We start from the raw sequence: 57271 nt of genomic DNA, 5'->3' as shown, positions 1-57271 counted from the left end.
GACCGCTCGGGACACCGCCTGAGCGTTGCCGGTGGCACCCAGTGTCGCGCCGGCGTCGAAGGCGGCCACCAGATCGCCGAACAGCCACGGGCGACCCAGACAGCCGCGCCCCACGACCACCCCGTCGCAGCCGGTCTCACGCACCATCCGCAGCGCGTCGTCCGCCGACCAGATGTCCCCGTTGCCCAGCACCGGAATCTCCGGCACCGCTTCCTTCAGCCGTGCGATCGCCGACCAGTCGGCCTCGCCGCTGTAGTGCTGCGCCGCGGTGCGCCCATGCAGCGCGATGGCCCGTACGCCCTCCTGCACCGCGATCCGCCCGGCGTCCAGATAGGTCAGATGGTCGTCGTCGATGCCCTTGCGCATCTTCATCGTCACCGGCAGCTCACCGGCGCCCGCGACCGCCTCGCGCACGATCGCGCGCAGCAGATGGCGCTTGTACGGAAGCGCCGAGCCACCGCCCTTGCGGGTCACCTTCGGCACCGGGCAGCCGAAGTTCAGATCGATGTGGTCGGCCAGATCCTCGTCCACGATCATCCGGACCGCCTTGCCGACGGTGGCCGGGTCCACCCCGTACAACTGGATGGACCGCGGCTTCTCGACGCCGTCGAAGTGGATCAACCGCATCGTCTTGGCGTCGCGCTCCACGAGTGCTCTGGTGGTGATCATCTCGCTGACGAAGAGGCCCTTGCCGCCGGAGAACTCCCGGCACAGCGTGCGAAACGGCGCATTGGTGATGCCCGCCATGGGGGCCAGGATCACCGGCGGCACGACCGCGTGCGTGCCGATGTGGAGCGGCTGGGACTCGGCGGTCATCGCGGACGCGTCCTTCCGAAGAGGGTGGTGGGAGCAGACCTCTCATTGTCCCCCATGAGCCCGGCGACTCGAAGCGGGTGCCGCTGGGACCAGCGTCCCGGGTGGCCGCCGCTGCGGCCCGCCCCTGTCCGTCGCCGCGCAGCACCCACCCCCTACGTCGCCGCGTACGTCGCCCTGCCCGCTTCCCGCGCCCCTGGGGCACCCGCGGGCACCCGCGCGCCCCCACCGGCCCGCTCACACCCCGGCGAGCGCCCCCGAGACCGTGAGCTCCTGCAACCGCTCAAGCCGGGCCCTTGACTCCTCGTCGGCCGGCACGTAGGCGATCATGCGCGGCCCGGGGCGCGGGCCGAGCCACAGCATTTGGTAGTGCAGGTGCAGCAGCCCGACGTGGGTGTTCAAGAACCGCTTGGTGCGATCTGGCGCCATCCGCATCACCTCGTGCCGCTCCCAGATCTCCCGGAACTCAGGCGATGCCTGCTGAAGCCGCCCCAACAGGTGCTTCCACGTCGGCTCCGCAATGTGCTCGGCCATCGCCGAGCGGAACTTGGCCGCCATCGCCCTGATCACCTCCTCGCGATCCACCAGGGCCTGCGACCAGCCGGGGTTGGTGAAGGCGAGCCACATGCAGTTGCGCTCCTGCGGCGGCAAGGCATCCAGATCGCACAGCAGATTGCCGTAGGTCCGGTTGTACGCCAGTAGGTCATAGCGGCTGTTTTGCACACAGACCAGGATGGGCTCAAGCTGGCGCAGCATCGCGCGGACCGACTCGGAGATGCTGGCGCACTCCGTCCCAGGCGCCGGGTCGGCCACCGCGGCGAGCGTGAACAGATGCGTGCGTTCATTGGGGTCAAGGAGCAGCGCGCGGGCGATAGAGTCCAGCACCTGCGCCGATACGTGGATGTCGCGGGCCTGTTCCAGCCACGTGTACCAGGTGACACCCACCGCCGAGAGCTGCGCCACCTCCTCGCGGCGCAGCCCGGGGGTGCGTCGGCGGCGGCCCCGCGGCAACCCCACCTGTTCGGGGGCGATGCGCTCGCGGCGGCTACGCAAAAAGGCCGCCAGCTCACTGCGCCGTACATCGGTCTCTGCGGCCTGCGCGGTCGTCGTCATACTCCTAGGGTGCGGCAAGCTCGATCCGGTTGCCAGGTACTGCGGGTACCAGAATAGAAGACTCTGGTACCCCTCTGCGGTGTGCGGGATCGTCTTGTTCGTGAGTCAGATCCGCGTGCGAGTTACCGAATCCGTTTCCGCGTCCCCTACCGCCCACTCCGCCGCTTCCACCACTGCCGCCACGGCCGGCGCTTCCGTCATGTCCGGCACATCCGGCACATCCGCCGTCTCCAGCACACCAGGACCAGTGGCCAACGGCGCCCCACCTGGCACCGGCTCGTCCTCGCTCAGCGCGCTCGGCCTGTTCACCGTGCTGCTCGGCGCCGCCCTGCCGCTGATCGACTTCTTCATCGTGAACGTCGCCCTGCCGGCGATGGACCGCGATCTCCACGCCGGTCCCGCCGTTTTGGAGCTGGTCGTCGCCGGATACGGCGTCGCCTACGCCGTGCTCTTGGTCCTCGGCGGACGGCTGGGCGATATGTTCGGCCGCCGCAGGCTCTTTCTCATCGGTATGGCCGCCTTCGGGCTGACGTCGCTGGCCTGCGGGCTCGCGCCCGACGCCTGGACACTGGTGGCGGCCCGTGTCGCACAAGGCGCGTCCGCCGCGTTCATGCTGCCCCAGGTGCTCGCCACCATCCACTCCACCACGACCGGTGGACGGCGCGCCCGCGCGATCGGCCTGTACGGGGCGACGGCGGGCCTGTCCATGGTCGCCGGCCAGATTCTGGGCGGCGTTCTGGTGGCCGCCGACCTGTGGGGCACCGGCTGGCGCTCGGTCTTCCTGGTCAATGTGCCGGTAGCGCTGATCGGCCTGGTGCTCGCCATGCGGTCGGTGCCCGAGACCCGCTCGAACCGTCCCGCCGCCGTGGACATACCCGGCACCTTGCTGCTCGCGGTCTCGCTGATCACCCTGCTGCTGCCGCTGACCGAGGGCCGGGCCGCGGGCTGGCCGCTGTGGACCTGGCTGCTGCTCGGCACGTTCCCGATCGCCGCCGTCCTGTTCTACGTGGTCGAGCGCCGGGCCGACCGGGCGGGGAAGGTGCCGCTGGTGCCACCGAGCCTGTTCGCGCTGCCGGGGTTGCGCCGCGGCCTCGTACTGGTGCTGCCGTTCTCGATCGGCTTCGGCGGCTTCATGTTCGTGATCGCCGTCGCCCTGCAACAGGGCATGGACTACGGTCCGGTGGCCGCCGGCATGGCCCTGGTACCGATGGCGGTGGCCTTCTTCCTGGTCTCGCTTGCGGGCCCGCGCATCGTGGCCAAGTACGGCAGCCGAGTGGTAACGGTCGGCGCGCTGATTCAGGGCGTCGGCATCGCGATCGTGCTGCTGACCGTGGCGCACGGCTGGCCGGACCTGGGGGTTGCCGAACTGGCACCCGGAATGGCGGTGGCCGGCATCGGCCAGGCCATGCAGTTGCCGGTGCTGTTTCGCATCGTGCTCGCGGACGTGCCCAACGACCGGGCCGGGGTCGGCAGCGGCGTCATGGTCACCGCGCAGCAGTCGGCACTCGCCCTCGGCGTGGCCACGCTCGGCACGCTCTTCCTCTCCCGCGCGGCGTCGGTGGGCATGCGCGACGCGCTGATCACCACGCTCGCGGTGCAACTCGCCGGCGTCGCGGTGACCGCGCTGCTCAGCCTGCGACTGCCCCGCGCGGTGCAGTGAGCGCCCCGGGCACCGGCCACCAAGCACCAAGCACCAAGTCCTAAAGTAGAACCAGGCACGAGGACACCGACGCGTAGGAGAAGACTTTGTCCAACGCGGGGAAAGGGACCGTCCCCGAGGCGGAGCAAGGGACCGTGCCCGACGCGTGGGAAGGCACCCTGTCCGACCCGTGGTTGCCCTGGGCGGTGCGGGTAGCGCCGAGGTCGGCCCCGGACGCGTTCCGGGCGGAGGTCCAGCGGCACCGGCTGGACGACGTCACAGTGATCGACCGCTGTTCGGACTCGTTCAGCGGTGCACGCGGGCCCCGGGAAATCGCCGCGACCGACGGCGACTTCCTCGTGGTCCGCATCGTGCGCTGTGGCAACGAGGTATTCCGCCGGGGCGGGGACCAATGGCTACTGGAGGCCGGTGACGCCATCGTCTGGGAGAGCGACCGCCCAGCCCGGTTCGACGCGTGCGGCCCCGTCGTCACGCGCAGTCTCGTCATGCCGCGCCGCAGCTTGCACGATGTGGGTTGCCCGCTGACGGCGAGCAACCCCCCTGCTGCCGGTCGGCTGCCCGCCGTGAACCTGCTGGCCGGCTACCTCGATGCGCTCGACGCGACGCTGCCCGCGTTATCCGGCCCGCCCGGCGTGGCCGCCCGCAACGCCCTGCTGGAATTGGTGTGGGGCGCGTTGCGCCCGGCGACGCCGCTGGACCCGCAAGCCGTACGGCCCGCCCGATGGGCGGCAGTGGAGCACTACCTGGACACCCACTTGGGCCGCAGCGACTTGTCAGCCGACGAGGTGGCTGCGACGCACGGCATCTCGGTCCGCACCCTTGGGCGGTTGTTCACCGAGCACGGCGGGACGTTCACCGGGATACTGCGCGCTAAGCGGATCGCCCGCGTCCGCGACGACCTGCTGACCAGCGACGTCACGATCGAGGCGCTGGCCCGGCGCTGGGGCTTCTTCGACACCAGTCATCTGAACCGGCGGTTTCGGGCAGTGCACGAGCTGTCCCCGCACGAGTACCGCCTCCGCCACCGCGAAGCCGTTTCCGACGTGCAGCGTGTCGCCTCGAAACGGCCGAGCCGTACCCCCTGACGGCGCGCACGTACCCGGTGCCGCCCCCGCCGCACGCCGAGACTCGGCTTGAACGCCCCGGTCGGCGGGGTGTGAGCGAGGGAGTAAAGCGATGACGACCAAGCGCACCAACCGGGCGTTTCGGCTACGGAAGCGCCCAGCGGGCCTTGCCGAGCAGGCCCCGCTGGATCTCGTGGCGGAGGAGGTCGCGCCCCTCGCGGACGGGCAGGCGCTGGTACGGACGCTGCTGCTCTCCGTGGACCCGATGAACCGGATCTTCATGAGCGACATACGGAGCGAACTGCCGCCGGTGGAGATCGGCGAGGTGATGCGCGGCCTCGGTGTCGGCCGGGTCGTGGCCTCGCGCCGCGCGGACTTGCCGGTCGGCGCGCACGTGCTGGGGTGGACCGGCTGGCAGGACTACCGGGTCGTGGACGACGCGGTGCTCGAAGGGACGTTCACCGTGCTGCCCGACCCGTTGCCGGCGCCGCCCGAGGACCTGCTCGGGGTGCTCGGGATGACCGGTATCACCGCGTGGCTCGCCGTGGAGATCGCCGACCCTCGCCCCGGCGAGACGGTGGTGGTGTCCGCGGCCGGCGGCGCGGTGGGCTCGATCGCGGGCCAGCTCGCCAAGGAGCGCGGCGCGCGGGTGGTGGGCGTGGCCGGCGGATCGGAGAAGTGCCGCTACGTCGTCGAGGAGTTGGGCTTCGATGCCTGCGTGGACCGGCGCGCGCCGAACTGGCGCGAGCAGTTCGACGCGGCTACGCCGGACGGGATCGACGCGGACGTGGAGAACGCGGGGGGCGAGGTCCTGGACCACGTGCTGACCCGTATCAACGTCGCCGCGCGCGTGGCACTGTGCGGGCTGATCGCCGACTACAGCGCGGACCCCGCCCAACGGCACGGCCTGCGTAACCTTGTGGAGGTGCTTGAGCAGCGCGCCTCCGTGCGCGGATTCCTGGTCACCGACCACACCGATCGCTATGACGAGATCACCACGGAGTTGGCGGCCCGGCTCGCCGATGGCCGCCTGCGGCACTCGCGGGTCGTCGTGGACGGCCTGGAGCACGCCCCTGCCGCACTGGACCGAGTCTTCCGCGGCGACGGCCGGGGCAAGATCCTGGTCCGGGTCGCGGCGGACGGTTTTTGACCCAGCGGTTCCTCATCCGGCGGCTCTTGGCCCAGCAGCGGTTCCTGACCCCACCGGAAAGCGGACGGCAGCAGTACCCCGACCACCCTCAGCGGTCGTACGGGCCCTACTCATGACGTACCCCGCGCTGACCGCGCCCCGCCACCCACGAAGCCCCGCCACGCGAGGACGCCGGGTCGGCCTCAGCCCACCCGGCGTCCAGCAATCCGCAACCAACTACCCGCAAACCAGCAATCGGCGCCCAGCTACCAGCTACCAAAATGCACGGCCGCGCTAAGGGCTTACTAGCAGCCCAGCAACCGGCTGCCCAGGTATCCCTGGATCTGGTCCAGGGAAACCCGCTCCTGCTTCATGGTGTCCCGCTCGCGTACGGTCACCGCGTTGTCCTCCAGCGTGTCGAAGTCAACGGTGACGCAGAACGGCGTGCCGATCTCGTCCTGCCGGCGGTAGCGGCGACCGATGGCCCCGGCGTCATCGAACTCGATGTTCCAGTTCTTGCGGAGGTCGGCCGCCAGGCCCTTGGCCTTCGGCGAGAGCTGCGGATTGCGGGACAGCGGCAGCACCGCGACCTTGACCGGCGCGAGCCGCGGGTCGAACCGCAGCACGGTGCGCTTTTCCAACTTGCCCTTGGCGTTGGGCGCCTCGTCCTCGATGTAGGCATCAAGCATGAATGCGAGCATCGCGCGGTTCACGCCGGCAGCCGGCTCGATGACATACGGGGTCCAGCGCTCGCCGGCCTCCTGGTCGAAGTACGACAGGTCCTGGCCGGACGCCTTCGAGTGCGCCTTGAGGTCGTAGTCGGTGCGGTTGGCCACACCCTCCAGTTCGGAGAATTCGTTGCCGCCGAAGTTGAAGCGGTACTCGATGTCAGCGGTGCGCTTCGAATAGTGCGAAAGCTTCTCCGCCGGGTGGTCGAACCACCGAATGTTCTCCTCGCGGATGCCGAGGTCCACGTACCAGTTCCAGCGCTGTTCCATCCAGTATTCCTGCCACTGCTCGTCCTCGCCTGGCTTGACGAAGAACTCCATCTCCATCTGCTCGAATTCACGGGTGCGGAAGATGAAGTTGCCTGGCGTGATCTCGTTACGGAAGGACTTGCCGAGCTGGGCGATGCCGAACGGCGGCTTCTTGCGTGAAGTCTGCTGTACGGCAACGAAGTTGGTGAAGATGCCCTGCGCCGTCTCCGGGCGGAGGTAAGCGAGCGAACCGGCGTCCTGCGTGGGGCCCAGGTGGGTCGAGAGCAGACCCGAGAACAGCTTGGGCTCGGTGAAGCTGCCCTTGTTGCCGCAGTGCGGGCAGTTGATCTCAGTGAGACCGTTCGCCGGAGGGTGACCGTGCTTCGCCTCGTACGCCTCCTCCAGGTGGTCCGCGCGGTAGCGCTTGTGACAGGAGGTGCACTCGGTGAGCGGGTCGGTGAAGGTGGAGACGTGGCCGGACGCCTCCCACACCTCACGGGCGAGGATGACGGACGAGTCGAGACCAACGACGTCGTCGCGCGAGGTGACCATCGAACGCCACCACTGGCGCTTGATGTTCTCCTTCAGCTCCACGCCGAGCGGTCCGTAGTCCCAGGCGGCCCGCTGACCGCCGTAAATCTCGCTGCACGGATAGACAAAGCCACGGCGCTTGCTCAGGCTGACGATGGAGTCGATCTTGTCGGCGGCCACGGTGCTCTCTTCATTACGACGACGAAGCGGTCAGTGCGGGGTCCGCCGGGTACTCGCCCGCGCGCCCCAACGAATGACCCAGATTACCGGCGGCGACACCCCTGGGATCAAATCGGTTCTGGAAAGACAGCATTCAACCAGCCTTGTTGACAATCGTTTCCACTTTAGTTGAAAATGACTGTCATGAACGTAAGACGACGCCTCATGCCCGCCACCGCGATAGCCGGCGCTACCGCGCTCTCGCTGGTCACGCTCTCCGCCTGCTCCGACGACTCCGACAGTGCCGGCAAGGACGGAAAGCCGCAGGTCGTAGCGTCGTTCTATCCGATGGAGTTCCTCGCCAAGCAGATCGGTGGCGAGCATGTCCACGTCAGCACCCTCACCAAGCCCGGCGTGGAGCCGCACGACCTAGAGCTCAAACCTCGCCAGGTGGCCGAATTGAGCAAGGCCGATGTCGTCCTCTACCTGAAGGGCCTACAGCCCGCCGTGGACGAGGCGGTCGGCCAGTCCGAGGCCAAGCACAAGGTGGACGCGGCCGAGCTGACCTCGCTGGAGAAGCACGGGTCCGCGGTCGGCGGCCATGAGCACGGCGACGAAGAGGGCCACGGCGACGAAGATCACAGCGCGGGCGAGCACGAAGACGAGCACGGGCACGACCACGGCAGCGAGGCCGGCGGCGACCCGCACATCTGGCTCGACCCAGCGAAGTACGCCGAGGTGGCCAAGGGCCTGAACAACAAGCTCGCCGAGGCGGACCCCGACCACAAGGCCGCCTTCAAGAAGAACACCGACGCGCTGGTCACGAAGCTCAACGCGCTCGACAAGGACTTCACCACCGGCTTGAAGAACCGCACCACCGACACCTTCATCACCACCCACTCGGCGTTCGGCTACCTCGCCGAGCGATACGGTCTGGACCAAGAAGGGATCTCCGGCATCTCCCCCGAGGCCGAGGCGAGCCCGGCCCGGATCAAGGAGATCCAGGAGATCGCGAAGAAGGAGAAGGTGAGCACGGTCTTCTTCGAGACCCTGGCCAGCAACAAGGGAGCCGAGACCGTTGCCGAGGACACCGGCCTAAAGACCGGCGTCCTCGATCCCATTGAGGGCATCAACGACAAGTCAAAGGGCGACGACTACTTCGAGGTCATGCGGGCCAACCTCGCCGCCCTGCGGCAGGCGCTCGGCGCCAAGTAGCGCCACGGTCTCCGCGCCCACCCGTAACACTCGCCGCACACACCCCCTCCCCCACGCAGCCGACACGCCGGCCGCAGCAGCAATTACGGCAACAGCCAAAGCAACAACAGCCACCACAAGAACAACAGCAACAAGAATGACCCAGGCAATAGCGAAAAACGGCCGGCACAGCGGTCAAGACCAACGAGAGATCATCGCGGAGGTAGGCGTGGCGAGCGAGCGAGGTGGAGGGGCCGCCGGAGTCATATCCAATGCGGCCGAGCGGCCCACGACGGAACACGCAGAACGCGCGGAACAGACAGAACACACGGAACAGGCAGCACACGCAGTACACCCAGAGCCTGCGGCGTACGCAGCCAAGTCCTCGGACGAGGAGCGCGAGCCGGTCATCACCGTGCGCGGTGCGCGGGCCTCACTCGGCTCGCGGCCCGTGCTGCGCGGCGTGGACCTGACGGTCCGCCGCGGCGAGGTGGTCGCCCTGCTCGGCGCGAACGGCTCCGGAAAGTCCACGATGATACGCGCCGTCGTCGGTCAAGTCCCGCTAAATTCAGGCGAGTTGGAGCTGTTCGGCATCCCGCGCCGGCGCTTTCGCCAGTGGGCCCGCGTCGGCTATATGCCGCAGCGCACCACGGCCGCCAGCGGCGTCCCTGCGACCGTTCGCGAAGTGGTGTCCTCCGGGCGCCTCGCCCGTACGAAGCTGCGCTGGCCAGGCCGCGATGATCGAGCCGCCGTGGATCGGGCCCTGGAGTTGGTGGGCATGGCCGACCGAGCCAAAGACTCGGTCAACGCGCTCTCCGGCGGCCAACACCAGCGGGTGTTGATCGCCCGTGCCCTCGCCGGCGAACCCGAGCTGCTGATCATGGACGAGCCGATGGCCGGCGTTGACCTGGCCAGCCAGCAGGTGCTGGCGGACGCACTGCGTCAGCAGGTCGCCGAGGGCACCACAGTGCTGCTCGTCCTGCATGAGCTGGGGCCGCTTGAGCCTCTCATCGACCGGGCCGTGGTGCTCCGCGACGGTTGCGTGGTGCACGACGGTCCGCCGCCCCAGGCGGTCGGCCAGCACGCCCTACCCGGCCACGACCACATCCACCCGCACGCCGCGTACGCCGCGGAACCGATCCGGACGGGGCTGCTGACCTGATGGAAATGCTCGATTACGCCTTCATGCAGCGGGCGCTGCTCGCCGCCGTCCTGGTGGGCATCACCGCCCCCGCCGTGGGGATCTACCTCGTCCAGCGCCGCCAGGCGATCATGGGTGACGGCATCGGGCACGTCGCCCTCACCGGCGTCGCGCTCGGCTTCCTGACCGGCAACAACCCGGTATGGACGGCCGTAGCGGTAGCCTCGCTCGGGGCGATCTTGATGGAGTTGATCCGCTGGTACGGGAAGGCTCGCGGCGATCTCGCGTTGGCGATGCTCTTCTACGGCGGCATGGCGGGCGGCGTCCTGCTGATCAACATGTCGGACACCGGCTCCAACGCCAACCTCACCTCGTATCTCTTCGGCTCAATCACCACGGTCTCGCAGCAGGATGTCCGCACGATCTGCGTGCTGGCGGCCTTCGTGATCTTGATCACGCTGGGGCTGCGCCGTCAGCTCTTCGCCATCTGCCAGGACGAGGAGTTCGCGCGAGTGACCGGGCTGCCGGTCCGGTTCTTGAACCTGCTGCTCGCCGTCACGGCGGCGGTCACCGTCACCGTGGCCATGCGGGTGGTCGGACTGTTGCTGGTCAGCGCGCTGATGGTGGTCCCGGTCGCCGCCGCGCAGCAGGCCACCCGCAGCTTCCGTACGACGCTGGCCCTTTCGATCGCAATCGGGCTGTTGGTGACGCTGTCCGGTACCAGCTATTCCTATTACGAGGATGTGCCGCCCGGCGCGAGCATCGTCGTTCTGGCCATCGGTGTCTTCGCCGTGATCACCGTGCTCGCGGCGCCACTGACCCGAAGGCGAGCGCGGCGCGCGGCACTGGCGGAGGAACAGTGCACCGTGGAGGCCCCTGCCCGTCACATATCGGCCAACGACGACGTACGGGTGTGACAGGCGGGGCGGGAAGGCGTCTTCGTGCCGGTCACGCCACCTGGCAGACTGGCACAATGTCCAGCCGGATGCCGGACAGGCAACGAGCAGGAGATTGAGGAGGCAACTGTGGCGACCGCGGGTCCCCCAGTACGCGGCCGAGCAACCAGACAGCGCGCCGCGGTGGCGGCGGCGCTGGACGAGGTGGACGAGTTCCGCAGTGCGCAGGACCTCCACGACATGCTCAAGCACCGCGGCGACTCGGTCGGCCTGACCACGGTCTACCGCACGCTCCAGTCCCTCGCCGACGCGGGCGAGGTCGATGTCCTGCGTACGGACGAGGGCGAGTCCGTCTACCGTCGGTGCAGCACCGATGACCACCACCATCACCTGGTGTGCCGTTCCTGCGGCAAGGCGGTCGAGGTCGAGGGCCCGGCCGTGGAGAAGTGGGCCGACTCGATCGCGGCGGAGCATGGCTTCGTTGATGTGGCCCACACGATCGAGATCTTCGGTACGTGCGGCGAATGCGAGGCGGCGAAGGGCTGAGCGCCCTTCCCCGCTGGCACCTCGGGTAGCACCCGCCGACACCTCGCGCAGCACCCTCTAGCACCTCGCGTAGACCGCGAGCACCCTGCGTTGCCGCCGCTAGTGCTGCGACCACATAGGGGCCGCATACGGGCCGTATAGGGGGTCGTACGGGGACCGCGTAGGCCAGCCGGGTTGGGCGATGCAGGCCATGATTGGCCATGATGACGAGCGGTCGGCCTCCCATCGGATGCCTGGCCCGGTACGGACTTTGGCGCGTTCGCATCGCCGGCACGGCAGTAGAGTGCAAAAGTGACCGCACCGCCGGAAGACCGGCCGCCACTGATCAGCGAGGACGTCCGCGAGACGGGTGTGCGGCGCCTACAGGAGGCGTACGCCGAAGGGCACATCGCGCACGACGACTTGGACGAACGCCTCCACCAGGTGCTCACCGCCAAGAAGCACAGCGAGCTCGTGTCGGCGCTGGCCTCGCTCCCGCCTGAGAAGGCGGCCACCACGTCCACGATCGCCGCCGCCAGCGGTCGCATCCAGCGGCGCGGCGCATGGCGGGTGCCTCGGAGCCTCAAGGTCGAGTCCGCATTCGGCAGAGTGCACCTGAACTTGTCTCGGGCTGTCATCGAGCACGCGGTAGTCGATATCGAGTTGCAACTCGGCACCGGCAGAGCCAAGATCACGGTGCCCCGCGACGCGATTGTCGACGTCGAGGGTCTGAGCACCGGGTGGAAAGACGTGCACTACAAGCCCCCGCGGCGCTCCCGCCCCAGCGGGCCGACGATCCGGATCTCTGGGGCCATGGGCTTCGGACGGTTGAAGATCCGCCACGCGTGGCGCTGAGGTTTCATCCGCCACGCGCGGCGTTGATAGCCCTTCCGCCACGCGCGGCGTCAACGGCCCTCCCGCCTCCGGGACCGGCTGTCCGCCACGAGGACCACCACGGCAGCAACGACAGCAACGACAGGGATAGCCACAAGAGCCCCAGGGGCCAGCACGGAGCGACCGCTAGGAACCCGCTTCGCTGCCCGCCGGCGATCCGTCGGCGCCCGGAAGGCTCGGGTCCGCGCCGCCGAATCGCCGGTCACGCTGCGCGAACTCCAGACATGCGCGCCACAGGTCCCGCCGGTCGAAGTCGGGCCACAACACGTCCTGGAACACCATCTCCGCGTACGCGCTCTGCCAGATCAGGTAGTTGGACGTCCGCTGCTCGCCGGACGGCCGCACAAAGAGATCCACGTCCGGCATGTCCGGGTAGTAGAGGTACTTCGCCAGCGTCTTCTCGTTCACCTTCGACGGGTCGAGCCGTCCCGCCGCCACATCGGCGGCCAGCGCGGCAGCCGCGTCCGCGATCTCCGCGCGGCCCCCGTAGTTGAGGCAGAAGTACAACGTCATGGCGTCGTTGTCCTTGGTCTGCTCTTGCGCGACCTGGAGCTCCTTGGCCACCGACTTCCACAACTTCGGCATCCGTCCGGCCCATCGGATGCGGATGCCCAACTCGTCCATCTGGTCTCGGCGGCGGCGGATGACCTCGCGGTTGAAGTTCATCAAGAAGCGCACCTCGTCGGGTGAGCGCTTCCAGTTCTCGGTGGAAAAGGCGTACAGCGACAGGTTCTTGACGCCCATCTCCAGGCATCCCTTGAGCACGTCGAGCACCACGCCCTCGCCGACCTTGTGCCCCTCCGTACGCGGGAGCCCGCGTTCCTTGGCCCACCGGCCGTTGCCGTCCATGACGATCGCCACGTGCTTGGGCACCAGTTCACCCGGGATCTTCGGCGGTCGCGCACCGGACGGATGCGGTTCCGGAGCCTGGTATTCGCGTCGGGTCCGGCCCATGAATCCGCGTCGTGCCATGCGTGCCACGTCTCCCATACCTCGCTCGTACGGCGCGTCTACGCCGTCAGCCTCATTCGTACCGGCGTCTGCTGTACGCCGTCTTCTCCTACGCCGCGCCGGGCGCGGCCCGCATGCCCCGCCCGGCGCGTCACTCTTCCGCTCGTGTCACGTGTCCGTTTCCGCGTTCGCCACGCACGCCGCTCCCGCAGCTACGCCGCTTCGGCCCGTACGTCACTTCTCTACATACCGCAGCGAGCGCAGGCCCCGCTCCAGGTGCCAGTGCAAATACGCCGCCACCAGGCCGCTGCCCTCCCGCACATGGCGTGCCTCACACGCGTCGGCGGTCGGCCAGTCTCCGGTCAGCAGCGCGCCGAGCAGTGTCAGCGACTCCGCAGAGGGTACGACGCTTCCGGGTACCCGGCAGTCCGCGCAGACCACGCCGCCCGCGCCCACCGAGAAGAATCGGTTGGGCCCCGGCATTCCGCACCTGGCGCAGTTCCCGAAGCTGGGGGCATAGCCGTTGACCGCGAGCGAGCGCAGCAGGAACGCGTCGAGCACCAGGCGGGCTTCATGCTCGCCCGCGGCGAGCGTCCGCAAACCACCGACGAGCAGCAGATACTGCTGGACCGCGGGCTCGCCCTCGTGATCGGTGAACCGCTCGGCGGTCTCCAGCATGGCCGTGCCGGCCGTGTACCGCGCGTAGTCGGTGACGATATTGCCACCGTACGGAGCGATGATCTCGCTCTGCGTACACAGCGGGAGGCCGCGGCCGATCAGCTCGCTGCCACGGGCGAAGAACTGCACGTCCACGTGCGAGAAGGGCTCAAGCCGCGCCCCGAACTTCGATTTGGTCCGCCGCACCCCGCGGGCCACGGCCCGCACTCGGCCGTGTCCGCGGGTCAGCAGCGTGATGATTCGGTCCGCCTCCCCCAGCTTCTGGGTGCGCAGCACGATGCCGTCGTCGCGGAACAGACTCATGCGTTCATTGTCCCGTACGCGGCGAGCCCACCGACCCAGGGTCGGTGGGCTCCTACGGACCGGGGCATAGGCCCCACCCCAGTCCCCGCGCCGCACGATGGCCGCGCGGGTCCTGCGTTACGCGCGAACCACCAGGTCGGAGGGGTCGGTGTTGGCGCCGCACAGCACGGCACACACCCGCTCGCCCGGCGCCGGCCGATACGCCCCGCTCAGCAAGGCGGCATACGAGGCGGCTGCCGAGTGCTCCACAACGATGCGGTGCTCGTCCCACAGCGTCCGACGTGCGGCGATGATCGCCTCGTCCGGTACGAGCACCGCCGACGCGTTGCTCTCGCGCGCCCAGTGCAGCGCGGCCGGGGTCACCAACCGGGCCCCGAGCGCATCAGCCGCGATCGAGTCCACACCCACCTGAACGGGCCGGCCCGCCTCAATGGCGGCGTGCAGCGTCGGGCAACCAGTCGGCTCGACAGCGACGACTCGCACCCCATGCTGGTACGCGGCGGCGGCGACCCCCGCGAACAGCCCGCCACCCCCACAGGCGACGATCACGGTGTCGAGCCTGGGTTCGGTCCGCTTGATCTCGTCGAACAGGGTGCCCGCCCCGGCGGCGACCAGCGGATGGTCATACGCGTGCGACAGGAGCGCCCCGAACTCGGCCGCGTACTCGCGCGACGCGGCTAGCGCCTCGGCGTACTCGGTGCCCACCAGGAACGTGTCCGTACCCAGGGCCCGAATCCGGTCCACCTTGACCGCGGGCGACGTGGTCGGCGTGAACACGGTCGCCGGCATGCCGAGCCGCGCGGCGGCCCACGCGACGGCGAGCCCCGCATTACCACCAGAGGCAATGACGACACCCGCCCGCGGCATGGTCCCCGCCTCCATGTGCGCCGTAATGAAGTTGGCCGCGCCACGCGCCTTGAAACTCCCGGCGTGCTGGAGGTATTCGAGCGCGAACCACAGGCTCTTGCCAGGCCGGGTGAGGGTCACCGGCCGAACATACGGACCGATCCGCTTGGCAGCGGCCTTAACGTCCTCGTACGACACGATCTCCGTCATCGGCGGCCCGATCCAAGCCGATCGAAGGAACCTGCTTTCGCCGCCGCGAGCAACCCTTGAAGCGGGCCCCGGGTCGTGGTGAGGACGCTGTCGGGGTCCTCACTTTCGCGGAGGAGGATCAGTTGGGGGGCGCGGGAGAGTTCTAGGCAGTTGTTGGCTACTTCCCCGGAGTACGAGGACTTTTGCCAGTCAGAGTCGGCGCCCGCGGGGCGGGCGAGTTCGAGGCAGTTGTTGTTGGCTTCGCCCGAGTACGAGGATTTATGCCAGGCCAGTTCGACGCAGTTGCCTTCGCTGTCCTCTGAATACGAGGACTTTCGCCAAGCTATTTCCCACATGGTCACACCTTCAGGCTTGTTTCGCGAGGGACCAGATGACGTCGCGCGTCGCTTCGGGGGCAAGGGACAGTTCCTCCGTCCGGTCAAGAACCCGCTGGTAATTGATTAGATGCGTCTCCGCATCGAGCAGCATCACACCCGTCGGCGCATCGATTTGCACCGTGCCCAGTTGCGGAACGATGGCGCCCACGTAGAGTTTGGAGCTTCCCGCGCTCGGAAAGCCACCTGCCGAGAAGGGGATGACGCGCACGGTTACGTTGTCACGCTCCGACGTACTGATGAGGTGATCAAACTGGCCGCGCATGGTCTTGGCCCCACCGAATTCCAGTCGCAATGCTGCCTCGTGGACAAGAAAGATGCACTGGGGCGGATCATCTCTATCTAGTACGTCTCGGCGCCTGAGTCGATGGGAGAGCCTACGCCGCAATTCCGTGTCCGTAAGTTCGGGTACGGCCGTAGCGAACACGGACTTGGCATAGTCCTCGGTCTGTAGGAGTCCCGGAATGTGCATGTTCTGCACGGACCGCATGCTCATTGCGTGGTACTCAAGTTCGGCCAGATCTAAGGAACCAGCGGAGAGCTTCCCCCGGTAATCCTCCCACCAACCCCGGACTCGCTCCGTGGCCATCTGGGCCAATGCGTCAACGTACGCCGTGTCGCCACACGAGTAGATGGCTGCGAACGTCCTGATCCGCTCCTCGCTCACACCGAAGCGACCAGCCTCCGTGTTGCTGATCCGCGTGCGGTTGACGCCCAACTGTTCGGCGGCCTGAGCCACGTTCATCCCGGCGTGCTCGCGCATCTTGCGTAGCTCTGCCCCAAGGCGGCGTTGCCTTGCGGTCGGAGCGGCCCTCGTTGGCATGCGCGCTCTCCCCTTCGCTGCTTGCTCAAGTCTTGCGTGGGACTGTCCCACACGTCCATCACGGATTACCAGTTATCCGAAGACGCAGAACAAGTTCCCCACGATGCTCTATCGTCATAGTCGCACAGCGCAGCAATGCCATCACGCACCGCGTTGGGAGACCCCACCATGTACGCAGCCATCGACTCCCCGCCGCCCGTCTACCGGCTCAGCGCCCCCAACAGCCCCTCAAGTCCCAAGGTGTGCCGCGACACGATCGCGGCCCTCCTGTGCGCCAACGACCTTGCCCACCTGGTGGATACGGCGAAGCTCCTCGTCTCGGAGGCCGTCACCAACATCACTTTGCACACCTCGACTTACATGATTGAGCTGGACGCGCTCGTCCAGGACGGCTCGCTGCTGGTGACGGTGCGGGACGACGACCCGGACCAGCGGCCCCGGGTGCGTACGCCCGCCAACGACGAGGAGACGGGCCGTGGCCTGCTCCTCGTCCAGGCGCTCTCCTCCACCTGGGGCGTCACCTGGACCGGCGGCAGCCAACCGCCGGGCAAGCGGGTGTGGTTCGAGTTGAACGGCGAGCGCGACGCGACCACGTAGTGGCCGCGTCGCGAGCCTGAGCACATACCCGACTGCCCCTCGCGGGGCCGTGGCCGGGCTTCTCACCCACCAAACGCCCCAGCCAGCAGCGCGAGCAGGCCCGTCAAGAGGCCCATCGTCCCGCCGAAGGCGACCCCCGCACGGGCCGTCGCGGCGGGCACGGTGGCGTTGTCCGCGTATGCCAGGACTCCGGCGACGACCGCCACGAGCAGCGACAGCAGCACCGCCACCACCACGCCCATCACCAGCAACGCCGTCTTCATACTCCCCGTCATGGTCAACTCCCGTTCTCGTACTGTGGGTTACGCGGCCCGTACCGGCCGCCGTGCCCGCCATCCGAACGAGACCCACCGTGCGCGCATGCCTGTTCAGCGGCGTTCGGCCGGGCGAAACTGAACAACGTCCGAACATGGCGGGGCACACACGAGCGCTCGCATGGGCGCGGGCGCCAGGGGCGACGACGGGGGCGGGATGGCAGCGGATGAGCCGCTGGAGCGGTTGAGCACGACGCTGCACGCGGCGCGGATGAAGCGGCGTATGAGCATGGCGGCGGTGACGACGCGGTCTGAACTCGGCCGTACGACGGTCAGCCAGGCGTTCAACGGCCGGTCGGTGCCCAGCGAGGAGACGCTGGTGGCGTTGGCGCGTGCGCTGGGCCTTGAGGCGGGTTCGCTGCTCGCGCTGCGTACCGCGTGCGTGGGTTCCGCGGGCACGGCACCGCGCCGACGTGCTCAGGTCGGGGCGGGTGCGGTGGTGCAGTCGCAGGGCGCGGGGCTGCGGACAGAAGACATCCAGTTCGAGGCCCGGTACCGCGACTACCTGCGAGAACGGCACGGGCAGCTCACCGTGGTCGGCCTCGATCTGCGCGGCGACGCACAGGCATGGTGGCCGCTGGACGCGGCGTATCTCAGTTTGGAACTGGCCGAACGCGACCACGGTCGCGGCGGTGACGCGTTCGCGGCCGGGCAGCAGCGGGCGGAGCGGGCCGAGTTGGCGCTGGCGGGTCGGCAGCGGGTGCTGATCCGGGGGCTGGCCGGTAGCGGCAAGACCACCTTGTTGCAGTGGCTCGCGTGCGCCACCGCGAGCGGTGAACTGCCTGACCCTTTACGGGATCTGCGCGGGTCCGTCGCCTATCTGTTGCCGCTGCGGACGTTCTCGCGCCGGGGCGAGCTGCCGGTGCCGTCGCGGTTTTTGACCGCCGTGGGCTGCGCGTTCGCCGAAGCACAACCCGAGGGGTGGGCCGATCGCGTGCTCGCTTCCGGACGCGGGCTCATCCTGGTGGACGGCCTGGACGAGGTGCCCGGCGCGTTCCGCGAACGGGCCGGCACCTGGCTGAAGGAGTTGGTGGCGGCGTACGGCAGATCGCGAGTGGTGGTCACCACGCGCCCCACCGCCGTACCGGAACACTGGCTTCAAGAAGCGCGGTTCAGCGAACTGGTGGTGCGGCCGATGAGCCGGACCGATGTGGGCGTCTTCGTCTCCCGCTGGCACACGGCGGCACGCAAGGGTGCGGCGAACAGCGACGTACGGGCCCACCTCGACGTCCTGGAAAAGGACCTGCGCGACAAGGTGCGGGCCAAGCGTGACCTCGCCCTACTGACCACGACGCCGCTGCTGTGCGCGCTGATCTGTGCCCTGCACCGGGACCGCAGGGGCCAACTTCCGCACGACCGCGTAGAGGTCTACGAGGCCGCGCTGTCGATGCTGCTCTACCGCCGTGATCAGGAACGGGAAGTGCACCGCCCCGAGGGCATCGCGCTGGGCGAAAGGGAGAGCATCCAGCTCCTCCAAAAGCTCGCGTACTGGCTGACCCTCAACGGGCAGACGGAACTCGCCACAACGACGGCCGCCAGCCTGGTCGGGGACGCGCTCACGAGCATGTCGCCCGTAGCAGAACAGGGCGACGCCGCAGCGATCCTGGGCCACCTCATGGGGCGGTCCGGCCTACTGCGCGCGCCGACCGAGGACACGGTCGACTTCGTCCACCGCACGTTCCAGGACTTCCTGGGCGCCAAGGCCGCGGTCGAGGGTTACCACCTACCGCTGATCGTCAAGAACGCCCACGACGAGCAGTGGGAGGACGTGGTGCGCATGGCCGTGGCCCACGCGCGGCCCGGCGAACGCGCCATGCTGCTCGGCGGCATCATCGAACGCGCCGATCAGGAAACGGAGCACCGCACGCGGCTGTGGCTGCTCGCGCTGGCCTGCCTCCAGCACGCGACGGAGCTGGACGCGTCGATACGCTCCGCGATCGAGACGCGCGCCGCGTCCCTGCTGCCGCCGCGCTCGATGATCGAGGCCGATGTTCTGTCGGAGGTGGGGCCCGTAGTGCTCGATCTGCTACCGCCGCCGTCGGAGTTGGACGAGGACGAGAAGCAGGCGGTCATCTGTGTGGCTCAGCACTTCGGCGAAGACGCCGCCCTGGCGTATCTCACGTCCTTCAAAGGCGTGCAGAGTGGCAGGGTCCGCGCCGCTCTCGCTGCCGACTGGGGGCGGTTCGATGCGCAGGAGTACGTGACGGAGGTGCTGAAGTCAGTGCCCGGCCCGTACGACCTCGTCTTCCTCGAAGACCCGCGGCAGGCACGTGCCATAGCCGCCCTCGATGTGTCGGGGGTCCTCTACGCAGGCAACCAGGACGCCCGCCAACTGAGCCACTGGCCACACGCACAGGCCCTGGCCTTCATCGCGCTCGCCAACAACCAGACCATCACCGACCTGAACTGGTGCACTTCGTTCCCGCTCCTGGGCTCGCTTGGCCTCTACTCCTGCGCCAACCTCCACAGCCTCGATGGACTGCGGCACACCAAGCTGACCGGCCTCACACTCAATGAGATGCCCGCGGACCTCGATGTGCGGGTACTGCGACACCTTCCGACCCTGCGCGACCTCGCCATCCATACCGAACTGCCGTACCGGGACCTTGCGGAGCTGCCGATCCATGACGACCTGCGCAGCCTGGAGGTGGGTCGTAAGTTCCTCCTCAATGCGAAGATCGACGGTCTGTCACGCTGGTCCTCGCTGACCAGGCTGGCCCTGCCCGGCACATGGTTCGGCATGGAGTTCGCAGAGATCATGAGGCTGCCACGGCTGACAACTCTGGAGCTGTCAGACATCGCACTGGAGCCTCAGGCACCGATAGTGAAGGCGCCGCGGCTACCAGGCATCACCCATTTGAGGTTCAGCACCGCGTCCCGCGAGTGTGATCTGTCCCTCTTGGCGGAGAGGTTCCCCAGCGCCCGCTCCATCGTCCTGCAATCGCTCTTTTCCGGCTCATCGGCCGACCTCGCCCCGCTCGCCGACCTGGCCGACCTCCGCCGGCTGACTCTCGACAGCTTCCACCAGGTCAGCGGCGCCTCACTCTTCCGCGACGGCGTGGTCCGCATCTCCCCCACGCCCCGGCAGTGACCCGCTTGCGCCCGCTCAACACCTCCCGTTCCTCGCTGCCCACATCAAGACTCCTCGCCACCCACACCAAGACGGAACCGATTGGTACCATCACTGGTATCGGGGAGGCGCTGAGCCCCGACCCGGGCGCTGAACGAGGGGATCTCACGATGAGCCGCTACGCACATCTGGCCTACACCGACAGCGTGTTGCGCGTACAGAAGGAACAAGGCAGCGCGCTGATGGGGGCGCGTGCGCTCGCGCACGGGGAGGAGCCCGAGCCCCTTGGGGAACACGAGGCGGCGTTCATCGCCTCGCGGGACGGCTTCTACCTCGGCAGCGTGAGCGAGACGGGATGGCCGTATGTGCAGTACCGGGGCGGCCCGCCCGGCTTCCTCCACGTACTGGACGAGTGGACGCTCGGCTACGCCGACGTACGCGGCAACCGTCAGTACATCTCCACGGGGAACGTACAAGCCCGGGGGCGCGTCGCCCTCTTCTTCATGGACTACGCACGGCAGGCCCGCTTGAAGATCTTCGGCCATGCGGAGATCAAGGCCCTCGACGAGCACCCCGCGTTGGCCGAACGGCTCGCCCACGTACGCACCGATGGGCGCGTGGAGCGACTGGTGACCATCCGGGTCGAGGGCTTCAACTGGAACTGCTCCCAACACATCACCCCCCGGTTCACCGAGGCCGAACTGGCGGGTGCGCTGCCGTCGATCCGTGCCCACATCGCCGAAGTCGAACGCAGGAATGAACAGTTGCGGCAGATCATCGACGAGGCCGGCCTCGGGGACCGGCTGCCCAGCAGCTAACCCTCAGCAGGTGATCGTGGGCACGGCCGACCGCCGCCGGGCGGGCGGCCCACCGAGTGCCGGCCTTGCCGGCCCCCAGCTCAGACGGCAGCCTCGCTCGGACGACAGCCTCGCTCAGACGGCAGCCTCGAACAGCCGCTCCGCCTCGGCGACCGCCCGCGTCAGCGCCTCGGGCTCCGGCCGCAGACCGGCGGTGACCGCGTCAATGCCGCGCAGGTCAGCGCGCTGAAGAAGCCGCTTCTCGTTGGTGACCCACTCACCGCGCGCCGCCAACACCGCGTGCCCCGTGCACACGGCGGCGGTGGCCAGCGCGCCCGCAACCTCGGTGACCTGGCCCTTCGAGACGTAGGCGCCCTTGGCGTACTGGAGCGTCATCGTGGCCCGGTCGCGCCACACCGGTGGGGCCGCCGCGCGCAGTGCCTGCGGGTACGCGGGCTGCGGGAGGGTGCCGCGCAGCACCTGGTTGACGGCGAGTTCGGCGACCACCAGGTAGCTGGGGATGCCCGCGAGGTGGAACATCAGCGGCTCCCAGTGGAAGCGGCCCTGCCGCGCCTCGGCGAGTTCGTGCTCCACGACGTCGAGGTCGCGGTAGTGGACATCGACGTGTCGGCCATCGATCGTGAACCAGCCCCCGCCGTTGAAGACCCCGCCACCCCAGCCGCCGAGCTCGGAAACCTCACCGGCCCAACCGACCGCACGCAGTTCGGCCGGTTCGAAGGCACCCCGGTAGTACACGGCCATATCCCAGTCGCTGTCGGGCGTATGGGTGCCCTGAGCACGCGAGCCACCAAGGGTGACGGCCCGAACGGCTGGCAGCGCCGCGAGCCGGTCGGCGACACGGTCAAGGAACGTGGCGTCGGTCGGGTCGGAGAACATGGCGCCGGTCATGGAAATCCGATCGTGCGAGGTGGGCGGTGGGCGGTGCGAGGTGGGCGGTGGGCGGTTAGGCGAGCAATCGCTCCGCGATACTTCGGGCTCGCAACGCCGGTGCGCCGGTGCGCTCGTGCATGGCGGTGACGGTGGCCCCGTCCATCAGCAAGACGAACTCCGCCGCCAGCGCCTCGGGGCGCGGGTGCCCCGCGGCCTTGATGAGGCCCTCGACATAGCCGGCGATCCGGCGCTTGTGCGCCCGAGCGAGTTGGTACACCTCGCTGTGCGTGTCCGCCGTCTCGGCCATGGCGTTGATGAACGCACAGCCGTGGAAAGCGCCGCGTTGCGCGCTGTCGGCGAGGGCATCGAAGACGGCCAGCGGTCCACCGCCATGCCCCTCAACGGCAGTCTCTAGCCACGCCAACCAGTGCTGCCCCCGACGCTTGAGCACGGCCGCCACCAGTGCGTCCTTCCCCGCGAAGTGCCGGTAGAAGGAGGCCCTGCCCACGCCGGACACCACCAACAAACGCTCCACCCCGACCGCCTGGATGCCCTCGGCGTAAAAGAGCTCTTCGGCGGTCTTGAGGAGTCGATCGCGGGCTTGGGTCGGCATCTGACAACGGTAGCCGACCCGACTTTCGCACCGGAGCGCCTTGCCCGGATCAGCGGAACGCGTGCGTGGGGCGTACGGGTACGGCGGGGCGGGCGCGTGCAGCGTACGGGCGCGTGAGGCGTACGCGTACAGGTGAGGTATGTGGGGGTGTGATGTACGTGGGGGTGTGATGTACGTGGGGTGCGTTGCGCGCGGTGCGTCCGCGAAGCGTCGGTGGCCTGCCCGCTCGCATGCGACCGAAGCGGGCACAGGATGTCGGGTCCGGCAGGGTGCCGTGTTCCTAGCGTGGTGAGCGTAAGGGAAGGAGATTGTGTTGCTGGAGCGGCTGAATGAGGCGCTGGAACACATCGAGTCGCATCTCGGTCAACGGATCGAGGTGGGCGAGATGGCGCGGATCGCGGTGACGTCGGAGTACCACTTCCGTCGGATGTTCTCCGCGTTGGCGGGGGTCTCGTTGTCGGAGTACATCCGGCGCAGGCGGCTCACCATGGCGGGGGCCGAAGTGCTCGCCGGAGAGCGGACGCTGCTGGAGATCGCGGTGCGATACGGCTACAGCTCCGGAGAGGCGTTCGCGCGTGCGTTTCGCGCCATGCACGGTGTGGGGCCGGGCGAGGCCCGGCGAACCGGTGCGGCTTTGCGCTCACAGCAACGGATCTCCTTCCGGCTCATCGTCGAAGGGAGTAGCAGCATGCGATATCGGGTGGTGGAGAAGGAGCAGTTCCGTGTGGTCGGCAAGAAGGCCCGCGTTCCGCTCATCCATGAGGGGGCGAATCCGGCGATTGCCGAGTTCATCCGGAGCATCGATAAGGAGACAATGCGGCGGATTGCCGCCCTGTCCGATCAGGAACCGGCGGGGATCGTGGGCGTGAGCGACGGCCTCGACCCGAGCCGGGCGGAGGGGACCGAACTCGACTACTACCACGGCGTGGTCACCCGGGCCGACGCGCCGGGAAGCGCACCGGAAGACCTAGATGGGCTCACCGTCCCGGCGGGAACGTGGGCGGTCTTCGAGAGTTCCGGCCCGTTCCCGCAGACGCTTCAGTATCTGTGGCGGGACGTCTTCACGCAGTGGTTCCCGTCCAACCCGTACCAGAGCAGGCCGGGGCCCGAGATCCTGCGCACCCGGCTGTCGCAGGACGCGGCGCACGCGGACGCGGAGCTGTGGATTCCGGTAGAGCGGGCTGCGACCTGAGCGGAGGCTGGGCCCGGTCGGCGCCCCGGGCCCGAGCACCGTCGTGCCGACGACGAGGTCAGTGAGCCAGTGAGCTGAGCGGGCCTGACGAGCCTGCCCGATGTGCGGACCCGACGAGCCTGCCCGATGTGCGGGCCAGCTGAACCACAGCCAGCTCAGGAGATGATCGAGCGGCCCGTGGGCGCCAAACGCAGCGTTCGAGGGGGTGTTGTCTGGGCTCGCTCGATGCTCGGCACGATCTCGTCCCGAGCGAGGGGGTGGGCCCGTACGGCGGCAAGATGTTGTCGATACGTACTCTCATCGGGGTACGAAGCGAACACCGCGGTGACGTTTTCCCCGGTACGAACGGGCAGCCTGGAAAAGGTGTTGTGCGCTGTCTCGGTGGTGAGGACGGCGAGCGGTGCGGGGCCCGTCTGGCGGAGCACGGGGAGGAGGCCGTCCCGGATCAGCGCGGTGCCGTCGTGTCGTCCGGAAGGGAAGGACCACACGGTGGCGGACACGAAGCGCTCCGGTGCAGGTGCGCCGACGTGGGGCCGCTCGGCCGAGGACGGGGCGAAGCCGTTCTCGGCCGACAGGGGGCGCAGCAGCAGGACGTCGTCGGAGTCCATCATGGTGGCATTGGCCTGGGGTCCGTGCTTGGCCCAGACGGGCCCGTCGTAGAAGGCCGTCAGTGCGCGGTGTCGCGTCGCCATGTCAGGGAATCCGCGTAGCCAGACGAAGCGGTCCGGGTCGTCGAGATCTCGGAACTGGCCGAGTACGAACATCCCGACCGCCTCCTGAGTTTCGAGGAACTCCTGGTCGAAGAGTTCGATGAGTTCGTCGCGTCGGCCGGGCCGCAGCGTGTACTGGCGCAGCTCGATCACGGCGGGGCAGTACCCGACAGGGTGGTCGGTGAGGGGCATGGCGGGCTCCTGTTCGGCGCTCTTGTTGGGCGCACCTGTTGGGCGCTCTAGTTCGGCGCTCTTGTTGGGCGCTCTTGTTGGGCGCTCTTGTTCGGGCTCGGGTTTCCGGCCTCTTCGGTCGGAGTCGGGTGTGGTCTGACGGTAGGGCTGCCGCGTGTCAGGAGCTGTCAGGGTTTCCGGAGAGAATGCGTCCATGTCTGCTGGTCGCCTGCTGTCGGTGCTGCTGTTGCTGCAATCCCGTGGCCGCATGTCCGCGCGGGAGGTCGCCGCCGAGCTGGGTGTGTCGGTGCGGACCGCGTACCGTGACCTGGCGCGTCTCCAGGCTGCCGGGGTTCCGGTCTACGCGGAGACGGGCCGGTCAGGCGGCTACCAGCTACTCGACGGCTATCGCACGCGCCTGACCGGGATGAGCCAGGGCGAGGCACGGGCGCTGTTCCTGGCCGGGCTACCCGGGCCCGCCGCCGACCTGGGGCTCGCGGCGGAAGTGGCGGCAGCACGGTTGAAGCTGTTGGCCGCGTTGCCGGCGGGACTGCGCGAGGAGGCGGCGCGGACCGCGGCGGTCTTCCACCTGGACGCTCCCGCCTGGTACCGAGAACCCGAACAGGCGCCGCACCTCACCTTGTTCGCCGACGCGGTACTCACACGGCGCGTGGTGGACGTGCGTTACCGTCGTTGGCGCGCGCCGCAAGAAGTGCAGCGTCGTCTTCGCCCTTACGGCCTGGTACTCAAGTCCGGTACGTGGTACCTCGTGGCCGCTACGGAGAGCCGGATCGCGACGTACCGAGTCACCCAAGTCCTGGACGCGGTGCTGAGTGACGAACGGTTCGATCGGCCGCCGGACTTCGACCTGGGCGCGTACTGGACTACCTACCTCGCCGACTTCCAATCGCGCCGCTACACCGGCACGGCCACCATTCACCTCTCCCGACAGGGCCGCCGACGCTTGCCGGACAACGTTCCGCCCGAGGTGGTGCGGGCGGTGGAGGCCACCGCGACCGCCGTTGGCGACGACGGATGGGTCGAGGCGGTCATCCCCACCGAGAGCACCGCGCACGCGTGCGGCGAGTTGCTGCGGCTCGGCATCGACGTCAAGGTCATCGCGCCGGCGGAACTGCACCGGGCCATGGCCGACACGGTGGGCGTGCTCGCCAGAGCGTACGGAAGCGACTGCCCTGCCCCGGGCCCTACCTCGGGCTCCGGCTCGGGCTCGGGCTAACAGCCATGCTCAAGTGACAGGTGTTGAGTCGTAGTTAGCTGCTGTACGTGGTGGGTGTGGCTCGGCCGCCCGATGCCCTCGCCGCCCCGGCCGCCAACTGGGGTGTGGGGCGGGGCTGCACGGGGCCCGGCTCCGGTCACGATCGCCCCACCGCACTGGGCCTCGTCACGCCTCGGCCGCCAGCTCGATGACGGTGATCTCCGGTGTGGAGCCAACGCGGATCGGCGGGCCCCAAAAGCCGGTGCCCTGGGTGACGTAGACCTGGGTTGGCCCGACACGGGCCAGGCCGGCGGCGGTGGGTTGGGCGAGGGCGTGCAGCAGGTTTCCGGGGAAGAACTGTCCGCCGTGGGTATGGCCGGAGAGTTGGAGGTCCACGCCGTACTTGCGGGCCTGGTTCACCTGCGATGGCTGGTGGGCGAGGAGGACCACCGGGCGCCGGGGGTCTCGCTTGGCGAGGGCACGTTCGTAGTCGGGGGCGTCGCCGTGCTCTTCACCGGTGATGTCCGTGACGCCGGCCAGGTCGAAGTGCGGAAGGGCGACGCGCTGGTTGCGAAGGGTGGGGATGCCCAGGCCGCGCAGGTGCTCAACCCAGGCGTCGGCATCGAAGAGGTACTCGTGGTTGCCGGTGGCGAAGTACGTACCGTGGCGGCTGCGTAGCTCCTGGAGTGGTGCAACGGCCGAGCCAAGGTCGGCGACCGTACCGTCTATCAGGTCACCGGGGACCACGACGAGATCAGGCCGGGCCGCATTGACCATACGGACAACCTCTAGCATATCGCCCCGGCCCAGGAACGGGCCGATATGCGTGTCGGAGAACAGGGCGATACGAAAACCCGTGGCAGCGGTGGGCAGTCGGCGCAGCCGCACCGTAACGCGCTGCACCCGAGGAGTGCTGAACGCGGTCACCGCGCCATACCCGACGACGGCAGTGGCGACACCGCCAGCGGCTATCGCAACGCCCCGAGCAAGAAGCCGCCGCCGGTCCATTTCCACGACGCTCGCGGATGGCGTGACGCCCTCGGCACCCTTGGCACCCTTGGCACCCTTGACGCCCGTGGCGTCCGTGGTACCCGCCACAGCCACGCTGTCCACCCGGCCCACAGCATGGGACGTGCCCACGGCGCTCATCACATCCGCCGCATCCGCGGCATCTGCCACGCCGGCCGCACCCGGCACACCCGGCACACCCGGCACACCCGGCACACCCACAGCATCCGCTGCGCCCACCGGGCTGCCCGCCCCCGCCGCCGTCATCGCCGGGTCCGGAGCGGGTTGGCGGCGTCGCCGGACTCGACCCGTCAGATATATCCCGAACCGGACTAGGTCTACGGGCACCAGCACGAACAGCAGATACACCACCAAGCCGTACCAAATGAACCCCGGCCACGTTGCCCACCGACCAGCGGTCGAGCTCACCGTGTGCAAGACGATCAGCGCGAGCGGAATGGAGACCGCTAGCACCGCCAGCACCACCGTGCCCAGCCGGCGCGGCCAACCCCCGGGACGGCTGACGTTCACCACCAGCCGCCACCACAGATACCCATGCAGCAGCACCCACAGCACTGACTGCGGCCACACCCACCACGGCACCCCCATTGCAACCCGCTCCTCGCTCCACCCTGCGCCAACTCCGCCACCCGTACGGCGCGACGGCCACAGCGGAATGCACCAGGCCTTTCGAGGCCCGGAGACGATCGATGCGGCGCCGACGCAGGCAGCATCACGCGCCAACGGCACCCCCGTCGTCGTCCCCCCGAAGGCGGCCCACCTACGCCCTCGGAAGTACCACCCACCTCGGATGTGCGTTCACCTCGGAAATACCGGCACCTCGGCACGTCCCAGCATCTGGGGACGTACCGGTTCCTCGGGACGCACCTGCCCCGACGCCTGACGGCCTGATCCGCGAAGGCAGGGGCCCAAGGCCCTGTGCCTCAGCGCTCCCTGGGTAGGGCCAACCAAGTCCGAGCAACGAGCCATGCGAGCAATGAGCCATCCGGCCACGTGCCGCGTTGGGCACCCTCACGACCATTGGCCAGATCGCTAACCCGCCTCCGTCTTGACCGGGGTCACCAGGCCCGACTCGTACGCGGCGATCACCAGTTGCGCTCGATCGCGGGCCATGAGCTTGCCCATGATGCGGCTGACGTGCGTCTTGGCGGTTAGCGGGCTCAGCCCCAGGGCCTCGGCGATCTCCGCGTTGTTCAGACCACGGCCCACCAGGGTGAGGACCTGGCGCTCGCGGTCAGAGAGTATGGCCAGGGCGTCGGGGAGCGAGGCGGAGGGCGACAGAGCGGTGGGGAGCCGGAGAACCCGGGCGATCAACCGGGCCGTGGGACCAGGCGAGAGGAGTGCGTCGCCGGCCGCCACCGTGCGGATGGCCTCCAGCAGTTCGGCCGGCTTGGTGTCCTTGACCAGGAAGCCCGAAGCACCGGCACGCAGAGCGTCCACGATGTACTCGTCTGTGTCGTACGTGGTGAGCACGAGCACCTTCACATCGGCCAACTCCGGATCGGCCGCAATACGCCGCGTCGCCTCTATGCCGTCCAGGTCGGGCATCCGAATATCCATCACCACCAGGTCGGCTTTCACCGTACGAACCAGTTCGACCGCCTCCCTGCCATTGCATGCCTGGCCAACCACCTCCATGTCACGGGCGGACTCAACGAGCATCGCGAAGGCGGCCCGTACCAGCGTCTGATCGTCGGCGAGCAGTACGCGAATGCGACGCGGCGCAGTCATGCTGTGTCCTCCTTGGCTTCCGCGACCGGTCCCCTGGCAATTCGTCGCCAGGGAACCGACGGGTCGATACGGGGCATGGTCCGGCCGCCGTGCGGCTCCGATCCCAGCGGCAGGACCGCCTGCACGGCGAACCCCGGGGCCTCCACGCGCCGACCGGCGGTGACCGTGCCGCCAACGCTGCGCGCACGCTCTTGCATGCCCGCGATACCGAAGCCCTCGGTACCGCCCGAGCCGGTGGCACCGAAGGCACCGACGCTCGGGCCGGCAACGGCCGCGCCGGGACCGGTGGGACTCTGGCCGGGGCCGCCCGGACTTCCGCGTGCCGCGCCCCCTGTGCTGCTCGCGACGCGACGGCCGGCGGTGGATATGGACTCGCGGAGGGGGGAAGCGGGCTCGGGAGACCTGGCGCGCCGCAAACCCTGGGCCTGTGGGTGGCGCGGCCCCTGCGCCTGTGAGTGAGGAGAGCCCTGGGCTTGTGGGTAGGGCGGGCCGTCATCGGTGACCGTCACTCGCAGTGCCTCGCCGTCAGCCCAGGGCAGCGGCACCCGCTCCACCGTCGCCACGGTGCGGACATCGGGGCCCGCGTGCCGCACCGCGTTGGTCAGCGCTTCCTGGACGATGCGGTACGCCGCGGCGCCCACGGCCGGTGGTACCGCGGACGCGTCGGCCGCAGTCAGCCGAAAGTCCAGCGTGACACGGGCCCCCGCCGCCTCCGCGGACTTCGCCAGGTCGGACAAGCCCGCAAGTCCCGGCGGCGGTCGGGTGGCGTCGGATGATGGGTCCGGGTCGCCCGCACGCAACACCTGGAGCGTGGTGCGCAGTTCGGCACGGGCGTCTCGGCAGGTGTCCGCTATCGAGTCGAGTGCCTTGGCCACGGTCTCCCGATCGAGCCGATCCGGATCGGCGACCAGCACATGCGCCGCCACCGAGGTCTGCACACCGATCAGTGTGATGCTGTGCGCAAGCAGGTCGTGCAGATCGCGCGCGATGCGCAACCGCTCCTCGGCGACCCGCCGCGCGGCCTCCTCCTCCCGTGTGCGTTCGGCGCGCTCGGCCCGCTCCACAATGGCTGCCACATAACTGCGGTGGGTCCTGATCGCTATGCCGATCACCACGACGGCCAGCAACCAACCGGAGCCACGCAGCATCTCCGATACGTCCTGGCTGTCTGACGAGCTGGACATCACCAGCGTCATGGCCGCCACTATCACGCTCAGCGCCAACAGTGCCCTAAGCGGCGGGGCACCGACCGCCAACGCATACAGCGCGACCACCCCGGCCGGCACCGTGGCGAAGTGGGCGTAATCCAGCGAATGGTACGGACCGACAGCGAGCACGACGACCACCGTGGTGGCCATCGGGGCAACCCGCCGGGACACCAGCGCCAGCGCACTGATGATGAGCAGTGTCCAGCCAAGGGCGTCGGGCCGGTGACCGTCATTCGTCACGGTCAGCGCCAGCGCGGTCTGCATCGCGAGCACGCCCAGGCCGAGTGTGACGTCCCCCGCCGTTGGCCGGGACATCGTGAACACACGGGCCAGTCGGCCGCCCCGGAGGGCGACACCGGTGAATTCGGTCATTTGCACGGTCCCATCGTGCGGTACAGATCTGACTTTCGCCCTGGCCCCATCTCACCTCTGTGGATAACGGCCTGGTCTTGAGCGATTTGTCGGGTTCGGCATCTTGCAGGGTGAGTTGCTGGCGAGTCCCACCGATCCTCTCGGTCCGCGTGGCCGGCCCACCCCGAGTCCGCCTCGACTCAACTTCTCGCCCAACGCCCCGCCGCATCGCCCACCCGCCCGATGCCGCGCCACCATCCGTGATCACCGTTGCCGGCTAGGGGCTAGGGGCTAGGGGCGAGGGTGGGGAGGGGCGAGCGCGACGGTGGGTGGGCGGATCGTCAGCCGACTGGTTCGCTCACTCGTTCAGGAGCGCCAGTCTGCACCTGCGCCGACTGGCGGCGGAACAGCTTGCCGGGCCACCAGATCCAACGGCCAAGGAGCAGGCTGGCCGAGGTCACCAGGTAGGTGCGGACCAGGAACGTATCCAGGAGAACGCCGACCGCGATGATGAAGCCGAGTTCCAGCATCATCGTCATGGGCATGGTTGCCAACACCGCGAAGGTCGCGGCCAGCACCAACCCAGCCGAAGCGATCACACCACCCGTGGTGTGCAGTGCAGTCAGTGCCGCCTGCGGAGTGCTCGCCCCCTTCATCGCCTCCTCGCGCATCCGGTGCATCAAGAAGATGCCGTAGTCAACGCCCAACGCGACCAGGAAGACGAAGGTGAGCAACGACAGCCCCGGGTCGATGCCGTTCAGGCCGAAGACCGGTTCGAAGAACAGTCCACCGAGGCCCGTCGCCGCACCCCAGACCGCGACCACCGCGAGCACCAACATCACCGAGGCAATCAGGCTGCGCAGCAGGACTATCAGGATCAGCAGCACCGCGAGCATCACCAGCGGGATGACCACCATTCGATCGTCCGCGTTGGTCTTCTCCAGGTCGATCTGTTCCGCGCTGGCACCGCCGACCAGGGCCTTGCCGCCGGCTACGGAGCCCAGCTCGGTTCGGAGTTGCTTGATGGCGCGGACCTCACCCGCCGACTCCGGGGCGTCCTTGGCGAACGCGTTGATCTCCGTCCATCCGTCCCCGCTTCGGCCACGCTCAGCCCTGACTATTCCGTCCTGCGCACGCGCCTTGTCGAGCACAGCATCCGCACTGCCAGTGCGGGCCAGGATGGTGATCGGCTGGCTGCCCTGCTCGGGGTACGCATCGGCCAGCGTCTCCAGGGCTGAGACCGACTCCGGTTTGCTGGTGAACATGTCCTCCTGCTTCAGGGCGCCGGGGGCGTTGAACGAGCCCAGGGCGAGCGCGCCGAGCAACGCCACACCTCCCACCAGGAAGGTGATCGGGCGCCTGCTGACCGAGCCGCCCATAGCCGCGAACATGCTGCGCCGCTTGGTGGGTGTGCTGCCGTACGCGGGAATCAGCGGCCAGAACACCCGGCGACCGAGCAGGACCAAGATGGCGGGGAGCAACGTCATCATCACCGCCAGCGCACACACCACGCCCGCAGCGCCGACCGGGCCAAGTCCCTTGCTGCTGCTCAAGTCGGCAGCGAGCAGGCACAACAGTCCGGCGGCGACCGTCCCCGATGAGGCGATGACAGCTGCGCCGCAGCCGCGGATGGCCGCGATCATCGCGTCGTACGGACGCGGATGGCGGCGTAGTTCCTCGCGGTACCTGGCGGTGATCAGCAGTGCGTAATCCGTGCCGGCGCCGAAGACTAGGACCGTCATCACCGCTGAACTCATGCCGGTGATGGTCACGTCGAACGACTGCGAGAGCCCGTAGACCACGGCCATCGCCGTCATCGTGGCCACGCCGACAGCTACCAGCGGCACCAGCCACAGGAAGGGGCTGCGGTAGGTGAGGATCAGCAGCAGGGCAACCACGGCGGCGGTGGCCAGCATCAGCATGCCATCGACGCTCTCAAAGACCTTGTTCGCATCGCTGCCGAGGGCGCCGGAGCCGCCAACCTCCGCGCTCAGCCCCTGCGGATGGTCGTCAACGACATCGCGGATGTCATCGACCGCCTTGTTCTGGTCCTCCTCGTCCGGTAGGCCGTTGAGCGACACGCCGTACATCACCGTGGCGCCGTCCTTGGAGTCCACCGCCTTCGGCTGCTGGCCGCCACTGAACTCGTAGGTGTCAGCCAGCTGGGCAACGTGCTCGCCAGCGGACGCACGGTCGGCCGCGGTCAACCCGCCATCGCGGTGGTAGACGAGCACCAGATCGGTGGTGTCACCACCGGGCATGGCCTCCTGTAGCTCAGCGACCCGGGTCGAATCGGCGCTCGCCGGAAGGTAGTTGACGGCCTTGTCATCCTGGGCGCCGCCCATCTTGCCCGCGAAGGGCATGGCCACCGCGAGGATGACGATCCACAGAGCCACCATGGCCCACGGAACGCCCCGCCGTTGAGCCTTGCTCGCCGCGGGTCCTGGCGGGCCGCCCTCGCCCATGGGCCCGGCCCCGAATCCTGGCCCACCACCGTCGTCCGACCCTCGCATCCCGTCGCCGCCGCGCGCAGCGCCGCCGCCCCCTATGCCTTCTCCATCCTTCCTGTTCTTTCTGTCCCTCTCACCCTTCCTACCTCTCGCGCTCCTTTCGCCCTGGTCATCCTGCTCATGTTGCACCTCGTGCTCGCTGCCCGGGTGCTGTGCGGCCCCCGCGACCGCGCTGCCCTGAGTGGTCCGTACAACCGCCATGCGAGCCTTCCCTCCTGTGCCTGCTGCGCTGACACAGTCCACGATTCCGGGCTGAGGGGCCCGATTCGTCGGCGTGGGGACGGAGATGAGCGGTACTTCGCCAGAGGGCGCTAACGCCGCGTTACTCCCTGGGGAGTACCTCCCGCAGGGGTACTCCGCACACGGCAACGGCCCTGCGGCGAAGGCCGCGTCTCACCCGTAACCGGCAATGGCCGCACGGGACAACACCAGTCCACGCAGCCGGCACCGGCACCGGGCAACGGGCAACGGGCAACGGGCAGCGGGCAACATGACAGCCGGCAACAGCCCCCGCACGCCTCAGCCCCTCACACGCCTCAGCCCTCCGAAGGCGCAGCGGCCCGCGGTGAAAGCTTCCTGCACACGGCCGAAGGGCGGGGCGAGGTTCAGGGAGAGGCGTGGGAAGCGGCCAGCAGGAGCCGAGCCGTGTCATCGGGACAGAGCGAAAGGGCTCGGCCCACGGTCTCCAGCACGGCGCGTTCGGCGGGGCAGTACGCCCCGTCCGCCACCGCAATGCGCGCTCCCTGGAGGAGGATGCTCTCCCGGCCTGCTGGGGCCAGGTGCGGCGCCAGCGGCTCCAACGCCTCGTGCAGTTCGATGGCAAGGGCCGTGCTCGGGTCGCCCAAGCCGAAGTCGAGTGCGCCGTCGTCGCCGTGCCGGGCGCCGGGCAACCGCCCGGTGTCGGCGGCAAGCGCGGCGATCAGGTTGAGCAACTGGTCCTCGTCACAGTCCGCGTATCCGGCCGCGCGCACGGCACCGACCGCCGCCTGTCGCACCGGGCGTGCCTCGGTGCCGCCCGCTGCCAAGATGGCCAACGCCATGGTGTGCACGGCTTCCCGCAGCATCGCGGAGAAGCGGGTGGTGGTGGGGTGATCGAGGGCTTCGGTGCCAAAGTGGGAGTGACAGGCCGCGCATTCAACGACCGGGGTCACCCAGCCGCGCGGCACCAGGGGAAGGCCAAGGACGATGAAGCGGCGACGTCCCGTACGGCGGCGGTAGTTGCGGTCTCCGCCGCACTCGGTGCAGAAGAACTCACCATCGCCGACCGTGCGCCAGCTCGTACGTACGCCGATGACGCACAGGCTCCGTCCACGTGGGTCTCGCGCGTACATCGCGTGTACCTCCATGACGCTTCGCATCGCTCCGTTGCGCTGCTTCACCACACCTCTGCGCTTTTGTTATGCATCTGAAAGCAGAGGCGCAGCTTGGACGTGATGTTAACCACATCCGAGACGCGGCGTCAGTACCCCGTACGAAGGCAAGTGCGGTGACGCCCGCGGCAATACACATAGCTCCTGCGCACACAAGGGGCCCCGCCTGCCGAAACGGCGAGCGGGACCCCGTAAGGCGCTGGTGCGGGCGAGGTGAATCGGCCGAGAATTGGCGGCCGAAAGTACGGCCTCGCCGCGCGGCCAGGGCGTAGTTGTGGGCCAGCCACAGTCCCAGCGGGCAGGGGCGCCCACTCATCGGGCGTAGCCCCCGGGGGTTTCGGGCCCGGCTGCAAGCCGCTGGACCCGGCATGGCGCGACCGGGAGCGGGCCGCGTAACCACCCGTCAGGGCTCGCGGCCCACCCCCGTAAGGGCTTCGCCGACCGGTCCGTAGGAGCCGGCCCCGTCAGGGCCTGTAGCCGCGCCGTGGAAGGCCCGGCCACGGGCCCATCAGCGCCCGCGTGCGGCGCGGTTCACCGCCGATACGACAGCCTTCAGCGAGGCGCGCGTGGTGTTCGCGTCGATGCCCATGCCCCACAGGACCTTGCCGTCGATCGCACACTCGATGTACGAGGCGGCCTGCGCGCTCGCGCCCTCGCTCATCGTGTGCTCCTGGTAGTCGAGCAGGCGTGCGTCGATGCCGATGGCCTGGAGTGCGTCGAAGAACGCGGAGATCGGGCCGTTGCCGGAGCCGGTCAGCACGGTCTGGGCGCCGTCCACGACTGCCTCGACGGTCAGCGTGTCCGTGCCGTCCTTGTCGGTCGTGGTCTGTCCGTTGCGCAGTTGGATGCGGCCCCACGGACGGTGCCCGTTGCCGGGCTCGGTCGGCAGGTACTCGTCTTGGAAGACGGCCCAGATCTGGCCCGGGGTGACCTCGCCGCCCTCGGCGTCCGTCTTGGTCTGGATGGTCTGCGAGAACTCGATCTGCATCCGGCGCGGCAGGTCCAGCTTGTGCTCGTTCTTCAGGACGTATGCCACGCCGCCCTTGCCGGACTGCGAGTTGACGCGGATGACCGCCTCGTAGGAGCGGCCCACGTCCTTCGGGTCGATGGGCAGGTACGGCACCGCCCACTCGATGGCGGTCACCGGCTTGCCCTGCTCGACCGCCGCGGCCTCCATCGCCTCGAAGCCCTTCTTGATGGCGTCCTGATGGGAGCCGGAGAAGGCCGTGTAGACCAGGTCACCCGCGTACGGGTGACGCGGGTGGATCTCCATCTGGTTGCAGTATTCGGCGGTGCGGCGGACCTCATCGATCTGCGAGAAGTCGATCTGCGGGTCTACGCCCTGGCTGAACAGGTTCATGCCGAGGGTCACCAGGTCTACGTTTCCGGTGCGTTCGCCCTGCCCGAACAGGCAGCCCTCGACCCGGTCCGCGCCCGCCATGACGGCCAGTTCGGCGGCGGCGACCGCGGTGCCCCGGTCGTTGTGCGGGTGTGTGGACAGGCAGATGAATTCGCGTCGGGACAGGTTGCGGCCCATCCACTCGAAGCGGTCGGCGTGCGTGCTCGGCGTGGAGCGCTCGACCGTGGCGGGCAGATTGAGGATGATCTCGCGGCCCGCCTCGGGCTGCCAGACGTCCATCACGCCCTCGCAGACCTCCAGCGCGAAGTCCAACTCCGTATCGGTAAAGATCTCCGGGCTGTACTGGTAGCCGAAGGTCGTCTCGTCGCCCAGGATCTTCTCGGCGTACTCGACGACCAGCCGGGTGCCGTCCACGGCGATCTGCTTGACCTGCTCGCGACTTCCGCGGAAGACCACCCGGCGGAAGACCGGCGCAGTCGCGTTGTACAGGTGCACCGTGGCGCGGTGGGCGCCGCGCAGCGACTCCACGGTCCGCTCGATCAGTTCTTCCCGGCCCTGGGTGAGGACGGAGATCGTCACGTCATCGGGGATTGCGCCCTCCTCGATGATCGAGCGCACGAAGTCGAAGTCCGTTTGACCCGACGAGGGGAAGCCGACCTCGATCTCCTTGTAGCCCATGCGTACCAGCAGGTCGAACATCTCCCGCTTACGGGCCGGCGACATGGGGTCGATCAGGGCCTGGTTGCCGTCCCGCAGGTCGGTGGACAGCCAGCGCGGCGCGACCGTGATGCGCTGCTCGGGCCAAGTCCGGTCGGGGATGTTCACGGCCTCGTAGCCGCCGTAACGGTGGACGGGCAGCCCGGAGGGGCGCTGGGTGACGGTCGCAGCGGTCAGGGGCGTGGGGCGCCCAACGGAGCGCTCCGTACGGGCGGGCGAAGATCCCTGGGCGGGGGTTCGCGAAGGAATGCTGGACGATCCGGTGTTGCTCGGCGTGCTCGATGCGTGCGACATGATGCGCGGGGCTCCTCGGGTATCCGCTGGGACCGGCCGACGGGGCGGGGGAAACCGCAGCACCGAACTCCGCGGGGAGGGGGTCGGCCTACGACTACAGGCCCTCGCCGCGGCAGCTAAGGAGAAGCAGCCCGAAACGCATGATGCGCGTCAGCCTAACCGAGCGGCGAGCGATGCTGTACCCCGTATCACTATGCGGGATGCGGGGGGCGTCACCGGCATACTGTGGTTGATCACTCGATTGCAGTAATCATGCTGATAAGCGGTGACAGCGTCAGGCGCCGGTGCCACATTGCGTGCCATGGACGACTCACGCGCGCGTAACCGCCCATCGCCCGCCGCATCAGCGGCCCAGCCCACGGCTCAGTCCCAGGCAGCCCAGTTCCCGGGGGCCCAGACCCGCCGGCACACCGCCCAGCACGGCGTCTTTTGCACCATCGTCCCCCCGCATGTCCTCGACAAGCTGTCCAGGGCCGACGACCCCGCGCTCCACGAGCCCGCCCGCCGCACCCTGGAGCGGGACGCCCTCCAGCGCACCAGGCGGCGGATCACCACCGTCCGCGGCGTCCGGACGACCGCCGTCGCCGGCCAAAAGCCATCGGACCGACCGAAGCGGACCATCTACGACGCCGCGAACCGGGAGGAGTTGCCCGGTGAAAAGGTGCGCGACGAGGGCGACGAAGCGGGCCAGGACGCGAGCGTCAACCGCGCTTACGCGGGCCTTGGTGCCACGTTCGACCTCTACCTCAAGGTCTACGGCCGCCGCTCCATCGACGACAACGGCCTGCCGCTGGACGCGACCGTCCACTACGGACAGGAGTACGGCAACGCCTTTTGGGACGGCGAACGCATGGTCTTCGGCGATGGCGACGGCGAGGTCTTCCGTGACTTCACGCTGCCCCTGGACGTCATCGGCCACGAACTCACCCACGGCGTCACGCAGTACACGGCCAACCTGGAATATTTCGGCCAGTCGGGCGCGCTCAACGAATCAGTGTCGGACGTCTTCGGCGTACTGATCAAGCAGTACGCCCTGGGGCAGACCGCGGAGCAGGCCGACTGGCTGATCGGGGCCGAACTGCTGACGGACCGGGTCACCGGGGAGGCGCTGCGCTCGATGAAGGCCCCGGGCACCGCGTACGACGACGATGTGCTCGGCAAGGACCCGCAGCCCGCGACGATGGACGACTACGTCGAGACCAGTAGCGACAACGGTGGCGTACACATCAATTCCGGCATCCCCAACCACGCCTTCTACCTCGCAGCGACGGCCCTCGGCGGCCAGGCATGGGAACGTGCCGGCCAGCTTTGGTACGACGTGTTGACGGGCGGCGAACTCACCACGGATGCCGACTTCGCCGACTTCGCGCGGCTGAGCGTGGCAGCGGCCGTCGCCAGGTACGGGGCGGGCGAGGAACAGCAGGCGCTGCTCAAGGCATGGACGCGGGTGGGGGTGGAGCCGGCCTGAGCTGACCGTACGGACGCCACTTTCGGGCCGGCGGCGCGGCGCGTGCCCCGCGCCGGCGGCCTGGATAACCAGCCCCGCAGCCGCGTGCCCGCTCTCAAGGTCAGCCGCTGCGGGTAGCCAGCAGGGCCGCCGGCCCGGTAAAGAAGAGGCCATGCGGATTACCGTCACCAGAACCGGCGGCTTTGCCGGCATCCCGCGCCGAGCAGAGCTCGACACCGCCGGCCGACCCGACGCCTCCCACCTGGAGCTCCTGGCCCGCACCACGCTCGCGGAGGGCGCGCCCACCCGACCGATGGGTGTCCCCGATGGCTTTCAGTACGGCATCGACGTGGACGGCAGCACGGTCTACTGCGCCGACCCGCGGCTCAGCGACGTACAGCGGGAGTTGATCACCACGGTGCTCAAGGAAGGCGCATAGTTGGCGCCCGGCTGGCCTTTTCGCGGGGAAACCCGGTGGCTCGGGCCCCGGGGTGTTGCTTGTATCGCGGCATGACCTCTCATCACGCGACGCTGGACCGCCTGGAGCGGTTCTACGATGCGGTTCCGCGCCATGGCGCCCGTGCCGAGGAATTCGGGCCGCTCACCCTGTTCGTGCGGGAGGGGGAGGGCTGGCCCTTCTACGCCCGGCCTGCGCTGGGGCAAGACGGCCCCGTCGATCCGGGCGATGTCGATCGGGTACGCGGCAGACAGCGCGCACTCGGCCTTCCGGAGAGCTTCGAATGGGTCGCCGAGACCTCGCCTGGACTGCGCAGCGCCGTGGAGCGGTCCGGGCTCGCGGTGCGCGAACATCCGCTGCTCGTGCTGCCGCACACTGCCCTGCTGCCGATCGTGCGGCATCGGCCGGACGGCGTCACCATACGGATGGTGGCCCCGGCAGATCCCACGCTGGCCAGCGCGCTGACCGTGCCGCACCTGGCGTTCGCCGAACCGGGCACTCGGGTCGGCGTGGCGGGCCCGGCGGAGCTCACCGCGGCGTTGCCCCAGTACGGCACGGACAAGGCGGTACGCATCGTCGCCGAGCGCATCCGCGCGGGACGGACCGCGCTCGCGGCTGCCGTGGACGACGACAGCGGGCTCGCGCTCTGCGCGGGTCAGCGGCACGTGGTAAACGATGTCAGCGAGATCGTCGGCGTGGGCACACTGCCCACCGCCCGCCGGCGCGGGCTCGCGCTCGCCGTGACCGCGGCGCTTGCCTCCGACGCCCGCACCCGCGGTGTGCGGGCCATTTTCCTGTCCGCCGGGGACGCCGACGTGGCGCGGCTGTACGGGCAGATCGGCTTCATCCGTGTCGGGACGGCGCTGATCGCGGAGCCACCCACCTAGCCCGCTAGCGGGGGGCGCAGTGCGGGAGCGTCGGTCGGCGGGGTGCGTGACGGAGTGGATGTCGGGGTAACCCTCGCCCGCCCACCGCGCGACTGGCGTCCGCGCGTCCGCGCGTTAGAAGCCGAGCTTGCGGAGCTGCTTCGGGTCGCGCTGCCAGTCCTTGGCGACCTTGACGTGCAGGTCGAGGAAGACCGGCGTGCCGAGCAGCGCCTCGATGTGCTTGCGCGACTTCACTCCGACCTCCTTCAAGCGGGCGCCCTTGGGGCCGATGATGATGCCCTTTTGGCTCGACCGCTCGATGTAGACGTTGACATGGACATCGAGCAACGGCTTGTTTTCGGGACGACCCTCGCGCGGGATCATCTCCTCGACCACGACCGCGATGGAGTGCGGCAACTCGTCCCGTACGCCCTCCAGGGCCGCCTCGCGGATCAGTTCGGCGACCATGACCTGCTCCGGCTCGTCGGTGAGATCACCCTCGGGGTAAAGCGGGGGGCTCTCCGGGAGTAGCGGAACGAGCAGGTCTGCGAGGAGGCTCACCTGGGTATCGCCCACCGCTGACACGGGCACGATTTCGGCCCACTCGAAGCCGAGCTCCCGGCTGAGCTGATCAATGGCGATCAGTTGCTCGGCGAGTTGCTTGGAGTCCACCAGGTCGGTCTTGGTGACGATGGCGATCTTGGGCGTCTTCTTGATCCCGGCCAGCTCGTTGGCGATGTAGCGGTCGCCGGGGCCCAGCTTTTGATCGGCGGGCAGGCAGAACCCAATCACATCGACCTCGGACCAGGCGGCCCGAACGACGTCGTTGAGCCGCTCACCGAGGAGCGTGCGCGGCTTGTGCAGACCGGGGGTGTCCACGAGGACGAGCTGCGCTTCGGGGCGGTGCACGATGCCACGCACGGTGTGCCGGGTGGTTTGCGGCCGGTTGGAGGTGATGGCCACCTTGGTGCCGACCAGAGCGTTCGTCAGGGTGGACTTGCCCGCGTTCGGGCGGCCAACGAAGCAGGCGAAGCCCGCGCGATGGGGGGCATCGGAAGAGGGGATACGAGCGCTCATACGGCCATTCTCCCCGATCGGCGCGGCGGCACCGACCATCCGGGGCCCGCATTCGCCTGCCCCGCCCTGGTACGGGCCGACGCCCCCCGCGGCCTAGCCCGCACCGGCAAGGCTCCCACCTGCGGGGCACCGGTCCGGGCGGGCCGATGGCGGCCTAGCTGGGCTAGCGGTCGCGCAGCATGACTCTGCCCAACCAGGACGCGCCCGTCAGAGTCAGGAAGACGGTGGCGGCCAGCACCAGCCAGTCCGTGCTGTGCCCCCGCGCCCAGTCGGTGATCAGACCGGCCCAGCAGAGCGCGGCGGCTACGGCCGCGCCGCCCAGCGTGAGCGGGCGCAGTCGATCGGCCCGGCGGATGTCGCCGTGGCTGGTGAGAACCTGGCGCGCGCCCTGCGGCAGCAAGATCAGCGTGAAGGCGAGGGTCGCCCAGGCAAAGCCGTCACCGAGCGCCGCGTCCACCGGGACGCTCACCAGCAACACCGTGCCGCTCACCAGCACCGCCCAGCCTACGAACGAGCCGCCACCTGCCGGGGCGGCGGAGGGAACGGCGGCGGAGGAGGGAACGGCGGCAGTGGAGGGGGCGGGGCTGGCCGACTCTGAGGCCGCCGATGCTGCACCGAACGGACCGGACGGACCAGACGGACCAGACGGCCCGGGCGCATGGGGCGAGCCGGACGAGCCGGACGAGCCACTGACCATCGAGTCCTCGTCGGCGGGGCCCGAGCCGGGGTGCGGTTCGAAGGGCTGGGGCCCGGCCGGGTGGGGCGGCACGGACTGCGCGGATCGCTCGCTCCGGGTCACCCGGCAGCCACCGTGGCGCGCGGCGTGCCGTCCGGGCCCGCGAGGAGCACCGGCGTCTGTGGGCCCCCCAAGTCCCGTACGGCCGCGCGGTCTTCGTCGGACACCTCCGCGGCCTCGCTCACGACCGCGGCAGCCTCCAGCGAGGTGGCGCCACTGGCGACCGCCATGGCTACGGCGGTGCGCAGGGCGCTCAACTTCAGTGAGTCCAGGGCGACCGTCCCGGCCACGTAGGTACGGCCCGTCTCATCGCGGACGGCCGCCCCCTCGGGCACACCGTTGCGCGCTCGCGCGGAGCGGGCCAGCGTAATGATCTTCTGGTCTTCCGGGCCCACCGGGGTCGTATCGCTCATACGCACGAGGATACGGTGATCGCTCAACCGGGGCCGGCCCGGCCCAGCGGCGCTGGTTGGCAGCGCTGGTTGGCGGCGGCGCCTCGCCTTGACCACCCCTGACCAGCGTCGCGGTGCGCTGAGCCGTGGGCCTTGGGCGCGGACCATGAGGCCCGCTCGATGGCCCGGGTACGGTCCTGATTCGGGTGAAACGGCCCCGCCTGCCGTCGCCGGTGTGCTAGGACTGTCGTCTCGCAACTCCCGTGGCTCCGGTCGCGGTCCCACCCGGGCCCGTGGGTCAGTCTCCGGTCCACGACGACGGTCCCGATCAGCGGCTCAGCCCGGCCCCCGCTCCCAGGCTCTTTCTCGTACTGCTTTCTTGTACTGGTTTCTCGTACCGGTTTCTCGTACTGCGTTCCAACGCTATGTGGCATCCGCGCTGCGCCGATGAGCGGGACACCGGCCGGGAAAAACCCGACATCCAGCCGTCACCAAAGGACAATGTGATCCGCGCTCTGGCCGGGTCCGTTGCCCGCCATGCATGTACGGCCCTCAGCCTTCGCCGGCTTTCCCAGTGATCCGACAGGAGTTGTTTCATGCGCGAACACGCATGGCCCGGGTGTCGTTTACGCCGTTTACCTGGCGGTCGAGGCAGAGCCGTGATCGCTACGGTCACGGTGGTCACCGGCGTCGTGACGGTGGGAGTAGCGGCCCCGCCCGCGGCGTCCGCCGGCAGGACAGACCATGTTCAGCGCGCTGTGCACGCGTTGGTACGCGCTGACGGCATGCCTGCCGCGCTGGCCAGCGTCACGGACCGCGCCGGGCGGACCCGTAACCACACCGCCGGCGTCGCCGACCTGGCAACCGGGTCGAAGGTGCCTCGGGATGGGCAGGTGCGGATCGGCAGCAATACCAAGGCGTTCACCGCTGTGGTCGTGCTGCAACTGGTCGGTGAAGGAAAAATCGACCTTGCTGCCCCCGTCGATACGTATCTGCCGAATGTCCTGCGCGGAAACGGAAGTGACGGGCGCAACATCACCGTCCGCCAACTCCTCCAGCACACCAGCGGGCTCCCCGATTACATGCATTCCCCCAACTTCGCGGACTTCACCACCGTCCAGTACCGGCACTTCGAGCCGCGCGATCTCCTCGATATGGCCCTCGCACGACAGGCTTTATTTTCACCGGGCTCGCCGGGCTCACCGGGCTCACCGGGCTCACCAGACTCGCCGGGCTCACCAGACTCGCCGGGTTCGAAATGGCGGTACAGCAACACGAATTACCTCGTCGCGGGCCTGCTGGTGCAAAAGGTCACCGGCCGGCCCATCGGGGAAGAGATCACTCGGCGCGTCATCGATCGCATCGGACTGCGCCACACCTATTTCCCCACCGCCGGCGACACCACCATCCACGAGCCCCATCCCCGCGGCTACTTCAGGGACGTGGTCGGTGGGCCTTCGTACGACTTCACCGCGATGGACGCGTCCATGGCGTGGGCGGCGGGTGCGATGGTGTCCACGAACTCCGACCTCAACCGGTTCTACGCCGCGCTGCTCGCGGGCCGGCTGCTCGCCCCGGCGCAGCTCGCTCAGATGCGCTCCACCGTCGCCGCCGACGCTCTCGGCCCGGGGGTGCGCTACGGGCTGGGCCTACAGAGCAAGCGGCTGTCGTGCGGCGGCGTGTACTGGGGGCACGGCGGCACCACTCCGGGATACCGATCCCGTGGCGGCGTCACCGAGGACGGCCGCGCCGCCAGTATCACGGTGACCACGGTCCCGGTGGGCAGCGCCGCGCAGCACGTGGAGAGCGCCGTGGACACGGCCCTGTGCGGGTGAACCGCGAATAGGTGTGACCCGGTGTGACCCAGTACGTACCGCATGGCCCGCCTTCCACCCCGGGACCGCATCTGGCCAAGCCAGGGGCAGCGCATGGGCGGCGCCGCTAGCGGTGCCGCTCTGGCTCCACGCCCTCCTGCTCGCGCTCGCCGGTAGGGACCTGCGAGGCGCCCGTGGGGCGGACCGGCTCCACGAGGACCGTCATGATCCGGTTCCGCCGCCCGGCCGGGGACTCGGCTGTCAGGCGCAGCGCGGTCAGGTCGGGATCGGTGGTGTCGGCGCTCAGATCAACATCGGCGACCGCACCGGCGATCGGCACCCGGCCGAGCGACTTGGCCAGCAGGCCGCCGACCGTCTCCACGTCCTCGTCATCCAGGCGAAGCCCGTACAGCTCGCCGAGGGTGCCGATATCGAGGCGGGCCGTAACCCGGTAGCAGTGCTCGCCCAGGTCTTCGACCGGCGGCAACTCACGGTCGTACTCGTCGGTGATCTCACCGACGATCTCCTCCAGGATGTCCTCGATGGTGACGACACCGGCTGTGCCGCCGTACTCGTCGATGACGACGGCGACGTGATTGCGCTCCTGCTGCATTTCGCGCAGCAGATCGCCCGCGTTCTTCGTGTCCGGCACGAAGGTCGCGGGCCGCATGGCGGTGGAGACCAAGTCGCTTTCGGACTCTCGATTGATGTGCGTCTTGCGGGCGAGGTCCTTGAGGTAGACGATGCCGACCACGTCGTCCTCGCTGTCGCCAGTGACCGGGATGCGGGAGAAACCGGAGCGCAGCGCCAGTGTGAGGGCCTGCCGGATGGTCTTGAAGCGCTCGATGGCGACCAGGTCCGTACGCGGCACCATCACCTCGCGCACCAAGGTGTCGCCCAGTTCGAAGACGGAGTGCACCATGCGGCGCTCCTCGTCCTCGATCAGCGACTCCTGCTCGGCCAGGTCCACCATGGCCCGCAGCTCGGCCTCCGAGGCGAAGGGGCCCTTGCGGAAGCCCTTGCCGGGGGTGAGCGCGTTGCCGATGAGGATGAGGAGTTGCGGGATGGGGCCCATGATCCGGGCCAGCGGCAGCAGTGCGTACGCCGCCGCCGTCGCGGTGTTCAGCGGGTGCTGGCGGCCGATCGTACGAGGTGAGACGCCGACCGCGACATAGGAGACCAGGACCATCACGCCGATCGCGATGGCCAGCGCCTCCCAGGTTTCGTCGTACGCCCGGACACAGGCGTAGGTGACGACGGCACCCGCCGCCACCTCGCAGGCGACGCGGACCAGCAGGGCCACATTCAGATAGCGGGTCGGGTCCTCGGCGACGGCCATCAGCTTGGCGCTGCCGCGCCGCCCCGAACGCACCGCTTCCTGCGCGCGAAAGCGGGTCGTACGGGCGAGACCCGCCTCCGCGCAGGCCGCAAGCCAGGCGATGACGACGAGCAGGACGGCCGAGGTGATGAGTTGCGCGGTCATCGGGCGGCGCTCACCGGGTGGTGGGGGCCGGCGACGGGCCCTCCATGCCGCGCTCGGCGCGCCAGCCGTCGATGATCGCCTTTTGCAGGCTGAACATTTCGGCCCGCTCGTCCGGCTCCTCGTGGTCGTAGCCGAGGAGGTGAAGGCAGCCGTGCACGGTGAGCAGCTGGAGCTCCTCGTTCATGCTGTGCTCCGTTGGGGCCTCTGCGCCCTGCTTCTCGGCGACCTCGGGGCAGAGCACGATATCGCCGAGAAGCCCCTGTGGTGGATCGTCGTCGTCCTTGCCCGGTGGACGCAGCTCATCCATCGGGAAGGACATGACGTCGGTCGGCCCTGGCAGCTCCATCCACTGGAGATGGAGCTGCTCCATGGCGTCGGCGTCGATGACGATGATCGACAGCTCGGCAAGCGGGTGGATACGCATCCGGGCCAAGGCGTACCGGGCGACGTCCAGCACCGCCTGTTCGTCGATATCCGTGCCGGATTCGTTGTTGACGTCGATCGCCATGGGGCTGCTGATCTCTCCGATTACCGATGCCAGTGAGCTCGTTGTACCGCGGCACACCGCGACGGCTAGGTCACGGCGAGCTCGCGCACGGGCCTGCTAGTGCGACAGCCCGTTGCGGCTGTCGTACAGGTCGTACGCATCGACAATACGGCCGACGAGCTTGTGCCGAACAACATCCGTGCTGGTGAGCCGGGAGAAGTGCACATCATCCACCCCTTCCAGGATGCCCTGGACTTGTCGCAGACCGCTCTTCGTGCCCCCCGGCAGGTCGATTTGGGTGACGTCTCCAGTAATCACGATCTTGGATTCGAAGCCGAGGCGAGTCAGGAACATCTTCATTTGCTCGGGGTTCGTGTTCTGCGCCTCGTCCAGGATGATGAAGGCGTCGTTCAGCGTCCGGCCGCGCATGTACGCGAGCGGGGCCACCTCGATCGTGCCCGCGGCCATCAGGCGCGGGATGGACTCGGGGTCAAGCATGTCGTGCAGCGCATCGTAGAGCGGGCGCAGATACGGGTCGATCTTCTCGTAGAGCGTTCCGGGCAGGAACCCGAGCCGCTCGCCCGCCTCGACCGCGGGCCTGGTCAAGATGATTCGGGTGACCTGCTTGGCATGGAGAGCCTGGACCGCCTTGGCCATGGCCAGATAGGTCTTGCCCGTACCGGCGGGACCGATGCCGAAGACGATCGTGTGCTTGTCGATGGCATCGACGTAGCGCTTTTGGTTGAGCGTCTTGGGGCGGATTGTGCGACCCCGGTTGGAGAGGATGTTTTGCGTCAGGACCTCGGCGGGGGTCTCCGTCTGCTCGCCGCCGTTCTCCACCGCGCGCAGCATGGCGATCGAACGCTCCACCGCATCCTCCGTCATCGGTTGACCGGTGCGCAGCACCAGCATCATCTCGTCGAAAAGGCGCTGGATCAGGGCGACTTCCTGCCGGTCGCCGACCGCGCTGATCTGATTGCCCCGGACATGGATGTCCGTTGCCGGGAACGAGTCCTCAATCACACGCAGCAGGGAGTCGCCTGAGCCCAAGACCATGACCATCGGGTGCTTGGCCGGGACGGTGAAATGGGCGCGTGCCTGCCCCTGCGCGGGGTTTTGGGCTGTGGGTGTCTGCGTCATGGGCCGGCTCTGGGGCCTGCTCATCCCTCTTTCCGTGATTCAGCGGCTTGGGGTACCCAGCCTACGTCGCCCCACTGACAAGGCCCGAGCCCTTTTTCGGGACCGGCCTCGACTTTCGCGCGCCGCGGGGCGAGCCAGCAGCCCACGTGCCGGGGGCAGCCATGAGCACAAGCCGCCGGCGTCACGGCTGACGGAAGCCGATCGTGGGCACCGCGCGGCGCAGCGGCCAGGGGCGCTGTGCCGAGGGGAGCAGCCCGTCCAAGAACGCGTAGCGGCGCAGCGCACTGCCGTGCCCGGCGACCAGGCTCTGATCGTCGAAGGCCCGTACGTGCTGCCACCAGGCGGCGATCTCCACCCAGCCGGGCGCGGACAGCGAGCCGCCGAACTCCTGCACCGACAGGGCGGCGGTCAATCCGGCGAAGGCGAGCCGGTCAGCGAGCGGCCAGCCGGCCAGTGTCCCGGTGATGAAGCCGGCCACGAACACGTCCCCCGCGCCGGTGGGGTCCAGCGCTTCGACCGCGATGGCGGGCACTTCGGCGCTCTCGCCGGTGCGGCCGTCCACCGCGTACGCCCCCTCGGAGCCCAGCGTCACCACGGCCAGCGGCACCTTGTCGGTGAGGGCCCAGGCGGCGGCGCGCGGGCATTCGGTGCGGGTGTAGCGCATCGCCTCGGCCGCGTTCGGCAGGAAAGCCTCGCAGTGCTCCAAATCGGCGAGGTCAGCCGGGTCCCAACGCCCGGTGTCGTCCCAGCCCACGTCGGCGAAGACCCGGCTGCCCCGGCGTGCGGCGTGCCTGATCCACTCCTCCCGGGTTCCTGGCACCAGGGAGGCCACGCAGGCGCGTGCCGGGGGCGGGCACTCCGGCGCAGGCTCCCCGTCGAACGCCCCCTCCACGGGCGAAGCGGCCTGCGTTGGCGGGGCCTCGTGCCCGTGCGAGACCATGGTGCGCTCACCCTCGTACGCCATGGAGACGGTGACCGGAGAGTGCCAGCCGGGCACCGTGCGGGACAGCGACAGGTCGATGCCCTCACCGCGGTCGAGGGCGTCCCGGCAGTAGTCCCCGTACATGTCGTCGCCGAAGGCCGCGGCGAGCGAGGTGCGCAGGCCAAGGCGGGCCAGCGCGGTGGCCATGTTCGCGACGCCTCCGGGGCTGGAACCCATGCCCCGGGCCCAAGACTCGGTGCCGCGCACCGGAGCCGAGTCGAGCCCCGTGAAGATGATGTCCAAGAAAATGGGCCCGGTCAGATAGACATCGCAGGCGGGGTCGCCCGGGCTGCGCACCGCGGCGAGCGGATCGACCACGGGCCGCAGCACGCTCTCGGGGAAGCCGGCCGCGCCGCCTGCGGCGGGCCCGCCCGAGCGGCCACCCCCGCCACGCTGGCCGGGGCGCCGCTCATCCCCGTGAGCAGCCGCCTGCGGCCCTGAGCCGTGCGACGCGGCTTCGTAGGGCGCATCCGTCCGTCCGTTCCCACCCGCGGCTCCGCGCTGCCCGGAGCGGGCTGCTCCGTGGGCGCCGCTTCGGGGCTCGGCCGGTGGCTCGCAGTGCGCCGCGCCGTCGCCGTTCGCCCGGATGTCCCCGTCTCCGTCTCGCCGTGTCACGGTGTGCTCCCTCGCCGTACCTCGCCGTACTGCCTTGCACTACCGCGCCGCGAAGGTCCGGCCATGGCCGCCGGTACGCCCCCACGGTGCAGGTTCGGCCAGTCTGCACGATTCCGCTCCCAGCACCGCTCCCCCGCATCCCACTTCACAGGCATCACACCGGCACCACGCGGCCAACCCGGTTCGGGTCGCCGGCCCCTGCACGGCCAAGGGCCAACCCGGTTCGGGGCGTCGGCGCCGTGGCGGCCCTCCCTCGCCGGGGGTTGCCGTTACGGGCCCTCGCCGGGAGCTGCGCAGGGCTCCTTGGCGGCTGGCGGAAGCCCGGTGGCTAGGCTCAGCCCTTCGTCGATTTCGGCCCCTTAGTCGATTTAGCCGATTTCGTTGATTTCGTCGATCACGACCGAAGGGGAGCAGACCGTGCGTAACGCCGCCGTGACGCCCGAGGGCGACCACATCCGCTGGGTCGAGCTGCCGGGCCAGCAGCCGACGCGCGTGTACGTGCATGGTTTGGGCGCCACATCGCCGGCTTACTTCGCCGCGGTCGCCGTCCACCCCCTGCTAGCCGGCCGCCGTTCGTTGCTGATCGACCTCTTGGGGCACGGCATCAGCGACCGGCCGCAGGACTTCGACTACACCCTGGAAGCGCACGCCGATGCGCTCGCCGCGGCCCTCACCCACGCGGAGGTCACCGGCGCGGAGTTGATCGCCCACAGCATGGGCGGCTCCGTGGCCATCGTCTTGGCGGACCGGCACCCCCATTTGGTGTCCCGCCTGGTACTGATCGACGCGAACCTCGACCCGATCGCGCCCAAGCCCGGCGCCGGAGGCAGCAGCGGCATCGCCGCCTACTCGGAGCAGGAATTCTTGGCCAGTGGTTGGGCCGAGGTCCGCGACCGGGCCGGCGCCCACTGGTGGTCCACGATGCGGCTGGCCGACCGTGCCGCCCTGCATCGCACCGCGGTCCATCTCACCCGCGAACGGGCCCGCACGCTGCGTGAGTTGCTGCTGGGCCTGGCCATTCCCCGTACCTACCTGCTGCCAGCGGCCGACGCTCCGCTGCCGGGCGCCGATGCGCTCGCCGCGGCCGGGGTGGCGCTCGTCGCCATCCCGGACTGCGGCCACAACATCATGCTGGATAACCCCGATGCCTTCGCCCGCGCCACCGCCGCAGCGCTCACCGACCAGGGCCGGGTCGAGACGAGTCACTCATAAGCCCTTCAAGGCACCCGACCCGCCCCAATCAGCCGCCAGCCGCTGCTGGCCCGCCTCGCCGGGGAACGGGGACCCGCAGCAGGTCGTGGGCGACCACGAGGTCCCCGTCGAAACCCGCAGCGCGGGCCTGCCGTGCGAACTCGGCCGGTTCGCTGTACCGCTGCGAGAAGTGGGTGAGCACCAGCTGCCGTACGCCCGCGTCCGCAGCGACCCGCGCCGCCGCACCGGCCGTCAGGTGGCCATGCTCATGGGCGAGCGCCGCATCCTCGTCAAGGAAGGTGGACTCGATGACGAGTTGGTCGCACCCTTCGGCCAAGGCGTACACGCTGTCGCACAACCGGGTGTCCATCACGAAGGCGAAGCGCTGCCCCCGCCGCACCTCGCTGACCTCCTCCAGCGCGACCGTACGCCCCGCCACGTGCACCGTGCCCTCCCGCTGGAGCGTGCCGACCAGCGGACCGGCCACGCCGTGCGCCGCGAGCCGGTCGGGGAGCATCCGGCGGCCGTCCGGCTCGACCAGGCGATAGCCGTACGACTCGACCGGGTGTGAGAGCCGCTGCGCGCTGAGCGTGTACGCGCCACAGACCGCGAGCGTGCCGCCCGGCCCACGGACCGGTTCCTGGGCCAGCTCCACCGTCTCGCGGTAGGCGGTCGCGTACCGCAGCCGGTCGAAGAACCGCTGACCACTGGCCGGATAGTGCGCGGTGATCGGGTGCGGCACCCGGTCCAAGTTGATGCGTTGGATGACCCCGGCAAGGCCGAGCGAGTGATCACCGTGGAAGTGCGTGACGCAGATGCGGTGTAGGTCGTGGGCGGCGACTCCCGCGCGCAGCATCTGCCGCTGGGTACCCTCGCCCGGGTCGAAGAGGATGCCCTGGCCGTCCCAGCGCAGCAGATAGCCGTTGTGGTTACGGTGCCGGGTCGGCACTTGGCTGGCTGTGCCCAGGACGACCAGTTCACGTACGGACAACTGAGTTACCCGGGAGGCCAGTTGAGGCCGCGTCCACCGAGTACGTGAGCGTGCGCGTGGAAGACGGTCTGTCCGGCGCCGCTCCCGGTGTTGAGCACGATGCGGTATCCGGTGTCGCTGATCTTCTCGTCCACGGCGACCTGGCCCGCCTCGCGCAGCAGGTCCGCTGCGGTCTCCGGCTCGGCGGCGGCGAGCGCTGCGGCGTCCGGGTGGTGGGACTTGGGGATGACGAGGATGTGCGTGGGGGCCTGCGGGTTTATATCGCGGAAGGCCAGCGTGGTCGCGGTCTCGCGGACCACAGTCGCCGGCACCTCCTTCTTCACGATCTTGCAGAACAAGCAGTCGGCCTGCGGTGCTCCCGCCATCGCCCGCGTCTCCTTCGCACCGTCCGTTGGGATACCTCGCATGCTAGCGGCCCCGCGGCGCGGACCCGGCTTCGCCCCGTTCCCCTGCCTCCTCGGTTCCTCTATTTCCCCTATCTCCTCTATTTCCTCATTCGTCTCCCCTTATCGCCGCACGTCCACTCAGGGGGCCTGTTCCCCGAGGCCATCAGAAGTTGCTGGGGCGCGGGTCAGTGCCGGGGGCGCGCTTGGGCCGCGTGCGGGGCGGCGGGTGGACTAGGTCTTGGTGGGGCGGTTGGGCTGCCCGCCGGCGCACTCGCCGATCAGGTCCGCTTCGAAGACCACCCGGCCCTCCAGGGTTCCGGTCAAGTCACCGCGTACGCAGCGGTCTTCGCGTACGTACGTGACCAGCCCGTCAATTTTCAGGTCCTGGTTGCCGTTGGTCTCGCCGCGGCAGGAGACCTGCGCACGGCCTTCGTTGCGCGAGCGCGGCGCCTTGGAACGGTCGTTGCCCTTGCCGTCGTCCTCGCGCTTGATTTGCGCCGTGCAGGTCAGCCACTGCACATCGATTCCACCGCGCTCCAACGCGCGGGTGCCTACCTTGTCCGTGGTGACCGCTACGGTGGTCGCGCGCAGCCCGCCCTCGACGTCGTCACAGGCCGCCAACGTGCCAACCGCCGTACCCAGCGCACCCAGCGCGATGACCGTGTGCCGCCATCGTCGTGCTTGTCTCGTTGCCCCCATGGACGGCAAGCCTGCCAGCCCCTCCCACATGCACGAAAGGGCTCCCTCAGCCACTCCCCCGTTCGTGGGACACCCACACGGGTCGGCGGGCCCCTACCCCCAGCGTCCCGTCCGGCCGAGCAGCAGCGCGACCGCGGCCGTCCCGGCCGTGGAGGTCCGCAGCACGCTCGGACCCAGCCGGTACGGTCCGGCGCCCGCGTCGGCGAACACCGCCAACTCCTCCGGGGATACGCCCCCTTCGGGCCCGACGACCAACACGAGATCACCCTGGTCCGGCAGCGACGCTGCGGCCAACGGCTCAGAGCCCTCCTCGTGCAGGACGGCGGCGAACGTGGCCCGCGACAACAACTCGGCCACCTGGGGCGTGGTCATCGCGTCGGCGACCTCGGGAAAGCGCAGCCGGCGCGACTGCTTGCCCGCCTCTCGGGCGGCGGACCGCCACTTGGCCAGCGCCTTGGCGCCCCGCTCGGCCCGCCACTGGGTGACGCAGCGGGCGGCGGGCCACGGCACGATGGCGTCCACGCCGGTCTCGGTCATGGTCTCCACGGCGAGCTCGCCCCGGTCGCCCTTGGGCAACGCCTGGACGACGGTGATCCGGGGCAGCGGCGCCGGCTCGACGCGTACCTCCGCCACCTCGACCGTCAGCCGGTCCTTGCCCTCGACGGCGGTCACCGCGCCGTACGCGCCCAGGCCGGCGCCATCGGTCAGCACGACCTGCTCGCCAACCCGAAGCCGACGCACCGCCACCGCGTGCCGCCCCTCGGGGCCGTCCAGCGTGAGCGTGGTGCCGACCGCGGCGCCGTCCAGGGGGCCGGTGACAAAGACCGGGGCGGTCACGCGGCCCCGCCCTCTGCTGCGTAGCGCTCTCCGGCGTAATCCTCTTCGGCGTAACCCTCTTCGGCGTAACCCTCTTGGACGTAGCCGTCTTCGGCGTGCCGCTGGGTCGGCGCGTGCCCGGCGGCGGCGGTCAACTCCATGCGGGCGGCGTTGAGTTCGGCGACCAGCGCCGCCACCAGGTGTTCCGCCGGCAGCTCCCTGGCCAGCCGGTGCCCCTGTCCTGCCCACAGCGCCATGCCCTGCGGGTCGCCGGCCTTCGCGGCGGCCTTCCGTAGCCCGGAGGTGAGGTGGTGCACCTGCGGATAGGCCGGTGGTGCATACGGGCCGTGCTCGCGTAGGAAACGGTTCACCAGGCCGCGAGCCGGGCGCCCGGAAAAGGCCCGGGTCAACTCCGTACGCGTGAAGACGGTGTCGGTCATGGCCCGCTTGTGCAGGGGGTTCGCGCCGGACTCGGGACAGACCAAAAACGCGGTACCGAGCTGCGCGGCGCAGGCGCCGGCCGCGAGTACGGCGGCGATCTGCGCGCCGCGCATCAGCCCGCCGGCGGCGATGATCGGCAGCGGCACCGCGTCCCGTACCAGCTCGATCAGCGACAACAGCCCGATCCCCGAGCCGGGGCCCTGGGCGTGCGGGTCATCGCGGTGCGTGCCCTGATGGCCGCCCGCCTCGATGCCCTGCACGCAGACGGCGTCGGCACCCGCCGCGTGTGCGGCGAGCGCTTCGTCCACGGTGGTGACGGTCACCACGGTCACCGTGCCGACCTTGGCGAACGCCTCGCACACGGCGCGCGTCGGGCAGCCGAAGGTGAACGAGACGACTGGCACCGGATCTTCGCGGAGGATCGCGAGCTTGGCGTCATAGGCATCGTCGGTGCCCGCGTCGGGATCACCGAGCGGCGTCTCGTACCAAGCGGCCTCGCCCGCGAGCTGATCGCGGTAGACGGCGACGGCGGAGGGGTCTGCCGTGGCGGGCTGCGGCATGAAGACATTCACGCCGAACGGCGCATCGCTCTGCGCGCGCAGATGCTTGATCTCCTCGTACATCGCCCCTGGCGTCTTATACCCGGCGGCGAGGAAACCGAGCCCCCCGGCCGCTCCCACGGCGGCGGCGAGCTGCGGGCGCGAGGCACCACCCGCCATGGGGGCCTGCACGATCGGATACCGGTAGAGATCGGTCAACGCGGAGGACATGACCACATCGTGTCACGCCATTCACAGCAGCGGGTAACACCCCTGGGCGTCCACCCACCGAACATCGGCCACCCATTCTCCACCGCTACATCACGCCTCTTCCACGCCGTGCACACGGCTTCCGCGCGGATGGACGCCTCCATCAGCAGCGCGCACCGCCCCCGCTTTCGCGGCACCGAACGGCTCGGGCGCCGAGCCCGTACGCGACGGAATCGGCGCCCAGCAGTGATACAGGGATCGGGCGGCACCGTCCGGCTTACGCGAACGCCATGCCACTATTCGAGATCACGAGGCCCGGGAGCAGTCACGGGGCAGGGGACGGCGGGGTTCCCCTCGCCATCCCCGTACCCGAGTGCGGTGCCTCACCGCCCGTTGAACGCGTCCTTCAGCCGGGAGAACAGGCCCTGCTGCCCGGGCTTGAACTCGCCCAACGGGCGTTCTTCACCGCGCAACTTGGCCAGCCGGCGCATGAGTTCTTCCTGCTCCGGATCGAGCTTGCCCGGGGTGGTGACCTCAACGTGAATGATGAGCTGGCCTCGGCCACCGCCGCGTAGATGCGTGATGCCACGCCCGTGCAGCGGGATCGACTGGCCGGACTGGGTGCCCGGGCGAATGTCGATCTCCTCCAGGCCGTCCAGCGTCTCCAGCGGCACCTTCGTGCCGAGCGACGCCGCCGTCATCGGGATGGTGACCGTGCAGTGCAGATCGTCGCCACGGCGCTGGAACGCCGCGTGCGGGGCCTCGTGGATCTCCACGTACAGATCGCCGGCGGGGCCGCCACCGGGGCCGACCTCGCCCTCGCCCGCCAGTTGGATGCGGGTGCCGTTGTCCACGCCCGCGGGGATCTTGACGGTCAGGGTGCGGCGGGATCGCACCCGCCCATCACCCGCGCACTCCGGGCACGGCGTCGGCACCACGGTGCCAAAGCCCTGGCACTGCGGGCACGGTCGCGAGGTCATGACCTGGCCCAGGAAGGACCGAGTGACCTGCGAAACCTCACCCCGACCGCGACACATGTCACAGGTCTGGGCGGAGGTACCGGGCGCAGCACCCTCGCCGCTACAGGTCGTGCACACAATGGCCGTATCGACCTGGATTTCCTTGGTGGTGCCGAACGCCGCCTCATCCAACTCGATATCGAGCCGGATCATGGCGTCCTGGCCGCGCCGGGTACGCGAGCGCGGGCCGCGCTGCGAGGCGGTGCCGAAGAAGGCGTCCATGATGTCGGAGAAGTTGCCGAAGCCGGCACCGAAGCCGCCCTGGCCACCACCCGCCGCGCTCGACAGCGGGTCGCCGCCGAGGTCGTAGACCTGCTTCTTTTGCGGGTCGGAGAGCACCTCGTAGGCGGCGTTGATCTCCTTGAACCGCTCTTGGGTCTTCGGATCGGGGTTGACGTCCGGATGCAGCTCACGCGCGAGCCGTCGGAACGCCTTTTTGATCTCGTCCTGAGAGGCATCGCGCCGTACGCCCAGGACGGCGTAGTAGTCCGTCGCCACTTACGACTCCGCGAGGATCTGTCCGACGTATCGTGCCACTGCGCGTACCGCTCCCATCGTTCCGGGGTAGTCCATGCGGGTCGGTCCGACCACGCCGAGTTTTGCGACTGCCTCGTCGCCCGAACCGTAGCCGACAGCGACTACGGATGTGGAGCTCAGGCCCTCGTGAGCGTTCTCATGACCGATTCGTACGGTCATGGCCGAATCCTCGGCTTCGCCGAGCAGCTTGAGGAGGACGACCTGCTCCTCAAGGGCCTCCAGCACTGGCCGAATAGTGAGCGGGAAATCATGGCCGAAACGAGTGAGATTCGCAGTGCCGCCGATCATCAGCCGCTCCTCGGTCTCCTCGACCAGCGTCTCCAAAAGAGTCGCCAGCACCGTGGAGACCGTGCCCCGGTCCTCCTGCTCGAAGGACTCCGGGAGGTCCTGCACCAGTTGCGGCACGTCCGCGAACCGGCGCCCCACCACCCGGCTGTTGAGCCGCGCCCGCAGGTCCGCCAACGCCGTCTCACCGACCGGCGCCGGGCAGTCCACCATCCGCTGCTCGACCCGGCCCGTGTCGGTGATCAGCACGAGCATCACGCGCGCGGGTGCGAGCGCGAGCAACTCGACATGGCGCACCGTGGAACGGGTCAACGACGGATACTGCACAACCGCGACCTGCCGGGTGAGCTGCGCCAGCAGCCGCACCGTGCGCCCCACTACGTCGTCCAGGTCTACCGCGCCGCCCAGGAAATTCTGGATGGCCCGGCGCTCCGGCGATGAGAGCGGTTTCACACCGGCGAGCTTGTCCACGAAGAGGCGGTAGCCCTTGTCCGTGGGAATGCGGCCGGCGCTGGTGTGCGGTTGAGCGATGAAGCCCTCGTCCTCAAGCGCGGCCATGTCGTTACGCACCGTAGCCGGCGAAACGCCGAGCTGATGCCGCTCGGTGAGCGCCTTGGAGCCCACCGGCTCCTCCGTACCGACATAGTCCTGGACGATGGCGCGCAGTACCTCAAGCCTGCGTTCACTCAGCACCGCGCGCACCTCCAGTCAAACCGTCTATCGGGTGATTTTCCCTGGCACTCATCGGGCCCGAGTGCCAACTCTCCTGGGCCAGTGTACGGCGGGTAGCCACGGTCCGGGCAAGAGTGTCCACAGTCATGGGCGCGGAGGGCCGGAAACCACCGGGGACCAGCCAAGCGCGGTGCTGCTTCGCGAGCTAGCGTCATCCCATGGAGAGCAGCGCGGAGGAGCCCGTACACAGCCGCTGGGAGATGCTCGCGCCGGGCGTCGCTCGGCGTCGGCTGCCGGGCTGGGATGCGACGGTCGGCGCCGTCGCCGGCGCGACGGGAGTCCTGGTCGTGGACACCGGGGCAACGCTGGGTGCGGGTGCCGAGATCCGCCGCGAGGTGCGAGCGCTGTTCGGCCGCCCGGTCACCCATGTCGTGCTCACCCATCCGCACTTCGACCACGTCCTTGGCGCCGCCGCCTTCGCCGGCGTGCAGGTGTACGGGGCAGCTGGGCTCGACGGCGTACTGCTTCAGGAGCGGGAGGCGCTGTGCGCCGATGCGGTACGCCACGGGGCCGAGCCCGACGCGGTGGCGGAGGCGGCCGACCACCTGGTGCGCCCGGGCCACTTGGTGTGCGGCGAACTCACCCTTGGGCTCGGCGGTGGGCGCGAGGTGCTGCTGGCCAACGTCGGCCCCGGCCACACCGCGTACGACTTGGCCGTCTTGGTACCGGGTTCGCCGGAGGTGGTCTTCTGCGGCGACCTGGTCGAGGAGTCCGACGAGCCCCAGGCGGGCCCGGACGCGCTCCCCGCACAGTGGCCAGCGGCCTTGGACCGGCTGCTCGCCCTTGGTGGTGCGGACGCGATGTACGTGCCGGGGCATGGGGCCGTGGTGGACGCGGCATTCGTCCGCCAGCAGCGCGAGACGTTGGCGCGGCGCTTCGCAGTGCCGTAGGCCGAGGCTGCGGGGCGGACGTAGGGGCGGGACGTAGGCGCGGGACGTTGGGGCCAGGCGTGGGGGGCGAGTCGTGGGGGCCGGCGCCAAGGGGCCGGCGCGGTGCGAAAGCTATCGTCTTGCGCATGCGCAGCAGACAGTACGGGCCCGATCTGACCCCGCCCTGGAAGAAGCCCACGGCCGTGCCCGAGGTGGCGGCCGAGACGGACCTGGTGGTGGAGGAGGTGACCACCGGATTTTGTGGCGCCGTCATCCGCTGTGAGAAGACTGCCGAGGGGCCCACGGTCACGCTGGAGGACCGCTTCGGCAAGCACCGGGTCTTCCCCATGGGCCCGGCGGGCTTCCTCATCGAAGGCCGCCCCATCACCCTCGTACGACCGCGGCCCCGAGCCCAAGCCGCCGGGAACGGGGGGCGGGCCCGTACCGCCTCCGGCTCGATCGCTGTACCGGGGGCGCGTGCGAGGGTGGCGCGCGCCGGACGCATCTATGTGGAGGGCCGGCACGACGCCGAGTTGGTAGAGCGGGTGTGGGGCGATGACCTGCGCATCGAGGGCGTCGTCGTGGAGTATCTGGAGGGCATCGACGATCTGCCCGCCATCGTCCGGGAGTTCGGCCCC

Annotated in this window: 52 protein-coding genes (2 of these 52 only partly in view); 20 read left to right on the top strand and 32 right to left on the bottom strand. The window is 69.3% G+C overall.

The features are described 5' to 3' along the window. On the bottom strand, nt 1–816 hold the 5' portion of the coding sequence (dusB, locus tag FHS42_RS00475) for a tRNA dihydrouridine synthase DusB (RefSeq protein ID WP_184568471.1). 420 nt of this gene lie to the left of the window's left edge; only the first 816 of its 1236 coding nucleotides appear in the window; it begins with the start codon at nt 814–816; the stop codon falls past the left edge of the window. Between the two features lie 234 nt (nt 817–1050). Continuing rightward, entirely contained in the window at nt 1051–1926 is an 876-nt protein-coding gene (locus FHS42_RS00470; RefSeq protein ID WP_184568470.1) for a helix-turn-helix transcriptional regulator, read from the bottom strand. A gap of 199 nt (nt 1927–2125) precedes the next feature. On the opposite strand from FHS42_RS00470, the gene FHS42_RS00465 reads away from it, so the two are divergent. From FHS42_RS00465 to FHS42_RS00455, 3 genes are all read left to right on the top strand, one after another. Continuing rightward, nucleotides 2126–3586 (top strand): MFS transporter, encoded by a 1461-nt coding sequence (locus FHS42_RS00465; RefSeq protein ID WP_184568998.1) that lies wholly within the window; start codon nt 2126–2128, stop codon nt 3584–3586. 86 nt (nt 3587–3672) lie between these two features. Beyond that, entirely contained in the window at nt 3673–4671 is a 999-nt protein-coding gene (locus FHS42_RS00460) for a helix-turn-helix domain-containing protein (RefSeq protein WP_184568469.1), read from the top strand. Between the two features lie 91 nt (nt 4672–4762). Continuing rightward, nucleotides 4763–5800, top strand: coding sequence for an NADP-dependent oxidoreductase (locus FHS42_RS00455; protein WP_184568468.1), 1038 nt, complete (start codon nt 4763–4765; stop codon nt 5798–5800). Between the two features lie 284 nt (nt 5801–6084). Here the strand turns inward: FHS42_RS00455 and FHS42_RS00450 are convergent, their stop codons facing one another. Continuing rightward, nucleotides 6085–7467: a glycine--tRNA ligase gene (locus FHS42_RS00450; protein ID WP_184568467.1), complete on the bottom strand. Its 1383-nt coding sequence runs from the start codon at nt 7465–7467 to the stop codon at nt 6085–6087. A gap of 183 nt (nt 7468–7650) precedes the next feature. On the opposite strand from FHS42_RS00450, the gene FHS42_RS00445 reads away from it, so the two are divergent. The 5 genes from FHS42_RS00445 (at nt 7651) to FHS42_RS00425 (ending at nt 12057) form a co-directional block, all read left to right on the top strand. Then, entirely contained in the window at nt 7651–8661 is a 1011-nt protein-coding gene (locus tag FHS42_RS00445; protein ID WP_184568466.1) for a metal ABC transporter substrate-binding protein, read from the top strand. 388 nt (nt 8662–9049) lie between these two features. Next, complete coding sequence (locus tag FHS42_RS00440; RefSeq protein WP_312866692.1) at nt 9050–9802, top strand: metal ABC transporter ATP-binding protein; 753 nt, start codon at nt 9050–9052, stop codon at nt 9800–9802. Continuing rightward, nucleotides 9802–10698, top strand: coding sequence for a metal ABC transporter permease (locus FHS42_RS00435; RefSeq protein ID WP_184568465.1), 897 nt, complete (start codon nt 9802–9804; stop codon nt 10696–10698). Before FHS42_RS00440 ends, FHS42_RS00435 begins: the two co-directional genes overlap by 1 nt. A gap of 108 nt (nt 10699–10806) precedes the next feature. Further along, the gene (locus tag FHS42_RS00430; protein WP_184568464.1) at nt 10807–11223 is read left to right on the top strand and encodes a Fur family transcriptional regulator; all 417 of its coding nucleotides are present in this window, start codon (nt 10807–10809) and stop codon (nt 11221–11223) included. A 291-nt stretch (nt 11224–11514) separates the two neighbouring features. After that, a complete protein-coding gene (locus tag FHS42_RS00425) occupies nt 11515–12057 on the top strand; it encodes a DUF1707 SHOCT-like domain-containing protein (RefSeq protein ID WP_184568463.1) in 543 nt (180 codons plus the stop codon). Nucleotides 12058–12222: 165 nt separating this feature from the next. Here the strand turns inward: FHS42_RS00425 and FHS42_RS00420 are convergent, their stop codons facing one another. From FHS42_RS00420 to FHS42_RS00400, 5 genes are all read right to left on the bottom strand, one after another. Further along, nucleotides 12223–13068, bottom strand: a complete 846-nt coding sequence (locus FHS42_RS00420) for an isoprenyl transferase (protein WP_184568462.1) — start codon at nt 13066–13068, stop codon at nt 12223–12225. Between the two features lie 213 nt (nt 13069–13281). After that, entirely contained in the window at nt 13282–14028 is a 747-nt protein-coding gene (gene recO / locus FHS42_RS00415; RefSeq protein ID WP_184568461.1) for a DNA repair protein RecO, read from the bottom strand. A 117-nt stretch (nt 14029–14145) separates the two neighbouring features. Continuing rightward, nucleotides 14146–15084, bottom strand: coding sequence for a threonine/serine dehydratase (locus FHS42_RS00410; protein ID WP_184568460.1), 939 nt, complete (start codon nt 15082–15084; stop codon nt 14146–14148). After that, a complete protein-coding gene (locus FHS42_RS00405) occupies nt 15081–15419 on the bottom strand; it encodes a DUF397 domain-containing protein (protein WP_184568459.1) in 339 nt (112 codons plus the stop codon). The genes FHS42_RS00410 and FHS42_RS00405 overlap by 4 nt, the downstream gene beginning before the upstream one ends. Before the next feature lie 10 nt (nt 15420–15429). Then, nucleotides 15430–16281: a helix-turn-helix domain-containing protein gene (locus FHS42_RS00400; RefSeq protein ID WP_184568458.1), complete on the bottom strand. Its 852-nt coding sequence runs from the start codon at nt 16279–16281 to the stop codon at nt 15430–15432. Nucleotides 16282–16416: 135 nt separating this feature from the next. Between FHS42_RS00400 and FHS42_RS00395 the strand changes: the two genes are divergently transcribed. Continuing rightward, nucleotides 16417–16878 carry an ATP-binding protein gene (locus tag FHS42_RS00395; RefSeq protein ID WP_246494082.1) on the top strand — a complete coding sequence of 154 codons (462 nt, stop codon included), beginning with the start codon at nt 16417–16419 and terminating at the stop codon, nt 16876–16878. Between the two features lie 62 nt (nt 16879–16940). Here the strand turns inward: FHS42_RS00395 and FHS42_RS00390 are convergent, their stop codons facing one another. Further along, the gene (locus FHS42_RS00390; protein ID WP_184568457.1) at nt 16941–17153 is read right to left on the bottom strand and encodes a hypothetical protein; all 213 of its coding nucleotides are present in this window, start codon (nt 17151–17153) and stop codon (nt 16941–16943) included. A 196-nt stretch (nt 17154–17349) separates the two neighbouring features. On the opposite strand from FHS42_RS00390, the gene FHS42_RS00385 reads away from it, so the two are divergent. Beyond that, nucleotides 17350–20283 (top strand): NACHT domain-containing protein, encoded by a 2934-nt coding sequence (locus tag FHS42_RS00385; protein WP_184568456.1) that lies wholly within the window; start codon nt 17350–17352, stop codon nt 20281–20283. Between the two features lie 149 nt (nt 20284–20432). Continuing rightward, nucleotides 20433–21080: a pyridoxamine 5'-phosphate oxidase family protein gene (locus FHS42_RS00380; RefSeq protein ID WP_184568455.1), complete on the top strand. Its 648-nt coding sequence runs from the start codon at nt 20433–20435 to the stop codon at nt 21078–21080. 114 nt (nt 21081–21194) lie between these two features. Here the strand turns inward: FHS42_RS00380 and FHS42_RS00375 are convergent, their stop codons facing one another. Together FHS42_RS00375 and FHS42_RS00370 are read right to left on the bottom strand one after the other, a co-directional pair. After that, on the bottom strand, nt 21195–21968 hold the full coding sequence (locus tag FHS42_RS00375; protein WP_246494081.1) for a nucleotidyltransferase domain-containing protein: 774 nt from the start codon (nt 21966–21968) through the stop codon (nt 21195–21197). A gap of 55 nt (nt 21969–22023) precedes the next feature. Next, a complete protein-coding gene (locus FHS42_RS00370; protein ID WP_184568454.1) occupies nt 22024–22563 on the bottom strand; it encodes a TetR/AcrR family transcriptional regulator in 540 nt (179 codons plus the stop codon). 313 nt (nt 22564–22876) lie between these two features. Between FHS42_RS00370 and FHS42_RS00365 the strand changes: the two genes are divergently transcribed. Further along, on the top strand, nt 22877–23755 hold the full coding sequence (locus FHS42_RS00365; RefSeq protein WP_184568453.1) for an AraC family transcriptional regulator: 879 nt from the start codon (nt 22877–22879) through the stop codon (nt 23753–23755). Nucleotides 23756–23910: 155 nt separating this feature from the next. Here FHS42_RS00365 and FHS42_RS00360 read toward each other — a convergent pair whose 3' ends face one another. Further along, nucleotides 23911–24657 carry an NIPSNAP family protein gene (locus FHS42_RS00360; RefSeq protein ID WP_184568452.1) on the bottom strand — a complete coding sequence of 249 codons (747 nt, stop codon included), beginning with the start codon at nt 24655–24657 and terminating at the stop codon, nt 23911–23913. A gap of 193 nt (nt 24658–24850) precedes the next feature. Between FHS42_RS00360 and FHS42_RS00355 the strand changes: the two genes are divergently transcribed. Then, nucleotides 24851–25873, top strand: coding sequence for a helix-turn-helix transcriptional regulator (locus tag FHS42_RS00355; protein ID WP_184568451.1), 1023 nt, complete (start codon nt 24851–24853; stop codon nt 25871–25873). Between the two features lie 165 nt (nt 25874–26038). Here FHS42_RS00355 and FHS42_RS00350 read toward each other — a convergent pair whose 3' ends face one another. The 6 genes from FHS42_RS00350 to leuA form a co-directional block, all read right to left on the bottom strand. Beyond that, nucleotides 26039–27469, bottom strand: a complete 1431-nt coding sequence (locus FHS42_RS00350; RefSeq protein WP_221475928.1) for a metallophosphoesterase — start codon at nt 27467–27469, stop codon at nt 26039–26041. A 444-nt stretch (nt 27470–27913) separates the two neighbouring features. Beyond that, the gene (locus FHS42_RS00345) at nt 27914–28612 is read right to left on the bottom strand and encodes a response regulator transcription factor (RefSeq protein WP_184568450.1); all 699 of its coding nucleotides are present in this window, start codon (nt 28610–28612) and stop codon (nt 27914–27916) included. After that, nucleotides 28609–30084, bottom strand: a complete 1476-nt coding sequence (locus FHS42_RS00340; RefSeq protein ID WP_246494127.1) for a histidine kinase — start codon at nt 30082–30084, stop codon at nt 28609–28611. The genes FHS42_RS00345 and FHS42_RS00340 overlap by 4 nt, the downstream gene beginning before the upstream one ends. Nucleotides 30085–30512: 428 nt before the next feature. Beyond that, on the bottom strand, nt 30513–32570 hold the full coding sequence (locus FHS42_RS00335) for an MMPL family transporter (RefSeq protein ID WP_184568449.1): 2058 nt from the start codon (nt 32568–32570) through the stop codon (nt 30513–30515). A 716-nt stretch (nt 32571–33286) separates the two neighbouring features. Next, nucleotides 33287–34039, bottom strand: a complete 753-nt coding sequence (locus FHS42_RS00330; RefSeq protein WP_246494080.1) for a TerB family tellurite resistance protein — start codon at nt 34037–34039, stop codon at nt 33287–33289. Between the two features lie 520 nt (nt 34040–34559). After that, nucleotides 34560–36422, bottom strand: a complete 1863-nt coding sequence (gene leuA / locus FHS42_RS00325; RefSeq protein ID WP_184568448.1) for a 2-isopropylmalate synthase — start codon at nt 36420–36422, stop codon at nt 34560–34562. A 301-nt stretch (nt 36423–36723) separates the two neighbouring features. Between leuA and FHS42_RS00320 the strand changes: the two genes are divergently transcribed. The 3 genes from FHS42_RS00320 to FHS42_RS00310 all read left to right on the top strand — a co-directional run bounded on the left by FHS42_RS00320 (nt 36724) and on the right by FHS42_RS00310 (nt 39213). Further along, entirely contained in the window at nt 36724–37890 is a 1167-nt protein-coding gene (locus tag FHS42_RS00320) for a M4 family metallopeptidase (protein ID WP_184568447.1), read from the top strand. Nucleotides 37891–38041: 151 nt separating this feature from the next. Continuing rightward, a complete protein-coding gene (locus FHS42_RS00315; RefSeq protein ID WP_184568446.1) occupies nt 38042–38308 on the top strand; it encodes a protealysin inhibitor emfourin in 267 nt (88 codons plus the stop codon). A gap of 71 nt (nt 38309–38379) precedes the next feature. Then, nucleotides 38380–39213, top strand: a complete 834-nt coding sequence (locus tag FHS42_RS00310) for a GNAT family N-acetyltransferase (RefSeq protein WP_184568445.1) — start codon at nt 38380–38382, stop codon at nt 39211–39213. A 114-nt stretch (nt 39214–39327) separates the two neighbouring features. On the opposite strand, the gene era is transcribed toward FHS42_RS00310, so the two are convergent. The 3 genes from era to FHS42_RS00295 all read right to left on the bottom strand — a co-directional run bounded on the left by era (nt 39328) and on the right by FHS42_RS00295 (nt 41418). Continuing rightward, complete coding sequence (gene era / locus FHS42_RS00305) at nt 39328–40269, bottom strand: GTPase Era (RefSeq protein ID WP_184568444.1); 942 nt, start codon at nt 40267–40269, stop codon at nt 39328–39330. Nucleotides 40270–40432: 163 nt separating this feature from the next. Further along, nucleotides 40433–41068 carry a hypothetical protein gene (locus tag FHS42_RS00300; RefSeq protein ID WP_184568443.1) on the bottom strand — a complete coding sequence of 212 codons (636 nt, stop codon included), beginning with the start codon at nt 41066–41068 and terminating at the stop codon, nt 40433–40435. Further along, complete coding sequence (locus tag FHS42_RS00295; protein WP_184568442.1) at nt 41065–41418, bottom strand: cytidine deaminase-like protein; 354 nt, start codon at nt 41416–41418, stop codon at nt 41065–41067. Before FHS42_RS00295 ends, FHS42_RS00300 begins: the two co-directional genes overlap by 4 nt. Nucleotides 41419–42056: 638 nt before the next feature. Between FHS42_RS00295 and FHS42_RS00290 the strand changes: the two genes are divergently transcribed. Continuing rightward, nucleotides 42057–43232, top strand: coding sequence for a serine hydrolase domain-containing protein (locus tag FHS42_RS00290; protein ID WP_312866642.1), 1176 nt, complete (start codon nt 42057–42059; stop codon nt 43230–43232). A gap of 106 nt (nt 43233–43338) precedes the next feature. Here the strand turns inward: FHS42_RS00290 and FHS42_RS00285 are convergent, their stop codons facing one another. From FHS42_RS00285 to FHS42_RS00270, 4 genes are all read right to left on the bottom strand, one after another. Further along, a complete protein-coding gene (locus tag FHS42_RS00285) occupies nt 43339–44694 on the bottom strand; it encodes a hemolysin family protein (protein ID WP_184568440.1) in 1356 nt (451 codons plus the stop codon). A 10-nt stretch (nt 44695–44704) separates the two neighbouring features. Continuing rightward, entirely contained in the window at nt 44705–45202 is a 498-nt protein-coding gene (gene ybeY / locus FHS42_RS00280) for an rRNA maturation RNase YbeY (RefSeq protein WP_184568439.1), read from the bottom strand. A 96-nt stretch (nt 45203–45298) separates the two neighbouring features. Next, nucleotides 45299–46321 (bottom strand): PhoH family protein, encoded by a 1023-nt coding sequence (locus FHS42_RS00275; protein ID WP_184568438.1) that lies wholly within the window; start codon nt 46319–46321, stop codon nt 45299–45301. A 181-nt stretch (nt 46322–46502) separates the two neighbouring features. After that, entirely contained in the window at nt 46503–47633 is a 1131-nt protein-coding gene (locus FHS42_RS00270; protein ID WP_312866691.1) for a carbohydrate kinase family protein, read from the bottom strand. A 702-nt stretch (nt 47634–48335) separates the two neighbouring features. Here FHS42_RS00270 and FHS42_RS00265 point away from each other — a divergent pair. Further along, complete coding sequence (locus FHS42_RS00265; RefSeq protein WP_184568437.1) at nt 48336–49130, top strand: alpha/beta fold hydrolase; 795 nt, start codon at nt 48336–48338, stop codon at nt 49128–49130. Between the two features lie 28 nt (nt 49131–49158). Here FHS42_RS00265 and FHS42_RS00260 read toward each other — a convergent pair whose 3' ends face one another. The 7 genes from FHS42_RS00260 to hrcA form a co-directional block, all read right to left on the bottom strand. Beyond that, nucleotides 49159–50100, bottom strand: coding sequence for a ribonuclease Z (locus tag FHS42_RS00260; protein WP_184568436.1), 942 nt, complete (start codon nt 50098–50100; stop codon nt 49159–49161). Between the two features lie 5 nt (nt 50101–50105). Beyond that, the gene (locus tag FHS42_RS00255; protein ID WP_184568435.1) at nt 50106–50465 is read right to left on the bottom strand and encodes a histidine triad nucleotide-binding protein; all 360 of its coding nucleotides are present in this window, start codon (nt 50463–50465) and stop codon (nt 50106–50108) included. Between the two features lie 252 nt (nt 50466–50717). Beyond that, nucleotides 50718–51185: a hypothetical protein gene (locus FHS42_RS00250; RefSeq protein ID WP_184568434.1), complete on the bottom strand. Its 468-nt coding sequence runs from the start codon at nt 51183–51185 to the stop codon at nt 50718–50720. Nucleotides 51186–51278: 93 nt separating this feature from the next. After that, nucleotides 51279–52022 carry a 16S rRNA (uracil(1498)-N(3))-methyltransferase gene (locus tag FHS42_RS00245; RefSeq protein WP_184568433.1) on the bottom strand — a complete coding sequence of 248 codons (744 nt, stop codon included), beginning with the start codon at nt 52020–52022 and terminating at the stop codon, nt 51279–51281. Continuing rightward, entirely contained in the window at nt 52019–53212 is a 1194-nt protein-coding gene (locus FHS42_RS00240) for a nitronate monooxygenase (RefSeq protein WP_184568432.1), read from the bottom strand. Before FHS42_RS00240 ends, FHS42_RS00245 begins: the two co-directional genes overlap by 4 nt. A gap of 362 nt (nt 53213–53574) precedes the next feature. Continuing rightward, nucleotides 53575–54708: a molecular chaperone DnaJ gene (gene dnaJ / locus FHS42_RS00235; protein ID WP_184568431.1), complete on the bottom strand. Its 1134-nt coding sequence runs from the start codon at nt 54706–54708 to the stop codon at nt 53575–53577. Next, entirely contained in the window at nt 54709–55725 is a 1017-nt protein-coding gene (hrcA, locus tag FHS42_RS00230; protein WP_184568430.1) for a heat-inducible transcriptional repressor HrcA, read from the bottom strand. A 197-nt stretch (nt 55726–55922) separates the two neighbouring features. Between hrcA and FHS42_RS00225 the strand changes: the two genes are divergently transcribed. Both FHS42_RS00225 and FHS42_RS00220 read left to right on the top strand, forming a co-directional pair. Further along, on the top strand, nt 55923–56654 hold the full coding sequence (locus FHS42_RS00225; protein ID WP_184568429.1) for an MBL fold metallo-hydrolase: 732 nt from the start codon (nt 55923–55925) through the stop codon (nt 56652–56654). Between the two features lie 125 nt (nt 56655–56779). Then, on the top strand, nt 56780–57271 hold the 5' portion of the coding sequence (locus FHS42_RS00220; RefSeq protein ID WP_184568428.1) for a DUF3097 domain-containing protein. Its footprint extends 378 nt past the window's final position; the window shows 492 of its 870 coding nt (coding positions 1–492); the start codon lies at nt 56780–56782; the stop codon falls past the right edge of the window.

This window comes from Streptomyces zagrosensis (assembly GCF_014203645.1).
Taxonomy (GTDB): Bacteria; Actinomycetota; Actinomycetes; order Streptomycetales; family Streptomycetaceae; genus Streptomyces; species Streptomyces zagrosensis.
This window is presented reverse-complemented; position numbering and strand designations above follow the sequence as displayed.

Excerpts from the sequence above, each read along its gene's own strand:
- FHS42_RS00355 (WP_184568451.1), top strand. The coding sequence starts at position 24,851 with ATGTCTGCTGGTCGCCTGCTGTCGGTGCTGCTGTTGCTGCAATCCCGT.
- FHS42_RS00250 (WP_184568434.1), bottom strand. The coding sequence starts at position 51,185 with ATGGGGGCAACGAGACAAGCACGACGATGGCGGCACACGGTCATCGCG.
- FHS42_RS00410 (WP_184568460.1), bottom strand. The coding sequence starts at position 15,084 with ATGACGGAGATCGTGTCGTACGAGGACGTTAAGGCCGCTGCCAAGCGG.
- FHS42_RS00435 (WP_184568465.1), top strand. The coding sequence starts at position 9,802 with ATGGAAATGCTCGATTACGCCTTCATGCAGCGGGCGCTGCTCGCCGCC.
- FHS42_RS00465 (WP_184568998.1), top strand. The coding sequence starts at position 2,126 with ATGTCCGGCACATCCGGCACATCCGCCGTCTCCAGCACACCAGGACCA.
- FHS42_RS00345 (WP_184568450.1), bottom strand. The coding sequence starts at position 28,612 with ATGACTGCGCCGCGTCGCATTCGCGTACTGCTCGCCGACGATCAGACG.
- FHS42_RS00335 (WP_184568449.1), bottom strand. The coding sequence starts at position 32,570 with ATGGTGGCTCTGTGGATCGTCATCCTCGCGGTGGCCATGCCCTTCGCG.
- FHS42_RS00470 (WP_184568470.1), bottom strand. The coding sequence starts at position 1,926 with ATGACGACGACCGCGCAGGCCGCAGAGACCGATGTACGGCGCAGTGAG.
- FHS42_RS00400 (WP_184568458.1), bottom strand. The coding sequence starts at position 16,281 with ATGCCAACGAGGGCCGCTCCGACCGCAAGGCAACGCCGCCTTGGGGCA.
- FHS42_RS00390 (WP_184568457.1), bottom strand. The coding sequence starts at position 17,153 with ATGACGGGGAGTATGAAGACGGCGTTGCTGGTGATGGGCGTGGTGGTG.
- FHS42_RS00285 (WP_184568440.1), bottom strand. The coding sequence starts at position 44,694 with ATGACCGCGCAACTCATCACCTCGGCCGTCCTGCTCGTCGTCATCGCC.
- FHS42_RS00310 (WP_184568445.1), top strand. The coding sequence starts at position 38,380 with ATGACCTCTCATCACGCGACGCTGGACCGCCTGGAGCGGTTCTACGAT.
- FHS42_RS00340 (WP_246494127.1), bottom strand. The coding sequence starts at position 30,084 with ATGCAGACCGCGCTGGCGCTGACCGTGACGAATGACGGTCACCGGCCC.
- FHS42_RS00295 (WP_184568442.1), bottom strand. The coding sequence starts at position 41,418 with ATGAGCGATACGACCCCGGTGGGCCCGGAAGACCAGAAGATCATTACG.
- FHS42_RS00315 (WP_184568446.1), top strand. The coding sequence starts at position 38,042 with ATGCGGATTACCGTCACCAGAACCGGCGGCTTTGCCGGCATCCCGCGC.
- ybeY (WP_184568439.1), bottom strand. The coding sequence starts at position 45,202 with ATGGCGATCGACGTCAACAACGAATCCGGCACGGATATCGACGAACAG.
- FHS42_RS00275 (WP_184568438.1), bottom strand. The coding sequence starts at position 46,321 with ATGACGCAGACACCCACAGCCCAAAACCCCGCGCAGGGGCAGGCACGC.
- FHS42_RS00380 (WP_184568455.1), top strand. The coding sequence starts at position 20,433 with ATGAGCCGCTACGCACATCTGGCCTACACCGACAGCGTGTTGCGCGTA.
- FHS42_RS00225 (WP_184568429.1), top strand. The coding sequence starts at position 55,923 with ATGGAGAGCAGCGCGGAGGAGCCCGTACACAGCCGCTGGGAGATGCTC.
- era (WP_184568444.1), bottom strand. The coding sequence starts at position 40,269 with ATGAGCGCTCGTATCCCCTCTTCCGATGCCCCCCATCGCGCGGGCTTC.
- FHS42_RS00420 (WP_184568462.1), bottom strand. The coding sequence starts at position 13,068 with ATGGCACGACGCGGATTCATGGGCCGGACCCGACGCGAATACCAGGCT.
- recO (WP_184568461.1), bottom strand. The coding sequence starts at position 14,028 with ATGAGTCTGTTCCGCGACGACGGCATCGTGCTGCGCACCCAGAAGCTG.
- FHS42_RS00445 (WP_184568466.1), top strand. The coding sequence starts at position 7,651 with ATGAACGTAAGACGACGCCTCATGCCCGCCACCGCGATAGCCGGCGCT.
- FHS42_RS00455 (WP_184568468.1), top strand. The coding sequence starts at position 4,763 with ATGACGACCAAGCGCACCAACCGGGCGTTTCGGCTACGGAAGCGCCCA.
- FHS42_RS00330 (WP_246494080.1), bottom strand. The coding sequence starts at position 34,039 with ATGCGAAGCGTCATGGAGGTACACGCGATGTACGCGCGAGACCCACGT.
- FHS42_RS00360 (WP_184568452.1), bottom strand. The coding sequence starts at position 24,657 with ATGCCCCTCACCGACCACCCTGTCGGGTACTGCCCCGCCGTGATCGAG.
- FHS42_RS00240 (WP_184568432.1), bottom strand. The coding sequence starts at position 53,212 with ATGTCCTCCGCGTTGACCGATCTCTACCGGTATCCGATCGTGCAGGCC.
- FHS42_RS00395 (WP_246494082.1), top strand. The coding sequence starts at position 16,417 with ATGCCATCACGCACCGCGTTGGGAGACCCCACCATGTACGCAGCCATC.
- FHS42_RS00375 (WP_246494081.1), bottom strand. The coding sequence starts at position 21,968 with ATGACCGGCGCCATGTTCTCCGACCCGACCGACGCCACGTTCCTTGAC.
- leuA (WP_184568448.1), bottom strand. The coding sequence starts at position 36,422 with ATGTCGCACGCATCGAGCACGCCGAGCAACACCGGATCGTCCAGCATT.
- FHS42_RS00350 (WP_221475928.1), bottom strand. The coding sequence starts at position 27,469 with ATGGGGGTGCCGTGGTGGGTGTGGCCGCAGTCAGTGCTGTGGGTGCTG.
- FHS42_RS00370 (WP_184568454.1), bottom strand. The coding sequence starts at position 22,563 with ATGCCGACCCAAGCCCGCGATCGACTCCTCAAGACCGCCGAAGAGCTC.
- FHS42_RS00405 (WP_184568459.1), bottom strand. The coding sequence starts at position 15,419 with ATGTGGGAAATAGCTTGGCGAAAGTCCTCGTATTCAGAGGACAGCGAA.
- FHS42_RS00385 (WP_184568456.1), top strand. The coding sequence starts at position 17,350 with ATGGCAGCGGATGAGCCGCTGGAGCGGTTGAGCACGACGCTGCACGCG.
- FHS42_RS00255 (WP_184568435.1), bottom strand. The coding sequence starts at position 50,465 with ATGGCGGGAGCACCGCAGGCCGACTGCTTGTTCTGCAAGATCGTGAAG.
- FHS42_RS00320 (WP_184568447.1), top strand. The coding sequence starts at position 36,724 with ATGGACGACTCACGCGCGCGTAACCGCCCATCGCCCGCCGCATCAGCG.